This is a genomic window from Salmonella sp. SAL04214 (assembly GCF_046550615.1).
GTDB lineage: Bacteria > Pseudomonadota > Gammaproteobacteria > Enterobacterales > Enterobacteriaceae > Salmonella > Salmonella enterica.
On sequence record NZ_JBGDXT010000003.1, the window covers coordinates 201,105 to 258,775 of the forward strand.

Here is a 57,671-nt window from a genome sequence, read left to right on the forward strand (position 1 = left end):
TTAAGCGCCAGGTGCCCGAAAAGAAAGGTTAGCCATGTTATAAATAAGGGTAATTATGGCTGAACGTATTGTTTTATCTATGTATTCATATGTAATCCAGATTCTGGAAAAAGCATAGTCGCCAGCTAAAAATAACAAGAAATGGGGCGCTTGAATAAGATTAAACTTAGAGCATGACGGAAGGGAGAAGAAGAAAAGAAACGGCCTTTGCCTTCTCAGCAAAGGCCGTTAAGCGAGCTAAGCGTGGTTACGCTGCCGGTCGGGCAATAATGCTGCGGGTTTCCATGCGAACTTCCGCAATAGTGACATCAATGACATCCGTCACTTTATAAACCGTCTCACCTTTAATCTGTACCGTACCGTTTTCCTGGCTGCATACCAGTTCATCGCGAACGGCGTGCAGGAACGGAGCTGGGATAAAGGCGATAGCACCGTTATCGACCAGTCGCACACGCATACCTCCGCGGCTGACGTCAATAATTTCTGCCGCGAAACGGGTATTAGTCCCCGCCTTATCGTTAAGGAAGCGTGCATATAACCAGTCGCCGACATCGCGCTCCGCCATGCGGTTCAGGCGACGGCGTTCCGCCATTTGCTGGGTGATATCTTCCTGCGGACGCGCAATAGCCTCCCCCTTGATGACCGCTTTCAGCAGGCGATGGTTAATCATATCGCCATACTTACGGATGGGAGAGGTCCAGGTGGCATAAGCCTCAAGACCAAGACCGAAATGCGGCCCCGGCTCGGTGCTGATTTCCGCAAAAGACTGGAAGCGACGAATGCGGCTGTCAAGGAAACCGGAGGGCTGCGCATCCAGTTCGCGACGCAGTTTACAGAAGCCTTCCAGCGTCAGCACCTCTTCGGCATCAACATGCAGACCATGCGTTTTCAGCAGCGCGGCCAGCGCGTCGGCATTCGCGGGATCGAAGCCCGTATGTACGTTGTAAATACCGAAACCGAGCTTATCGCGCAGTACGCGCGCGGCGCAAAGGTTAGCGGCGATCATCGACTCTTCTACGATACGGTTAGCGATACGGCGCGGTTCCGCCACAATATCCAGTACTTCGCCTTTTTCGCCAAGCACAAAGCGGTAATCCGGGCGGTCTTTAAAGACTAACGCATGATGATGACGCCACTCACTTCGGCTTAGACAAATACGGTGCAACAGACGAATCTGCTGGGCAATGCCTTCGTTATCCGGCTGCCAGGTGCCGTTATTTTCCAGCCAGTCGGAGACATTGTCGTACGCCAGCTTGGCCTTCGATTCGATGGTGGCCGCAAAAAAGGCGATATCATCGTCAATGGTGCCGTCCGCGGCGATGATCATGCGACAGGCGAGCGCCGGACGCACTTCGTTGGCGCGCAGTGAGCACAAATCGTCAGACAGCTCACGCGGCAGCATAGGAATATTAAAGCCCGGCAGGTAGTTGGTGAAGGCGCGAATTTTCGCGGCGTTATCCAGCTTACTGCCTTCGGCAATCCAGGCGGTAGGATCGGCGATAGCCACCGTAAGCTGGAGTCTGCCGTCCGCTAATTCCTCAGCATAAAGCGCGTCATCCATATCTTCAGTGCTGGCGCTATCGATAGTGACGAAATTCAGCGCGGTCAGAACCTGGCGCTCCAGCCCTTCGTCCAGCATCTCCGTCGCTACGCCGTTCGGCGCTTCTTTTTCCAGGTTGTGGCGGGCAAGCGTAACCCACCAGGGAACAAAGTGATCGTCGGCAAAGGTGATGTACTGCGTTAAATCGGCGTAAAACGAACGGTCGCCTTTAAGCGGATGGCGGCGCATTTCGGCAACCGCCCAGTCACCTTCTTTGAACTCATGCTGAACGCCGCGCGCGGCGCGGCAGGGAATCGCGTCTTTCAGCAACGGATGATCCGGCACGATGGACAGGCGGTCATTTTTACCCTGAACTTTTCCCACAAAACGCGTCAGGAACGGTTCGATCAGTTCTTCCGGCTCGGCAGACTCACGTTCTTTTTCCGTGTGGATGACCGCGACGATACGATCGCCATGCATCACTTTTTTCATCTGCGGCGGAGGAATGAAATAGCTTTTTTGCGCGTCAACTTCAAGGAAGCCAAAGCCTTTTTCCGTGGCTTTTACGACCCCTTCAGCGCGCGGCGTCTGGGAATGCAGTTGCTGTTTAAGCTGCGCTAGCAGCGGGTTGTCCTGAAACATATTCGTCTATTTTCGTAGCCAAAAGAGCGGCTGACAGTTTTACGCGATTCTGCCTGGCGCAGCAAGCGCTCTTTCAGTAATGGATGAGTTAATAGGTTTCGCCCAACGCGATTTTTAAACGATTTAACCATCCGCACACGCCGCACCAGCCTAACATATTAATGGCCTGCTCCGATGAAACTCCCCTGGTGAGTAGCGGGAAAAAATGCGCGGCGCTAAAGCGATCGGGCGCTCTGGTGAGCCATTGTATCGCCTGTGTCAGCGCAGGCTCAAGCTCCCAACGAGCGATATCGTCGTCTTCCTGGCGTAACGTGATAACAGCGCGGCGCCACGCGCCAGGTTGGGTTGCCTGTTCGTTAAAGCAGGCGGCGCTGCCGTTGATACGTGATGTGAGGAGCGTGATAAGTGGAAGTAAAGAAGGGGGCGACGCGGTGTGTAATGTGCTGGTCAGTATGCGTTCGAGTAACGCGAATGAAGACGGATCGCGGATGAGTACCGGCGCCATCATTTGGCATTGTGAAGACGAATATTGCCGCCGAATTTTGGTATGGGCGGGAGGATATTCTACCAGGCTGGCGGCGGGCCGCCATATCGTCTGGGGGTTTTGAAACCGCGCGGCCCTGGCAAAGCGCTGCATCTCCTGGCCGGGCAGTTCGCGCACGGGCAGACGGCAAAACGCCTGAAATATCGCCGCTACCCGCGCCTGAAAACCGATAAACCCAATGATCTGATTGATGAGTACGGTATCCCGGGCGGTTAATCCCACCTCTGCAAGCTGTTCGCGGGCCCGCGTATTGATAACGGAGGGGGAGCCGGCAAGCTGACGAGCGTATTGCGTAATTTGCGCCAGCCGTTGATTGCTCTCTCTTGAGGCGTCAGGGCCAGGTAGCGGCGCCAGACGCGCGGCATAATGGCGGCACAAACGCTGAACCCCATATACCTGAGCGGCGGTCAGCGCGGTGCACATACGTTCATAGGTGCTAAACGTATGAAGCCGGTCGTTGAGAACCGTGCGGGGAAATAAGACATCCGCCAACTGGCGAGCGGGCTTTAACCATGACTCAAAAGGCGTCAACGCGGTTTCTGATACCGTTAAATCCAGTAAAAAACGATCGTTAACATACGCGGCTTCCGGCATCAGCGAAAGCGGGGTTTGTGACGACATAGTGGATTGTGTTTCATGATACCAGTGGCTTTTACCCGCTTTTCGGCATTGTTCCATAGGGTTTCCCGAGGATGAAATGGCGATCGATAATGATTCGGCGTCGGATCGTTTATGCTGGATTATCCTGGCGTATGCGGGAAAGGGATGAAAGATTGTTAGGTGATAACAAATATCAGAACGCTATATAACGAGATGATCGGTGAGTGAGGGGAATGGGGCAGCACAGCCGTGCCGCCCGCTAATAAACTTAATGCGCTTACTTCAGTTCCAGTTCATTCATTGCCGCAATGCTGAACCCGCCGTCAACATGAACGACTTCGCCAGAAATGCCTGCCGAGAGATCGGAACACAGAAACGCCGCTGAGTTACCCACATCTTCAATGGTCACGGTGCGACGAATTGGCGTAACGGCTTCACAATGCGCCAGCATTTTACGGAAGTCTTTAATACCGGACGCCGCCAGCGTGCGGATTGGACCCGCAGAGATGGCGTTGACGCGAACCCCTTCCGGTCCCATAGCGTTTGCCATATAACGCACGTTGGCTTCCAGAGAGGCTTTCGCCAGACCCATGACATTGTAGTTCGGGATGGCGCGCTCCGCTCCCAGATAAGACAAGGTCAACAGCGCAGAACCCGGATTCAGCATGGTGCGGCAGGCTTTCGCCATGGCAACAAAGCTGTAAGAGCTAATATCGTGAGCGATTTTAAAGCCTTCGCGGGTAACCGCATTAACATAATCGCCGTCCAGCTGATCGCCAGGCGCGAAACCAATCGAGTGTACGAAACCGTCAAATTTCGGCCAAACGTTACCCAGCTCCGCAAACATAGCGTCAATGCTGGCATCTTCAGCGACATCACACGGTAAAACGATGCTGGAACCCAGCTGGGCAGCAAATTCTTCTACGCGGCCTTTCAGTTTGTCGTTCTGGTAGGTGAACGCCAGTTCAGCTCCTTCGCGGTGCATCGCCTGTGCGATACCGTAGGCGATGGACAGTTTACTGGCCACGCCAGTGACCAGAATGCGCTTACCGGAAAGAAAACCCATAGCTTTAATCCTTATAGTCATTGCTTATTTTTTGCTTTTACGAACAATGGTTAACAGTAACTTTTCAACATTATTCGAAATTAGTCTGAAATTATATCCCACTCCTGACCCCGTGTGTCACGCTATTTTTCCGCCGCTATCTCCGGCAGGTGACGTTCTAAAACCACACGGTAACAAAGTCCCTGAGGATTTTGAGCACTCCCCAGGGCCAAACTGGCAAATCAAAGAGTCTAATGGGACAGGCCCTACGGTGCAGTATACCAGCTGGTGTAAGGTTCGCCTCATCCAACCAGAGACACCGGGACGGATAGCAAGTACGATAGCGATGCGCCTTCCACCAGACAAATAAAGGTTCTGTAGGAAGCCTGAATATTCATCCGAATGGTTTACCTCACCTATTAGCAATGTTATGGACATGTAATTTTAACCAGCAAATGCTTAACAAAAATAATTTCTTTTTTAGGTGCTGAAGGTTTTCTCTATTTATTGATGCAGAGTAATACTGAATATGAAAAATTTTGGAAATCAGGTGATTACAGTAGTTACAAATCAGGTTTTTATATGTTTGCATGTATATTATAATAAATTTTCAGAGGATGAGACATATGCCGTTTACATTTCAGATCGGAAATCATAGTTGCCAGATATCAGAAAGGTATTTAAGAGATATCATCGATAATAAAAGAGAGCATGTTTTTTCAACGTGTGAGAAATTTATAGATTTTTTCAGGAATATATTCACCAAGCGAAGTTTAATTTCTGACTATAGAGAAATATATAATCTACTGTGCCAAAAAAACGAGCATCCCGATATTAAAGGGCCTTTCTCTCCAGGACCATTTTCGAAGCGAGATGAAGACTGTACACGATGGCGCCCCCTTCTTGGATATATTAAACTTATTGATGCCTCCAGGCCTGAAACAAGAGATAAATACACTGTAGAAGTATTAGCGTATCAAGAAAATATGTTACTACTACAGATGTTTTACGATGGAGTATTAGTGACCGAGACGGAGTGTTCTGAGCGTTGCGTCGATTTTTTAAAAGAAACGATGTTTAATTATAATTCCGGGGAAATTACGCTTACCGCTTTGGATAATGATAACCAGCCGCCGAGCGAAGCAGGTAGTAATGGAATCTATGAGGCTTTTGAGCAACGTTTGATAGACTTCCTGACCACGCCCGCTACGGCGTCTGGTGATGAGAGCGGCGCTATTGATCAGACGGATACATCACAACCAGCGGCAATAGAGGCGTTTATTAACTCGTCGGAGTTTAAGAAAAATATTCGCATGCGTGATATTGAAAAAAATAAAATAGGTAGCGGAAGTTATGGGACAGTCTATCTGTTAAATGATGAGTTTGTTGTTAAGATTCCAATTAATGAGCGGGGGATAAAAGTGGATGTTAACTCTCCGGAACATCGTAATTGTCATCCTGATCGTGTCAGTAAGTATTTGAATATGGCCAATGGCGACAAGAATTTTTCTCGTTCGGCCATCATGAATATTAATGGTAAAGACGTTACGGTTTTAGTTTCAAAATATATTCAAGGTCGGGAGTTAGATGTTGAAGATGAAGATAACTATCGAATGGCGGAGGCGCTTCTTAAATCCCGGGGGGTTTATATGCATGATATAAATATCTTAGGTAATATTCTGATTAAAGAAGGGGTTCTTTTCTTTGTGGATGGCGATCAAATGGTACTGTCACAAGAATCCCGGCAACAGCGAAGCGTTTCTCTTGCAACAAGGCAACTGGAAGAGCAAATTAAGGCCCATCACCTGATAAAATTAAAGCGGGCCGAGACCGAAGAAAATACTGAAGATATTGAATATTATAAGTCACTTATTGCGGATCTTGATGCGTTAATCGGAGAGGAAGAACAGACACCTGCGCCAGGAAGACGTTTTAAACTAGCCGCGCCTGAGGAAGGGACTCTTGTGGCTAAGGTATTAAAGAATGAATTAAAAAAATAGCATTTAGTTCAGTTCTTTTCTGCGAATCGCCGGGGGCTCATTCGCTACAGATTTGCCGATCAATTATTGAGAGTTGCTATTCGCTTAAAGGTCGTTCGGGGGATCTGGACAGCCTGTAGCGGAGATGCAACTCGCCATTAGGGTTGGCGATGCCGCGCTGCCATAGTGGGTGAAATGCCACGCGATGGTGCAACACCATTAACTCGCCTTGATTTTTCCCCTCTGCCTGACAAGAAAAACATGGCTTTACGGATGGTCTCATGCCGTCATATTAGCGTTGTTCGGCGTAGTATGTAAATTTCCTTATAGCAATAGAAGAACATTCTCAAAACATAAAATTAGCAAGTTATCATGAAGTTAACATATATTGTTTTTTTCGATCATTTTTTATATATTGATCGTTTTTATTGATTGATTTGCGTTAAAAGCGCATTATCAGGGAGTTAAGATCAAGTGGAGTGGTCACATGCGCTATTTTTTTATGGCAGAGCCGATAAGGGCAATGGAGGGGGATTTACTGGGTGTCGAAATTATTACCCATTTTGCATCGTCGCCAGCTCGTCCGCTACACCCTGAGTTTGTTATCTCGTCATGGGACAATTCGCAGAAGCGCCGTTTTCTGCTTGATCTGTTGCGGACAATCGCGGCCAAACATGGCTGGTTTCTACGCCACGGCCTGTTCTGTATCATAAATATCGATCGGGGTATGGCGCAGATTGTCCTTCAGGATAAAGATATTCGCGCATTACTACACGCCATGCTATTTGTGGAGCTGCAGGTCGCTGAACATTTTTCATGTCAAGATAACGCCTTAGTCGATCCTTTAATACACGCGCTTCATAAGCAACCTAATCTATTATGGCTGGGCGACCTGGGCGTAGGGAACGCAACCGCTGCGCCATTAGTTTGCGGGTGTTTTAGCGGCGTAAAACTTGACCGCAGCTTTTTTGTCTCACAAATTGAAAAAATGACGTTTCCGCTGCTTGTCAAACATATCCGGCGTTATTGTGACAAGATCGTGGTGGGTGGCCAGGAAAACACACGCTATTTGCCGGCGTTAAAAACGGCAGGCATTTGGGCAACCCAGGGCACGTTATTTCCTTCCGTTGCGTTAGAAGAGGTTGAAACATTGCTGTTGGGCAGTCGCATGAACACCCTCAGAGAATCGAACTGAGGGTATTTGTGTCGCTTAGCGATCCTTTCGCCATGCGTCAGCGGTCAGCGCCTCGCCAAAATGGCCTGCGATTAAACGGCGGGTAAGCTCATGTAGCGGAGAGGCGAGCACATCGGCGGTGCTGCCGCGTTCAACCACTTCCCCCTGATGCATCACTAATACCTGATCGCTAATATGCTTCATCATGCCGATATGCTGCGTGACATAGATATAGGAGATGCCTTGTTTTTCCTGCAATTCAAGCATCAGATTGATGAGCTGCGAGCGCATGGACATATCAAGCGAAGCCAGCGCTTCGTCCGCGATAATGACTTTAGGGCGTAAAATCAGCGCGCGGGCCAGGCCCAGACGCTGTTTCTGCCCCGGCGCCAGCATATGCGGGTAGTAGCTCACGTGATCGGGCAATAGCCCCACCATACGCATCGTCTCGACAATCTGTTTGCGCCGCTGTTCCGGCTCCAGATCGGTATTAAGGCGCAGGGGGAAGTCAAGGATCTGTGAAATACGTTGACGTGGATTCAGTGACGTTGAGGGGTCCTGAAAAATCATTCGAATACGTTGGCTTCGAAACGAATAGTCGCCGTAATGCAGGGGATGATCGTCAATAAGAAGCTCGCCGCTGGTGGGTTCAATCATGCCGGCCAGCATCTTTGCCAGCGTGGATTTGCCGGAACCGTTTTCGCCGATAATGGCCAGAGTCTGACGCTCACGAAGCGTAAAGCTTAATGGTTTCACGGCGTCGACGGTCTGGCGGCGAAACCATCCTGTCCGGTAGCGAAAGGTTTTACTCAGGTTGCGCACTTCAAGCAGAGTTTCCACCATATCACTCTCTCTCCATATTCAGCGGAAAATGACAGGCATAGAGATGATTTTTCGCGCCGGTTAAGCGTGGCGTGATAATGCATTCTCGTTGCGCGTAAGGGCAGCGCGGCCCCAGACGACAGCCTATCGGTAACTGCTCCAGTAGCGGGATCGCGCCCGGCAGCGTATTCAGACGGCTTTTATGCGGCATCGCGCTGCCAAAATCCGGAATCGCACGGATAAGCGCCTGCGTATAAGGATGATGTGGCGTCGTCACCAGATCTTTACTTGGCGCGGTTTCTACCGTCTGGCCGCAGTATAAAACGTTGATTTTGTCAGCCCACTGACTCAGCATTTGCAGGTCGTGGCTAATCAACAGAATGGTGGTATTACTGTTTTGATTCAGTCGCGTCAACAGGCGAAAAATTTGCGCCTGCGTCGTCGGTTCCATTGAGTTGGTGGGTTCATCAGCGATCAGGAGTCGCGGTTGATTCGCCAGCGCGATAGCGATCATAACTTTCTGACACTCGCCATCGGTCAGTTCATAGGGAAAACTGCGCATCGCGTCTTTATGATCTTTAATTCCCACCCGGTGCAGTAATTCAATTGCACGCCGTTTACGCCAGCCTAAACGCTGCCACCAGCGGCCTTTATAGGTCCAGGCGGGAATATTTTGCATTAACTGGCGGCCGACGCGTTCGGAAGGATCAAGGCACGACTGCGGCTCCTGGAAGATCATCGACACATTATGCCCGACCAGCTTACGCCGTTCACGAGAGGAGAGGCGCAGCAGATCGATATCATCAAAACGCATACGGTCGGCAGTGACTCGCCAGTTGTCTTTCGCGACGCCGCAAATAGCTTTAGCAATCAAGCTCTTTCCGGAACCCGATTCACCTACCAGGCCGCGAATTTCGCCTTCGCTTAATGTCATACTGACGCGATCGACCGCTTTTACCCAACCTTCGCTGGTTTTAAATTCAATGGTGAGATTGCGGATATCCAGTAACGGCATTATTCCACCCCCGCAATAATCGCACGACGAATCCCATCTCCGAGCAGGTTTACCAGTAAAACACTGAGCGTTATCGCCGCGCCGGGTAGCATAACGGTCCACGGCGCGACATAGATTAGCTCCAGCGCATCCCCCAACATGGCCCCCCATTCAGGAGAGGGAAGCTGCGCGCCGAGATCTAAAAATCCCAGCGCGGCGATGTCCAGAATCGCCATCGACAGCGCCCGGGTAATTTCGGTGACCAGACCGGCGGTAATATTCGGTAAAATGGCGAACCACAGAATATTCAGCGTTGTCGCGCCATCCAGACGGGCGGCAATGACGTACTCTTTTTCCAGTTCATCATGCACCATGCTATAGACGGAACGTACCATTCGCGGCAACAGGGCCAGCCAGACGGCAAACATCGCGTGTGACAGATGTGGGCCGGCAAATGCCACGACGATAATCGCCAGCAAGAGCGAAGGGATGGAAAGCAGCGTGTCCAGAATATGGTTCAGTACGGCAGAGCGTAAACCGTGCGTCGCGCCTGCCACTACGCCGAGGACTAATCCACATAGCGTAGCCGCCAGCGTTACGATAAACGCGCCGCCGACTGTGGGCGCCGCGCCGCTTAACAGGCGGCTCAGCACATCGCGCCCCAGATCGTCAGTCCCCAGAAAAAAGGAGACTTCGCCATAGCGTGACCATGAGGGCGGCAGTAGCTGATAGCCCAAAAATTGCTGATCGATACCATAGGGCGCGATCCAGCCGCCAAAAATACACAGCAACGCCAGACCGGCGCATCCATACAGGCCCACCATCGCAGGCGCGTCGCTATAAAATTTACGCCAGGCAGTGCGCAGGGTGCCTGGCGGGCGCTTTTCGCTGTAGACGCTATCGTAAGGCATACCATTCCTTATGTTTCAGAGGGTTAGCCATAGCACCCAAAATATCGGAAATCACATTGACCACAATAACCAGCGACCCAATGACCATCACGCCAGCGGAAATAGCGGCATAGTCCTGCTGACGAATGGCGTGAATTAACCATCGTCCCAGCCCAGGCCAGCTGAAAACCATTTCGGTAATCATCGCCAGCGTTAACATGGTTGAAAACTGCAGGCCAAGACGGGGAATGACCGGCGGCAGCGCATTATGCAACACGTGACGGCGTAAAATCGTAAAGCGCGACAAGCCGCGCGTGGCCGCCGCTTTAACGTAGTTCTGATCGTAGACCTCAATAGTGCTGATTCGCATCAGGCGGATCACTTCTGTGGTCGGCGCGACGGAAAGCGTGAGCACCGGTAAAACCATATGCCGTATGGCGCTCATTACCATTTCATCACGCCACGGCGAATCTGAAATCCAGGCGTCAATGATGGCGAAACCGGTAACCGGTTTAACTTCATAAAGCAGGTCAAATCGCCCGGATACCGGCAGCCACCCCAGCGTGAGCGAAAAGAACAGTGTGAGTAGAAGGGCCAGCCAGAAAACCGGAATTGAGAAACCTAATAGCGCCAGCGCGCTGATAAAACGATCCGGCCATTTGCTACGCGTCACGCCAGCCAGCATCCCGACCGGGATGCCGACCATCAGCGCGAAACCAAAGGCGAGAATGCACAGCTCCATCGTGGCGGGAAACACCTCTTTAAGCTGTTCGGAAATCAGTTGGCCGTTAATGCTGGACACGCCAAAGTCCCAGTGCAGCAGACCGTTGAACCAGAAAACCCAGGCATTCCATAATGATGCGCCTTGTAGCGGCGCGTGCGGCGTAAAATAGCTCAGGCTAAAGCCGATAAAGGTCAGAAAGAAGAGCGTCACCAGCAACAGCAATAACCGACGCAGGGTGAAGATAATCATGGTTTTTTCACCTCTTCGTGTTTTTCGCGGGAGACGCCGGCAAAAGACGCATTGCCGAACGGGCTTAACACCAGCCCTTTAATATCGTAGCGGTAAGCCTGCAGGCGTAGTGATGATGCCAGCGGCAGTATCGGCAGCTCTTTCTCCAGGATATTCTGCGCTTCCTCATACGCTTCTATGCGCGAAGCCAACTGCTGCGACGACAGTGCCTTACGCAGCACGCTGTCAAATTCAGGGTTACACCAGTGGGCGAAATTGGTTTGCGAATTGATGGCCGCACAGCTTAACAGCGGTCTGAAAAAGCTATCCGGATCGTTGCTGTCCGTGGCCCAGCCGGATAAGGTCAGATCGTGATTCATATCCATCAGGCGCGCCTCCTGAAAACGACCTTCAACCGGCACAATGACCACTTTTACGCCAACCTGCGCCATATCCGCCTGAATAAGCTCCGCCGTTTTTAGCGGACTTGGGTTCCAGGCCTGAGAACTGGTCGGCACCCAGAGATGCAGCGTAAGATTCTCAATGCCCAGCGCTTTTAGCTGTTCGCGCGATTTTTGCGGATTGTACTCCGTAATTTTGGCATCGTTATCGTAAGCCCATGAGGCTCTCGGTAAAATAGAGGCTGCGGTTTCCGCCGTGCCGTAATAAATCGACTGCATCAGGCGCTGGTTGTTGATCGATAAGGCCAGCGCATGGCGCACTGCGGGATTATTCAACGGCGGCTTATCGGTGTTAAAGGCCAGATAGGCGATATTCATCCCCGGACGCAACGTCAGACGCAAACGCGGATCGTCGCGTAAAATAGTTAGCTGGCTGGCGGCGGGCCAGGCCAGAACATCGCATTCACCGGTCAGTAATTTCGATAAACGCCCGGTACCGCCGGAGCCTAAATCCACCACCACTTGCGGCATCAGCGGTTTGCCGCGCCAAAACCCATCGTGGCGCTGGAGACGAATAAACTGCCCGGCACGGTACTCCGAAAGCTGGAAAGGCCCGGTGCCGACCGGTTGGCGGTCTAGCAGTTCCTGACGATCTTTTCGGCTAAGCTGCGCGGCGTACTCAGCGGACATGACGGAAGCGTAGTGTGTAGCCAGATGCCATAAAAAGGAGGCGTCTGGCTGCGTCAGGCGAAACTCAACGGTGTTATTGTCCAGCTTACGCACGCTTTTTACATTGTCGGCGAACTGTAGGCTATCAAAGTAGGGGAAGCTACTGCCGTTGATGTTATGCCACGGATGTCGACGATCGAAAATCCGCTGAAAGGTAAAGACGACATCATCAGCATTGAGTTTTCGGGTCGGCGTAAACCAGGCGGTTTTTTGAAAGGAAACATCGCGGCGCAGGTGAAAACGGTACGTTGCCCCGTTATCCAGCACTTCCCAGCTTTCTGCCAGCTCTGGGACTAAACGATAAGTATAGGGATCGACATCCAACAGGCGATCATATAACTGGGCGGCCAGGGTATCGACGATGAGGCCGCTGCTCGCTTTTTGCGGATTAAAGGTGTTGACCTGCCCGCTGACACAATACACAAAGCCGCTATCGCGAATATCTGCACTCGCAGTTTGTTCGGGCGCAGTCGCAGCCGTAGCCTGACTACTCAGTAGACCCGCTATCACGATCAGAGACGATAAAACCAGGCGCATAATAGTTAAGTTTTTGAAGTTCAATTTGCAAAGTGTATCGCACTTCGGCCCGCCACGTAAAAATGTCGGTGGATAACTGGCGTAAATGTCGTCAATTAGCCGGAGAAATAGCTAAAGCTGATGCTTTTTAAGCAAGGCGCGAAACTGGTGGTAGGTGAGCGCCAGCAAATCGGCGGCTCGTTTCTGGTTAAATTTCGCCTGCTGTAAGCTACGTTGCAGCAGCGCTTTTTCCTGTTGCAGTTGAAACTCCCGCAAGTTGAGCGGCAGGTCAGGCGTGGCGGATGCCGATGGCAGGGCGGGCGTGGGCGGTTCGGCGGGATGGCGTTGAAAAGGATCGATAACAATTTCATCCAAAGGATGTTCACTGCTGCCGTGGCGATACACTGAACGTTCGACTACGTTTTTCAGCTCGCGGACATTACCCGGCCAGGCGTAATGCAGCAACGTTTCTTTTGCCCGATCGGTAAAACCGGGAAATAAGGGCAGACGTAGCTCACGACACATCTGAATAGCAAAATGCTCGGCCATTAGCATAATATCGCTCTGGCGTTCGCGCAGCGGCGGCAGTTGTACAACGTCAAAAGCCAGCCTGTCGAGCAGATCGGCACGAAATGTCCCTTCCTTCACCATGGCGGGTAAATCGGCATTAGTGGCGCATACTAATCGCACATTAACCTGTAACGGCTGGCTGCCGCCGACGCGCTCTAGCTCGCCATATTCAATCACCCGCAGCAGCTTTTCCTGTACCAGCATCGGCGCTGTCGCCAGTTCATCCAAAAACAGCGTGCCGCCATCGGCGCGTTCAAAGCGACCGGGATGACGTTTTTGCGCCCCGGTAAAAGCGCCCGCTTCATGACCAAACAGTTCGGAGTCCAGCAGGTTTTCGTTAAGCGCCGCGCAGTTAAGCGAGATAAGCGGCCCCTGCCAGCGTGAAGAGAGATAGTGCAGGCGATTGGCGATAAGCTCTTTACCCGTACCGCGTTCGCCAATAATCAGCACTGGCTTATCCAGCGGCGCGAGCCGGGAGACTTGTTCCAGTACTTCAAGAAAACGGTTTGCCTCGCCGAGCAGGTTATCTTTAAATTCAGCCATGATGAAAATCGCCACTTGTTAGTGTTTTTCACCACTTTATCCTTTTTTGCTGGCGAGGTAAAACGAAATAATTCCTTTACTATCAGTAGCATGAAAAGTTGGCACGTAAATTGTATTAATCATGTGGCAGGGCATCGCCCGTTATCAGAACATTATGTGAGGATTGAATTATGGGTATTTTTTCTCGTTTTGCCGACATCGTGAACGCCAATATCAATGCGTTGTTGGAAAAAGCGGAAGATCCGCAGAAGCTGGTGCGCCTGATGATTCAGGAGATGGAAGATACGCTGGTGGAGGTTCGCTCGAACTCCGCGCGTGCTTTAGCGGAAAAGAAACAGTTATCCCGTCGTATTGAACAGGCTACGGTTCAGCAGGCCGAGTGGCAGGAAAAAGCGGAACTGGCTCTGCGCAAAGATAAAGACGATCTGGCGCGCGCCGCATTGATTGAAAAACAAAAGCTGACTGATTTAATTGCTACGCTTGAACAGGAAGTCACGCTGGTGGATGACACGCTGGCGCGCATGAAGAAAGAGATTGGCGAGCTGGAAAACAAACTCAGCGAAACGCGCGCTCGCCAGCAGGCGCTGATGCTGCGTCATCAGGCGGCGAGTTCTTCCCGCGATGTCCGTCGTCAGCTTGACAGCGGCAAACTGGATGAAGCCATGGCGCGGTTTGAATCCTTTGAACGTCGTATCGATCAAATGGAAGCGGAAGCGGAAAGCCATCGTTTTGGTAAGCAGCAATCGCTGGACCAACAGTTTGCCAACCTGAAAGCCGATGATGAAATCAGCGAGCAGTTGGCGCAGTTGAAAGCCAAAATGAAGCAAGATAATCAATAATGACAATGGCGGCGCCGGTACGCGCCGTCGCTCATCAGCTTTAGGTGTAAGGAGAACGCATGAGCGCGCTATTTCTGGCCATCCCGTTAACCATTTTTGTGTTGTTTGTGTTACCGATTTGGCTGTGGCTGCATTACAGCAACCGTGCCGGTCGGGGAGAACTGTCGCAAAGCGAGCAGCAACGCTTACTGCAACTCACAGACGATGCGCAACGTATGCGCGAGCGCATTCAGGCGCTGGAAGACATTCTTGATGCAGAGCATCCGAACTGGAGAGAGCGCTAATGGGTGGAATCAATCTGAATAAAAAACTATGGCGTATGCCGCAAAAGGGCATGGTGCGTGGCGTTTGCGCCGGGATCGCCGACTACCTTGATGTACCGGTAAAACTGGTGCGTATTCTGGTCGTGCTGTCGATTTTCTTTGGGCTGGCGTTTTTTACCGTAGTGGCCTATATCGTTCTGTCTTTTGTACTGGACCCTATGCCGGATAATCTGGCCGCAGGCAAACCGCAGCCGACCAGCGGCGAACTGCTGGATACCGTAGACAGAGAGCTTGCCGCAGGCGAAAAGCGTTTGCGAGAAATGGAACGCTACGTCACGTCAGATACGTTCACACTGCGTAGTCGTTTCCGTCAACTGTAAGTGATATATCGGGAAGGTGAAGATGAATACTCGCTGGCAACGCGCCGGGCAGAAGGTGAAGCCCGGCTTCAAAATAGCAGGTAAGCTGGTTCTGTTGACCGCGTTACGCTACGGGCCTGCCGGCGTGGCGGGATGGGCGGTAAAATCCGTCGCCCGTCGTCCGCTAAAAATGTTGCTGGCGTTTGCGCTGGAGCCAGTACTTCGTAAGGCGGCGAATAAAATTTCGCAGCGTTACAAATAGCGAGTCTGGTCATAATATTTCGTTAAGCTCTGGCGTATAGTGTGTGCGAAATACATTACGTGTCAGGACGGAAGTATGTTGAAAAAAGGAATATTTGCGTTAGCGTTATTCATAGCCATGCCGCTTTATGCCGCAGAATACTGGATAGATGTCCGCATTCCGGAACAATATCAGCGTGAGCATATTCAGGGCGCGATTAATATCCCATTGAAGGAGATTAAATCTCATATCGAAACGGTAGTTCCAGACAGGAACGATACGGTAAAGTTATATTGCAACTCCGGGCGACAGTCGGGCATGGCAAAACAAATGTTGCTTGATATGGGGTATACGCACGCGATGAATATGGGCGGCATCAGTCGTCTTGATATGCCGAAAGTAAAAAAATAGATAATCTATTGCTCAATACTCATACTAACCGCGGCGCTTAATGCGCCGTTGTTGATCTCTCCGGGTAGTTGATAATAACGTTTTTGCACATATCTATAACGCAGGCTCGTTATTATTTTTTCTTCTCTTCAGGCTCAACAGGATGTCAATGAAGCGACTTAAAACTGAACTCAACGCGCTGGTCAATCGTGGGGTAGACAGGCATTTGCGTCTTGCCGTAACCGGGTTGAGCCGCAGCGGTAAAACAGCGTTTATCACGGCGATGGTTAACCAGTTGCTTAATGTCCACGCGGGCGCGCGCTTACCGTTGCTCAGCGCGGTACGTGAAGAACGCCTGCTTGGTGTAAAGCGTGTGCCTCAACGTGATTTTGGTATTCCCCGTTTTACCTACGACGAGGGGATACTTCAGCTTTATGGCAATCCTCCCGCCTGGCCCACACCGACGCGCGGCGTCAGTGAGATTCGGCTGGCGTTGCGCTATCGCTCAAACGACTCGCTGCTGCGCCATTTTAAAGATACCTCGACATTGTATCTGGAGATTGTGGACTATCCAGGGGAATGGTTACTCGATCTGCCCATGCTGGCTCAGGATTATTTAAGTTGGTCCCGTCAGATGAACGGCTTGTTGCAAGGGCAACGCGCTGAGTGGGCCGCAAAATGGCGGCAACTTTGCGACGGGCTCGATCCGCTGGCGCCCGCCGATGAAAACCGGCTGGCGGAGATTGCCGCCGCCTGGACGGATTATTTGCATCAGTGTAAATCGCAGGGATTGCATTTTATTCAGCCTGGACGGTTTGTTTTGCCGGGCGATATGGCGGGTGCGCCAGCGTTGCAGTTTTTCCCGTGGCCGGATGTGGACGCCTTCGGCGAGTCAAAACTGGCGCAGGCGGATAAACAGACCAACGCTGGAATGCTGCGCGAACGCTTTAACTACTATTGCGAAAAAGTGGTCAAGGGGTTCTACAAAAATCATTTTCTACGCTTTGATCGCCAGATTGTTCTGGTCGACTGTCTGCAACCGCTTAATAGCGGGCCGCAGGCGTTTAATGATATGCGTCTCGCCTTAACGCAGCTGATGCAAAGTTTTCACTATGGCCAGCGGACTCTGTTTCGTCGTTTGTTTTCGCCGGTGATTGATAAATTGCTGTTCGCCGCGACGAAAGCCGACCATGTCACCCTCGACCAACATGCCAATATGGTGGCCTTGCTCCAGCAGCTTATTCAGGATGCCTGGCAAAATGCCGCGTTTGAAGGCATTAGTATGGATTGCCTGGGGCTGGCGTCGGTACAGGCGACCACCAGCGGCGTGATTGAGGTCAACGGCGAAAAAATCCCGGCTTTACGTGGAAACCGTTTGAGTGACGGCGCGCCGTTAACCGTGTACCCCGGCGAAGTGCCTTCGCGTTTGCCGGGACAAGCGTTTTGGGATAGTCAGGGTTTTCAGTTCGAAGCCTTTCGTCCGCAGGTGATGGATGTTGATAAACCGTTACCGCATATTCGTCTGGACGCTGCGCTGGAGTTTTTAATAGGAGATAAGCTGCGATGAGCGAACCGTTAAAACCGCGTATTGATTTTGCAGAACCGCTAAAGGAGGAGCCTACGTCGGCCTTCAAAGCGCAGCAAACTTTCAGCGAAGCGGAGTCGCGTACATTTGCGCCTGCAGCTATCGATGAGCGCCCGGAAGACGAAGGCGTGGCAGAAGCGGCGGTCGATGCCGCGCTGCGCCCCAAACGCAGCCTGTGGCGTAAAATGGTGATGGGAGGACTGGCGCTGTTTGGCGCGAGCGTGGTCGGGCAAGGCGTACAGTGGACAATGAATGCCTGGCAAACTCAGGACTGGGTCGCTTTAGGCGGCTGTGCCGCAGGCGCGCTGATCGTTGGCGCTGGCGTGGGATCGGTGGTCACGGAGTGGCGGCGATTATGGCGCTTGCGCCAGCGGGCGCATGAACGCGATGAAGCGCGTGAACTGTTACATAGCCATAGCGTCGGGAAAGGTCGCGCATTTTGCGAAAAACTGGCGCAGCAGGCGGGGATTGATCAATCACATCCGGCATTACAACGTTGGTATGCCGCTATTCACGAAACGCAAAACGACAGGGAAATCGTCGGTTTGTATGCGCATCTGGTACAGCCGGTACTTGACGCGCAGGCGCGACGTGAGATTAGCCGTTTCGCCGCGGAATCGACTCTGATGATCGCCGTCAGCCCGTTAGCGTTGGTGGATATGGCGTTTATTGCCTGGCGTAATTTACGCCTGATTAACCGTATCGCAACGCTATATGGCATTGAACTTGGTTATTACAGCCGCCTTCGTCTGTTCCGTCTGGTGTTGCTGAATATCGCATTCGCGGGAGCCAGTGAGCTGGTGCGTGAAGTCGGTATGGACTGGATGTCTCAGGATCTGGCCGCACGCCTGTCCACGCGCGCGGCGCAGGGGATTGGCGCAGGTCTCCTTACCGCTCGACTGGGAATAAAAGCGATGGAGCTATGTCGACCATTGCCGTGGATCGACAACGATAAACCACGTCTCGGTGATTTTCGTCGTCAGCTTATCGGTCAGCTAAAAGAGACGCTGCAAAAGAGTAAGTCGTCGCCTGAGAAATGACCTTCCACAGGGCGCTGACTGCCTGGCTTTACGCCGCAGCGCCCGTTTTTCCGTCATGCTGTCAATATTTGTTGACAGAATCCTTCCTGCCAGCCGAATAGTGGCTTATCATCTATTTAATGGTTCATTATTCAGGTGAAGGTTCCCATGCGTCTGGAAGTCTTTTGTGAAGACCGACTTGGTCTGACCCGCGAATTACTTGATTTACTGGTGTTACGTAGCATTGATTTACGCGGAATCGAGATTGATCCCATTGGGCGAATTTATCTTAATTTTGCTGAGCTGGAATTCACCGACTTTAGCAGCCTGATGGCCGAAATCCGCCGTATTTCCGGCGTAACGGATGTCCGTACCGTTCCCTGGATGCCGTCTGAACGTGAACATCTGGCCCTGAGCGCGCTGCTTGAGGCGTTGCCGGAGCCGGTGCTCTCATTGGATATGAAGAGTAAAGTGGAGATGGCGAACCCGGCGAGTTGTCAGCTTTTTGCCCAGAACCAGGAGCGAATGCGGCACCATACCGCCGCACAATTAATCAACGGTTTCAATTTTCAGCGCTGGCTGGACGGTAACCCGCAAAGCTCCCATAACGAACATGTCGTAATCAACGGGCAAAACTTCCTGATGGAGATTACGCCGGTACATTTACAAAACGAAAATGACGAATACGTGTTGACCGGGGCGGTCGTGATGTTGCGTTCCACGATTCGTATGGGGCAGCAGCTACAGAATTTGTCCACGCAGGATCTGAGCGCGTTTAGTCAGATTATTGCCGTGAGCGCAAAGATGAAGCACGTCGTTGAGCAGGCGCGCAAACTGGCGATGCTCAGTGCGCCGCTGCTGATTACCGGCGATACGGGAACCGGCAAAGATCTTTTCGCCTATGCCTGTCACCAGGCAAGCCCTCGTTCAGCGAAGCCGTATCTGGCGCTCAACTGCGCTTCAATCCCGGAAGATGCGGTAGAAAGCGAACTATTTGGCCATGCGCCGGAAGGTAAAAAAGGTTTCTTTGAACAGGCGAATGGCGGTTCGGTGCTGCTGGATGAAATTGGCGAAATGTCGCCGCGTATGCAGGCGAAGCTGCTACGTTTTCTCAATGATGGTACGTTCCGTCGCGTCGGCGAAGATCACGAAATTCATGTTGATGTCCGCGTTATCTGCGCCACGCAGAAAAATCTGGTGGAGCTGGTGCAAAAAGGACTGTTCCGCGAAGATCTCTATTATCGACTTAACGTTCTGACGCTTAATTTGCCGCCGTTGCGCGATTGCCCGCAGGATATTATGCCGTTGACCGAACTGTTCGTGGCGCGTTTTGCCGACGAACAGGGCGTTCCGCGACCGAAACTGTCTGCCGATCTGAGTACGGTTCTCACTCGTTACGGCTGGCCGGGTAACGTTCGCCAGCTTAAAAATGCGATTTACCGGGCGCTGACGCAACTGGAAGGGTATGAGCTGCGTCCGCAGGATATCCTGCTGCCTGACTACGATGCCGCGACGGTGGCAGTCGGCGAGGATGCGATGGAAGGCTCGCTGGATGACATTACCAGTCGTTTTGAACGTTCTGTCCTGACCCAGCTTTATCGTAGCTATCCGAGTACGCGTAAACTGGCGAAACGGTTGGGGGTATCGCACACCGCGATTGCTAATAAGCTGCGTGAATATGGTCTGAGCCAGAAGAAGGGTGAAGAGTAGAAAAAAGAAGGCCTCCGGATAGAGGCCTTCTTGTGACAAAAGAGCACCGCCTGTAGCACTGACAAACGTAGCGCCAGCAGGCGCCGGCTTATGCCTTCAGGACATTAAGCGCGGCGTCGTAATCCGGCTCGTGGGTGATTTCATCCACCAACTGGCTGAAAATAACGTTGTCGTTTTCGTCAAGCACGATGACTGCGCGCGCCGCCAAACCTTTCAGCGGGCCGTCAACGATTTCGACGCCGTAGTTTTTCAGAAACTCGTTATTACGCAGAGTGGAAAGCGTAATAACGTTGCTCAGGCCTTCCGCGCCGCAAAAACGCGACTGTGCAAAAGGCAGGTCAGCAGAAACGCACAATACGACGGTATTCTCCACTTCTGTGGCCAGTTGATTAAACTTACGAACTGATGCGGCGCATACGCCAGTATCAATGCTTGGGAAAATATTCAGCACTTTGCGTTTGCCTGCATATTGGCTGAGGGAAACGCCAGACAAATCTTTTGCGACAAGAGTAAAAGCCTGTGCTTTGCTACCAGCCTGCGGAATAACGTTGGCAACGGTGACCGGGTTACCCTGGAAATGTACAGTCTGTGACATAATTATGTTCCTATTTACTTATAGTTAACGTCGAAATCCAGTTTAAGTCATTATTCATTAACACGGCAAATACTATTTGTAGCAAGCCGCGTCCGGCGCTATCAGAGGGGAAGAGATGAGATCTGTTAAGGTATATGAGGAAACCTGGCCGTTACATACGCCTTTTGTTATCGCGCGTGGTAGCCGAAGCGAAGCGCATGTTGTCGTTGTCGAACTGGAAGAAGAGGGCGTAAAAGGCATCGGGGAATGTACGCCATATCCACGTTATGGTGAAAGTGATGCCTCGGTCATGGCGCAAATCATGAGTATTGTGCCTCAGTTGGAAAACGGGCTGACTCGCGAAGCATTGCAGAAACTGTTGCCGGCAGGCGCGGCGCGCAACGCGGTGGATAGCGCCTTATGGGATTTGCAGGCCCGCCAGCAGCAGCAAAGCCTTGCCGGGCTGCTCGGCGTGACGCTGTCCCCGGTTTTTACTACCGCGCAAACGGTAGTGATAGGCACGCCGGAACAGATGGCTGCCAGTGCGGCGGCACTATGGGAAAAAGGGGCGACGTTACTGAAAATCAAACTTGATGCTCGTCTGATTAGCGAACGTATGGTGGCGATCCGCTCGGCGGTGCCGGAGGCGACGCTCATTGTGGACGCCAATGAATCGTGGCGTCCGGAGGGGCTGGCGGCGCGTTGCCAGTTACTGGCGGATCTGAATGTCGCGATGCTGGAGCAACCGCTGCCCGCGCAGGATGACGCCGCCCTGGAAAATTTTATTCATCCGTTGCCCATCTGTGCAGATGAGAGCTGCCATACTCGCAGTAGTCTGAAAGCCCTGACGGGGCGCTACGATATGATCAACATTAAGCTGGATAAAACCGGCGGTCTGACCGAGGCGCTGGCGCTGGCAACGGAGGCGCGGGAGCAAGGATTCGGCCTGATGCTGGGCTGTATGCTCTGTACATCAAGAGCGATTAGCGCCGCGCTGCCGCTTATGCCGCAGGTGAGCTTCGCCGATCTTGATGGCCCAACATGGCTGGCGGTTGATGTTGAGCCCGCGCTACGCTTTACGACGGGTCAACTCCATCTTTAGGATGCCAGCGGAGCAGATTCGACATCGCCAGCAAGTATTTTTCGCTGGCTTCATCGGCGGAAACAGGGGGAAACTCGGCGGTAATGCAGTGCAGGTTGAGGTCGGCGCACCAGCTGCCAAACGAACCGGGCGTTTCGTAACCTACGCTGGTCACCAGCGGCAACGCAAACGCATCGGCCAGCCACTCGCCTAGCTCGCTGCGACGTGGATCTTCAATGCAGGCCAGCGGATCGTGAAAAGAGACGACCCAGGCGGGTTGGAGTCGATGAATTAACTGGCAAAGCGCCTGGGTTTCCGGTTCTGAGCCGGGATGGTCGCCGGTTAGCAGCACGACATCACGCTCTTGCGCGCGGCTATTCCAGCGATAAACTGTCTCACCCGCTTTCCAGTTGGCGGCGGGAAAGTTACGGTTTAGATCAATGCCATTCGCATTTGCCCTTAACCCCAGTTGACAGCCATCAGGATTAACGGCAAGTACGACATGATGACGGCGAAGGGACGGATTTAAGGTGCGTAACGCACAGGAGAGCGTCACCACGGATGAGGTTTCATCCCCGTGGGTGCCAGCCAGTATCAGACCGCTTTCGCGATTGGCGGCAGGCGCCGGAAACCAGATTAGCGGCGCGCCTAGTAGCGAACGTCCATAATGTTCAGTGCCTGGCGGAAATGCGCCGCGCTCGGCACGGGGGCGGGTGACAGTCATACGCGTTTCCCGAAGCTGAGACCAGTAGGGTAATCATCGTAGTGTTGTGTAAAACCCGCCGATTATCAAATGGTTTCTATTTACCCTCTTGTATGGCGCGATATCAACTTTCTGGCGGAAGATAATTGCATTTCTTTCTGCTGAAACAAATAATTACGTTGTCATTTAACTCATCTTTGAGGAACTTCTATGAGGCATTCTGTTTCAGTAACCTGTTGTGCGCTGTTGGTTAGCAGCTTTTCCCTGGCATATGCTGCGGATGTCCCCGGCGGAACGGTACTGGCAGAGAAACAAGAACTGGTGCGTCATATCAAAGATGAGCCCGCTTCGTTAGATCCAGCGAAAGCCGTTGGGCTGCCTGAAATTCAGGTGATCCGCGATCTGTTTGAAGGGCTGGTTAACCAGAACGAAAAGGGTGAAATTATCCCTGGCGTCGCCAGCCAGTGGAAAAGCAATGATAATCGTATCTGGACGTTTACGTTGCGGGATAATGCGCAATGGGCCGATGGAACGCCGGTGACCGCCCAGGATTTTGTCTATAGCTGGCAACGCCTCGTTGATCCCAAAACGCTTTCCCCCTTCGCCTGGTTTGCCGCTCTGGCTGGCATCACTAATGCGCAAGCCATTATCGACGGTAAAGTCACGCCGGATCAGCTTGGCGTCAGTGCCGTGGACGCGCACACTTTGCGTGTTCAGCTTGACAAGCCGTTGCCCTGGTTTGCCAGTCTGACCGCCAGTTTTGCCTTTTATCCGGTCCAAAAAGCGAATGTCGAAAGCGGCAAAGACTGGATGAAGCCGGGAAAACTGATCGGCAATGGCGCGTATGTGCTTAAAGAGCGCGTGGTAAATGAAAAACTGGTGGTCGTGCCTAATACGCATTACTGGGATAACGCGAAAACGGTACTGCAAAAAGTGACATTTTTACCCATTAACCAGGAATCGGCTGCGACGAAACGTTATCTTGCCGGTGATATTGATATCACCGAATCTTTCCCTAAAAATATGTACCAGAAATTATTGAAGGATATTCCAGGGCAAGTTTATACGCCGCCGCAATTAGGGACTTATTATTATGCGTTTAATACGCAGAAAGGGCCGACGGCGGATTCCCGCGTTCGTCTGGCGCTAAGTATGACCATTGATCGCCGTTTGATGGCGGAAAAAGTCTTAGGTACCGGTGAAAAACCGGCCTGGCATTTTACACCGGATGTCACGGCAGGATTTAAGCCCGATCCTTCACCGTTTGAACAAATGAGTCAGGAAGAACTTAACGCCCAGGCGAAAACATTGCTGCGTGCAGCAGGCTACGGATCGCAGAAGCCGCTTAAATTAACTCTGCTTTACAATACCTCAGAAAACCATCAGAAAATCGCAATTGCGGTGGCGTCAATGTGGAAGAAAAATCTGGGGGTGGATGTGAAATTGCAAAACCAGGAGTGGAAAACGTATATCGACAGCCGGAATACCGGTAATTTTGATGTTATTCGCGCCTCCTGGGTGGGTGATTACAACGAACCGTCGACTTTCTTATCCTTATTAACGTCCACGCATACGGGGAATATTTCACGCTTTACTAATCCGACTTATGACAAAATCCTGACGCAAGCGACGATGGAAAATACCGCCGAAGCGCGTAACGCGGATTACAATGCAGCGGAGAAAATTTTAACGGAACAAGCGCCTATAGCGCCTATTTATCAGTATACCAATGGCCGGTTAATTAAACCGTGGGTAAAGGGATACCCCATTACTAACCCGGAAGATGTGGCCTATAGCCGTACAATGTATATCGTGAAGCACTGATGCGTACTGGTTTCTTGTTAACTCAAGGTAACCACGCCCGCCGCCTGATGCTGGCAGAAGGCATGGGGATTAAGCGAGCGCCTGATGCCGCCGTTCTCATTGCTGTGTTTTCAGCCAGGCGGCAATATCCTGTGTCGGCAGATGATGTTGTGCATTCCAGGTGTCACTCATCGGCCACCACATACCGTCACCACGCGCGAAGGCAACGCGATAGCGCAGCATTGGGTCATGCGGATGTAAACGGAGCTGCTCCTGTAAGTCAGGTAGCGTCAATACGCCTCGGGTAAAGGTTTGCTGCGTCATGCGTTCGACCGTTTCCGCCAGTTTTGCATAAGAGGTCGTTTCCCCCGCGACAAAGACGACTTCGTTAGTGATACGCGGCTGATGCAGATAAATTTCAGTGGTCAGGCGACCAATATCCGCAGGCGACGTGACGGTGACCTGCATTTCCCATCCGCCGAGGGCATTGATGGTTTTTTGGGCTAAGTTGACCACATCAAAGGCCGGTTCGAAGAGAAAAGAGGTAAATATACCGGTTGAAACAATCACCCACTCCGTGACGTTTTGCTCGCGCAAAAGCGTCCTGACATCATATTGTTCGTCCCACACCGGCTGGCCGCTGCCTTTGCCGACCACATCGTAATTCACGCCAAACTGCCAGGGGAAATAGCGTTTAACGCCCGCCTCCAGTACCGCGCGGGTGATTTTTATCTGGGTACCCGCACCGGCGACAAACCCCATACAATTGATGATCGTATCAAAACCGTGGAATTGATCTTTTAACGCTGCAACCGAACTGTCTGCGATGTCGACCGGGATAAACCGCGCACCGGCATCCGCCAGTTGTTGATGAATGCTGGAACGTCGTTTGCTCTGTTTATCCCTGGATCGCCCTGACACAATAACGCAAACGGAACCATTACGCTGTGTGACCGCCGGAACCAACGACGCCAGCACTGACGTCCCCAGTTGTCCCGCGCCCAGCACCAATACTTTTTTACCTACCTGATTATTGGATTGTTTCATTTGCACCTCTCTGTGTTGATTCACCTGTAGATAGAGATTACGTCAGGGATCTGCGTTCGATAAGACGCCGAAGACGGGTTAGACTGTTCTGATAAATGGGATAATTGGGGGGGGGGGAAAATGGACAAGCTGGAAGCGATGCAGGTCTATGTTTGCGTAGTGGATACCCATAGTTTTATCAGAGCCGCCGAAGTGCTGGGCGTGCCGCGCTCAACGGTATCGCGGGTGGTTAAAGAACTGGAATCCTGGCTTAAGATTCAGCTTTTGCAACGTACAACTCGCAAACTTAGTGTGACCGCAGAGGGGCGGCGTTACTACGAAGAGTGCAAAAGAGTACTGGCAGATATCGCGGCCATGGAGTCGTCATTTCCCGGCCGGGCGGCACAACCCAAAGGGCGTTTTAAAGTGGGGATGCCGCAATCTCTCGCCCGACATTGCATTATTCCCACGCTCCCGGCCTTTTTACGCCAGTATCCGGAGCTGGAGCTGATACTTTGTTCCAGCGATAGCGTGGAGGATATTATCCTTCAAGGGTATGACTGCGTGATTCGGGCCGGCAGGATCGATGATTCCACCACGCTGGTTGCCCGTCCGCTCGCCAGTTTTAACTGGGTGATAGTAGCATCGCCCACTTACATTGAGCGTTACGGTAGCCCTGAAAATTTAGATGATCTGCAAAAACACCATGCGGTCGGCTACCTGAACCACCGCACCGGGCGTACCACCGACTGGTTTTTTACGCGTGAGGGGAAGGATTACGCGATGCGGGTGCAGGATATGCTGGTTGTCGATGATACGGACGCTTATATTCAGGCCGGAATACAGGGGCTGGGGTTAATTCGCGTCGCCAGCTATCTGGTTGCGCCGTATCTGCACAGCGGGGCGCTGGTGACCTGCATGGACAACCATTCTTACGATTTGCCGCTTGCGCTGGTCTATCCGCAAAACAGGTTTCTGCCGCCTGCGGTACGCGCTTTTTATGACTGGTGCAAAACGGCGCTGAGCCAGCCGGCGCCTCTTCGCTAAAAATATTATTCCGGATATCGCATTGCCTGTTCAGAAAACTTTTTCACAGACGGTCAAAATGACGGTACTGGTTTTTGACGCATAAGTAAAAGGCATTATCAAACAGGGGGCTACACGGCGAGGATATAGCAAGCACTGAACGTTTGGATGCAATAAAAAATCTGTACAACTGTTATTAATGAACTTTTTGTATAAATATAATCGGATTTAACAATACTCATTGTACCTGTATTTTGCTCTTATCATGGCGTCTTTACGACGAAAGGGTGCTTTAGCGTGGAATATTCAATATTAAGTAACAACCTTAAAATGCCTATGGTGGGTTTTGGTGTTTTTAAGGTAACCGACAAAGAAGAATGTCAGCAGTCAGTGTTAAGCGCTATTCGCAGCGGTTATCGTCTTATCGATACCGCTGCGGTATACGGCAATGAAGATGCCGTTGGTGACGCTGTTCGTGAAGCCATCGCGACAGGTCTGTGTACCCGTGAGGAGTTATTTATTACTTCTAAACTGTGGGTGCAAGATATGGCTAACTACGATCTGGCCAAAGCAGGTATTGAAGCGTCGCTGAAAAAATCCGGGTTAGATTATTTTGATCTCTATTTATTGCATCAGGCAATGGGCGATTATTTTAGCGCGTGGCGCGCGCTGGAAGACGCTTATGAAGCCGGTAAACTAAAAGCCATTGGCGTGTCCAACTTCTATGCGCATGTGTTAGCCAACTTCTGTGAAACCGTCAGAATTACGCCAATGGTAAACCAGGTCGAATTGCATCCATACTTTGCACAACCCGCCGCGCTGGAAACCATGAAGCATTATAACGTTCAGCCTGAAGCGTGGGCGCCGTTAGGCGGCGGGAGACATAAACCGTATGAAAATGTCATGCTTCAAAGGATTGCCGATGCCCATCAAAAAACCATCGCGCAAGTTGTCCTGCGTTGGAACGTGCAGCGTGGCGTCACGGTTATTCCTAAATCCACTCGACAGGAACGTATTGAAGAGAACTTTGCCATCTGGGATTTCTCACTAACGGATAACGAAATGGCTCAAATCAACGCCCTTGATTTAGGCTACGTTGGCGAAGCGGTGAAGCATTTTAATCCTGAATTTGTTCGCGGTTGTCTTGGCGTTAAAATCCACGATTGATCCCGGCGCTTGCGGATGTTTTCTCGCATGAACAGCTTCTAACACGGTTGCCGGAGCGTAGACGGCAACCGTGTGATATTCGCCTGGCCGTCAGGCGCCGAAGGCACCATCGATGGTGTGCATCGCGCCGGTGACGAAAGAGGCTTCCGGGCCGGCAAGCCATGCCACCATTCCAGCCACTTCTTCAGGTCTTCCGTGTCGTTTGATTGCCATGAAACTGTGCATCAGCTCTTTCATGGGGCCATCTTCCGGATTGATGTCGGTATCAATGGGGCCTGGCTGCACCACATTTATCGTAATCCCGCGGGGGCCAAAATCACGGGCCAGGCCGCGCGCCAGCCCTTGCAGGGCTGATTTACTGGCGGCGTACGCGGCCATTCCCGGTACGGGCATCCGATCGCCATTCACGGAACCGATAATAATAATGCGTCCACCTTCCGGCATGTTGCGGGCTGCTTCGACTGACGCATGGTAAGGCGCATGGATATTAATGCGGAACAAACGATCTATCGCATCGCTATCTTGTTCCAGCGCATCGCCGAAGAGAGCCACGCCCGCATTGACGACCAGAATATCCAGCGGTCCGTACTCACGCACGAGGCTGATGACGGCATCACGATCGGCGCTATCCGTCTGGATGGCGGTGCTTCCGGTTTCCACTGCCAGTTTTTCGGCGGCTTCACGCGATCCGGCGTAGCTGAAAACGACCGATGCGCCGTCAGCGCTAAAGCGTCGTACAATAGCCGCGCCGATACCACGACTTCCCCCTAAAACCAGTACAGATTTGTTGCGAAATAGCGTCATCAGGATGTCCTTTATGATATTGTAGTAGCCACTACAATATGCGTAATGAAATCATGCCGTCAAGGAGTTATGTAGTGATGACTACAAAACATAGCCGAACACCGGGTCGTCCTCGCCAGTTCGATCCGGAGCAAGCCATTGAAACCGCTCAACACTTATTTCATTCGCGCGGCTACGACGCGGTGAGCGTAGCGGATCTGACAAAAGCGTTCGGGATCAATCCTCCCAGTTTCTATGCGGCGTTTGGCAGCAAGCTGGGGCTGTATACTCGCGTATTAAAGCGTTACAGGATGACCGACGCGATTCCGCTCGGGGCGCTTCTGCGTCACGATCGCCCGACCGCGAAGTGCCTTATCGATGTGCTGATGGAAGCGGCAAGACGTTACGCTGCCGATCCTGATGCCACTGGGTGTCTGGTTCTGGAGGGCGCACATTGTAACGATAAACCGGCACGAGAGGCCGCCTGCGAGTTTTACATCGCTGCTGAAAACCTGATTCGCACTTATGTCGCCATGCGGTATCCGCAAGAGGCTGACCGGACGACGGACTTTATGGGGACGCTAATGGCGGGGCTTTCCGCCAAGGCGCGAGCGGGGTATGGCCTGGAGCGTCTTCAGGAGAGCGTGCTTCTGGCTGGGGATGTGCTGGAGCGATTACTGCCGGATTAACGCAGCGCATCAAAAAACCTGAGCCAGTCAGATACGGACAAACAGGGAGCAATAGCCCTAATCATCCATCTTGCCGTTGCGGTATTCGGTAAAGTACATCAAAAATAGAGGTGCCAGGGAAACGAGAAATGCAAAAATGTAGTCTTATTACGGTACTTAGCTTATCAGTGTTGATGCTAGCCGGATGTACAACGACCTATACCATGACGACCCGGACGGGAGAGATTATTGAAACGCAGGGTAAGCCGGAGGTTGACACCGCAACCGGAATGACGAAATACGCTGATGCTTATGGTTATCATCGCGTCATTAAAACCAGTGAAATAGTGCAGACGACAGAAGGCGCATCGAAGCTGGACTGGTAATGCGCTAAAGCAGTTGGGAGGCCGTGTCCAGTATGGGTACCGGACGGTTTCTGGGCCAGAATTGAATAGAGCGCCTGTATAGCCGAATTCCGGGTATCGGCTTGATTTGTGTTGTCAGTTATTTGGTTGTTCCCTGTATAGTGAAGATAAACAGTACTCATGGCTAACGGTCTGTTTTGGATTGCTAACTATCCCGGATTCTGCGCGTTTTGTTTAGTCACAACCGTGGTTAAGAATATTTTGGGTCAGACTTACACGCCGGGTATTAAGATAATCCGTCGCATAGAGAGCTTGATCGGCATCATTCGGTTCAAGAAGAAACGGCGTGACTTTAGGTATGAGATCAGCAAACAGGTTATATTGATCCACAGAGGCAAAATGCCGGGTAGCGCTGGCCCAGGGCATTCGCATCAGCTCTGCGTAAGAAGGGGATAGTTGAACTGGTAAATCAAATTCTTTCAGATTAGCAAGCATCTCCTTATTCATATAAAATGTGACCCTGTTTCGCGAAAAGGTGTTAAGCACTGCCTTCAGTCGTTTAACTTTTGCTTCTTTACTCATGCTATTATCAAAAAAACGTGGTGAAAGCATAATAGCAATCGATGCATTTGATGAAATAACATTATGTAGTGGTTTCAGGGCTACAACAATCTGATCGTTTGTGAAGATACGCTGCGTACCAAAGGAGGTAGTATAGTTTCCACCCAGCCAGATCACATAATCTGTTGTTTTGAGGGGAAGGGCTTTTTCCGGTATATTACCCCTGTCAGGTGCCACTGTTTCAATTGCTAGTGAGTCTTGTCCCCAGACATTATTTATTTTAGAACTCAAAAAATTATATTCTGAAATGTTCCTTAGTTTTAGTAGAGTTATCTGTGAGCGGGTAAAAAAGAGATTGAATCTCACTTTATTCTGCAATTGCCGAAGTAATCTGAGCGTGTTCTGATCGATCAGATGACTATACAGACCAACCGTTTTTCCGGAAAGTATTGCTGAGGCATTGTTCGCAAGAAGCATTTCTTTTATAGCTCCTTGCCCAATAATCAGTACGCAACGGTATTTTTCTGGTCTGATTTTATCTATGGGGATATCGGTAAGATTGACCAGGTCAGGAGTGCCATGCCGCCAATTATCATGAATGACTGTGGCTCCGGAGGCGTCTCCTCCGGCTCCCCTGGTGATAATAAGAGGAGGGTGGGTACTGGCATGTGCGATATACGAAAAACAAGCTACCATTGCTAGCGCTGTGTTTCTGATGGTTGTATACATATCGTCTGCCCTGATTTCGAAAATATGAATAATGTCTCCTCTTATAATGTACATCAAAAAGAGAGCATTTTAATTAAACGTTATCTCAACGAGATAAAAGGTTAGCACAGTAAAGTATAGAGAGAATGTAATCATACCAACATTATAGATGTGGGAGCATGAAGGCCCTGCAAGCCGCCCGGCCAGCATACTCCCATTAATAGTTAAAGTATGGACTTTGCTTTTACCGTAAACTGTAGCCAATATTACCTGATCACTACACCGTACAGTACTGTCAGAAATCTGTCCCCGGCGTCGCGTGCACGCAAGTTATTTTCTCAATCCTTTCAAAACGTTAATTTATTTAATAGTCACTTATTTTATCAGAATCAATACTGAGAGTTTTATTACCGCTCTGAAAAGAGAAGGCTTTTCAGATGAAATACGTGGATGGTACGAAGTCATTACAGTACAGGGATGTAATAATAAAGATCGACAATGGATTCATTATTCTGTTGCTTTTGGACGGATGCCAAATGGAAGTATTCAATATCTTCTCCTTCTCTCCTGATAAGATTCAGTTTTGGCAATATACACATATATATTGTATTGGAAAATTGTTGATATTGTTCCTTATGACCAACGAAATGGAATTTTGCATATTTACCACATTTTATTACCCTCGACATGGGGATTTTGCCTCCATCGACGGAATTATGTTCCATACCAAAAAAACTGCTTACGGCGATGACCTGGTCTTTGGTATTATCCGGCTTAAAAGACGAGAGACAATAAACATTTTCGCCCCACGTTCTGAGCGTCTCATGAATGATTTTCCATTTTATAGGTGACGCTTTTTTAGGAAGGTCATTTGTTGCGATCTGATGAGATGTTTGAAATCCGAAAATTTCTTTTGACGTAAGCTGACAAATTTCGAACTGATAATGCTCATCACAGTCAAGCCAGTAGGGAGGCCGTAGGTTTCTGAGATCCCAGAAATCAGCCTTGCGATAGTTATTGGGATTGACGCCAAATGTTTTTTTGAACTCTCGACTATAGGACTGCACTGAATCAAACCCCATTCTGAACGCGATATCTGTGACCGACTGAGAGGTCAGCTTTAGCAGAGTGGCGCTTCTGCTCAACTTGCGTTGTCTGATATATTTTCCGATAGAGACGCCACACTTTTCTTTAAAAAAATCCTGCAAACTCCTTCGCGAATAACCTGTTATAACAACCAGCTTTTCAATATCAATCCTCTCTTCAAGATTTTTTTCTATTTGCTCTAATACTGAGATTATTATGGCTTTTTTCATCATCATTCCTCTTTATTGAAGCCGAAAATATAAACATTTAAGGTGTTTGACATACTGTGTAATTAAACTGGTGGGTGGTTGTTAGCTTTTCTGGCAAAACAAGAAAGATTTAAATTGCTTGACGTTTCTGAATAAACTTTACACTTGAAGATCGGCTTTTGCCAGTAAAGCTAAGTAATTAGCATGGCGAAGGGCATAATTTCACAGGCGGTTAAAATGATTGAATAACCCTGAATTTTTAGCCCGTGAGATTATAAATCTCGTAATTATTTCTAATGAATAAAAGGGAATTGTTTTGTACTTCAAAAGATCTTTATTAGCGTTAGCGATTTGTGCATCCGTGGTCTCAGTAGAGGCGGTGGCGAATATCAGAGCCAATGATATGGCTTCTTCTGCTACGCCTGCTTCTGTTGGTCACCGTCCTGTGGCAACGACTAATGCAAAAAAGATAGAAGTGTCTGGGGAACTGACGACCGGTTCAACCCTCCAGATAGCGGATGTTTTTATTGAGGATGAGGATGGGGATCTCTTATCGCTGGATAAAATGAATAATGCCGACGATATTAAATGGTATCTGGTGGATAATGAGGCCGCCGATCCTTCTGGAATCCCGGCGGCAACCGGGACGGCTTTTACCATTCCTGCTGATGCAGGCGGTAAAAAAATTAAAATCGTTTACCGGATTAAGACGGCAACGGGGACGCCGGATAGTGCATTCTTGCCTGCCACTGTCTTATTAACTTCTGCATCTTCTGGGGTGAGCGGCGACTCCGCCGCAGATGGTACAATTTCTAATAAGCTACGTTCTGTCACTATCAATGTGGTGAATGAAAGTGGTAAACCGACTGATAAACTCAACGGTACCAATGACGCCAACACTCCAGTGGTAGGCGGCACCCTTGAAGCGGTACTGGAATGTGTCGCCACAGCGGCGGCTGAGTGTGAGGTCAGTAATTATAACTTTACCTGGCAGATGGCGGATGCCGGGACACCAGATAAGTTCACCGATCTGAATAATACCAACGCTGAAAAACATAAATATATTATTAAGGGAACTGAGCAGAATAAACTGTTCCGTGTCCACGTTACGCCTAAAACGACGAAAGCCACGCCGGAGAATAAACGCGCTATCCGTCGCTGATGGTTATCGCCAAATAAACATCTTATTTAAATACTCCCTCTGCCAGGCAGGGGGATATAGCAGGAGACAATAAAGTGGTTTTTTCTAAAAAACCCATTACTAAATATATAACCTGGGCCATTGTTACCAGTCAGATTCCACTGCCGGTCATTGCTGATAGCGATAATGAAATTCAGTCGTGGATTGCGGGGACGGCATCGTCTATTTCTCCGCATCTGCAGGAGGGGACGCTGGAAGATTATGCCAAAGGAAAAATAAAGGCGTTACCAGGGCAGGCCGCTAATCATCTGGTGAACGAGGGGATAAAGAGCGCTTTTCCGGAGATTATTTTCCGTGGTGGCGTCAATCTTGAAGATGGCGCGAAATATCGCTCATCAGAGTTCGATATGTTTTTTCCCGTCCAGGAAACAACATCGTCTTTACTCTTTGGCCAGCTTGGCTTTCGCGACCACGACAGCAGCAGTTTCGATGGCCGCACCTATGTTAACGTTGGTATGGGTTACCGCCAGGAGGTCAATGGATGGCTGCTCGGCGTCAATACATTTCTGGATGCCGACATCCGTTATTCCCACTTACGTGGCGGCATTGGCGGGGAAGTTTATAAAGACAGTCTGGCCTTTTCCGGCAACTATTATTTCCCTCTCACCGGCTGGAAAACGTCAGCAGTTCATGAATTACATGATGAGCGTCCGGCATATGGCTTTGATCTGCGAACAAAAGGCACGCTTCCCGATTTTCCCTGGTTCAGTGGCGAGCTCACATATGAACAGTATTACGGGGATAAAGTTGATCTATTGGGTAACGGTACATTAAGCCGGAATCCCCGCGCCGCAGGTGCGGCTCTGGTCTGGAATCCTGTCCCCTTGCTTGAGGTCAGAGCAGGATATCGGGACGCCGGTAACGGCGGCTCGCAGGCAGAGGGCGGTCTGAGAGTCAACTATTCCTTCGGTACGCCGTTACATGAACAGCTTGATTACCGCAACGTTGGTGCGCCGTCAATTACGACTAATCGGCGTGCCTTTGTCGATCGTAATTACGATATCGTCATGGCGTATCGGGAGCAGGCCAGTAAAATCCGCATTACGGCAATGCCGGTGTCAGGCCTGTCCGGGACGCTGGTGACATTAATGGCGACGGTAGATAGCCGTTACCCGATTGAGAAAGTTGAGTGGTCGGGTGATGCGGAGCTTCTCGCCGGACTCCAGCTTCAGGGGAGTCTGGGCAGCGGCCTTATCCTTCCACAACTTCCGCTGACGGCGACCGACGGTCAGGAGTATAGCCTTTATTTAACGGTGACTGACAGCCGGGGTACTCGCGTGACCTCCGAGCGTATCCCGGTAAGGGTGACACAGGATGAGACCAATTTCCGTTCATGGATAAATGTTATCAATGACGATGTTCAGGTTGAGGACGGCAACTTTGTTATCAGTACGCCGCTTCCTGCCGGAGAAGAGGGGAAGGTTATTGAGTGGCACTACGTGCGCGAGCGTTCTGAAGAGGAGTGGGCGTCGCTCAAACCACGTCATATTAAGTATCAATCAGATATGCCGGGTCTGGCATTTAAAGCGCTCGGTGGTACAGAGCGTGACGGCCATTGGGTTGAACGGGTTCTGGTGACCCATATCGGCGATGATGCCCGCTCGCTCAAATTACATATTGAAGCAAGCGGACCAGACGATAAACATCCGGTGAAGGGTACCGTACTACTACAAGCGCAGTCAGACAGTATTGCGCAGAAGGTCACTTCTGTGGAGGTGCTTTTTACGCCGGGTACTGAAGAAGCCAACGGAAGCGTTACTGCGCCAGTCGTCGGAACAGAAATGCGAGCCAGAACGCTTTGTGTAAATAACACGGACTGTACTGATGCGTTTAATTATCAGTGGGAAATCTCGGATGAAATGAAATCCTGGCAATCCGTACCGGGGGCGACAAAGGCCACCTGGCTTCTTCCTTATAGTCTTAATGGGGAATCGCTTCAGAATAAATATATCCGCGTCAGAATTATTTCTGATAAAGAAAATGCCAAGAGTTCTACCGCAGCATCTGATGCGAATTAATGTTTTAAAAAGGATCAACAGTGTGTATGTCGAAACATAATCTTATTATCTATAGCCTGCTTCTGGCGGCTGCGCCGATAAGCGTCTTGGCGGATTCGCCAACAACGTCCGCGGCAACCGTCGGGATGTTTTCTCCTCCTACGGCGCCGAGCGTTGGGCACAGGCCTGGAACACCTCGTGATACCTACGAATTGCAGTTTAATGGACTTGGCTTTTCTATTGAAAAGTATACACCTTTTCCGGGAATGACTATTGCGAGGAATGCCAGAAATGTAGGCATCAGAGACCCGGATAATAACTATCAGTCTGCGGAAACTTTTACTACAGTATGTACGTATTATCAGATCAATAAAGATAACTCTCAGCATATACTTAAACGTGAAAAGCCATGTGAGCATAAATTTAATATCCAAAAGGAACATCGGGGTTCAAAGATTAAACTAGAAATTTATAATGAAACGGATATGGCTTCAGCGTCAGGGTACACGCCTGTGCCATCGGTATCTGAGTTCCAGTATATTGAAACAGAAACTATATCTAATACGCCAAGCCCAGATTTAACAGTTATGAGTATAGATAAGTCTGTATTATCGCCGGGTGAAAGTGCCACCATCACAACTATTGTTAAGGATATCGACGGGAATCCTGTAAATGAAGTTCACATTAATAAGACTGTAGCGCGTGAAAATTTAAAAGGCTTATGGGATTATGGCCCTCTTAAGAAAGAAAATGTTCCAGGTAAATATACACAAGTTATAACCTATCGTGGGCATAGTAATGAACGTATTGACATATCTTTTAAATATGCAATGAGTTTCACGAAAGAAATTTCCATCAGAGGAAGACTATAAAACTATATTAATTATTATGTCTAATATAATTCTTTTTATCACCATCATCTTATTATGGATGTTCACCTGGTTTTTTAGCGGATTGCTAAATAATTATTATGGCTAAAATAATACAAACGTTAAAAGGAGAAGTTTTTATGACGCCAACAACAACACAGGATTATATCTCATTGGGTCAGGAACACGCTGTCACCTTTGGCAAAACGCAGCTGACCCTCAAACCCGGTATACTGGCTGAAGGCGAACCATTACCCTGCACAAAGGGGCTGGTGAGCCATAATTTATTACCGGGTTACTGTATCCCAGGGATAAAAAAGCGGATTATTGTCGTTCCGTCACTGGATACGCCAGTTTGTGAATGGCAGGTAAAAGAATATAGTGACCGCCTAAAATCAGCGGGTAGCCACTCAAACCGGGCGGTATATGTGCTGAGTATGGATACGCCATTTGCTCAGGCCCGTTTTATTCGGGAACATGATATTCATCCCGGCATAACCTTTGTTTCTGACTACGCTTGCCGCCAGTTTTTGGATAATTCCGGGCTGAAAATTAATGAGCTCAGTATTTTTGCCAGAGCGTTGATAGAGTGCGATGAAAACAATGTGGTTACGCGTGTTAGTGTACCACGAGATATCACTCATCTTCCTGTTTACTAATCACTTATATCAGCACCGCCCCTGCACAGAGAACCGAATAACCGGCAATGCAGGGGCGCAGGCATTCTCTTGTGTGCCTCCACATTTAATATATATGCTATTGCATCACGCATAAGGAACTGAAAATGATGCCAGCGGATGGGGCAGGTTAACGTTATGGCACCCCTGAATTTCTGCAATAATCGTCTGGTAACCGGAAAGCCACTTATGACTTTGTGATTTGGCCTGCTGGTGCTGTAAATTATTTATCAATAGCTCCATTGATTCGCGGGTCTGCCAGTAATAATTATTAACCATTCTGCCGCTGGCGGCATCGGTATAGCTTTCCATCCCAATATAGCCATCAATAGACTGCGTATAGCGCTCAATCCAGCCATCCAGTTGATAAAACTCTTCGTCGTACTCTTTTTTTTCGAAAATAAAACTTGTCAGAAACAGCGACATGGTATTTCTCCTGTTACGCAATATCAATCAAACACCTATCAACGTGGATTCAAAACGTAAACCTGGCATCATTTTTTCAAGGCCGTCAGTCAGCATGTTTCCTGCCGCGTACAATTCATCAACCGGCATTTCCGGCAAGCTTTCAAGGATAAACCACATCGCTTTATCTGAAGCGCTTAGTCGGGTACGTACTCCCTGACGCCAGTTCCAGCGCCGACAGGTGACGCCTCTGTCATCGCGCCAGATAACTTCGCCCGGTTCTGGCGACTCGGTGGCGGGTTGTCCTTCTTTCAGGGTATCAAATGTTTCACTACCGTCTGCGAAAACCAGCCGCGGCGATCCACAATAAGCCGCGCTATTTTCGCCGCCTACCGGTACGGCATAGCGCAGGCTCACGGCGTTATAAAGATCAACGACCGGGTCCAGCGCCGCCATTGTTCCATCCTTCAACACGCGTTTTCGTAGCGCTTCAGCCGAGCAGGGGGTGCGCTTTGGTTTTGCGCCGAATGCTTTAAACACCGCATTCCAGGCGTCTATATGCGCCTGTGCCCACGTCGGTTGGCCGTTAATTACGGCCTGACAGGCCTCTTTTAACGCGATTTCTCCGACCTGCGCATCACGAATCGGAGCGGCAATAACATTAATACTTAATGCACGAAAGCCGGGAGCGATACGGGCCAGTTCCGGGCTGATTGACGGTAACATAGAAGACATCGCATAATCCTGTAATGACTATTTTCTTCTATGATATCGACCAATGACCAAAAAAGTCAACTTATCGACCACGGCGGGCGCCGACGTCAGCACGATAAATGAAGCTGTTTCCCAACGTATCAAACAATTTCGTAGCCAAAAAAAGATGTCGCTGGATGAGCTTGCGCGGCGTTCCGGCGTCAGTAAAGGAATGCTGGTGGAAATTGAAGGCTGTAAAGCCAATCCAAGCATTGCGCTGTTATGTAAGATCGCGGCGGCAATGGGAGTGTCCGTGGCGGATGTTGTTAACGTCGCCAGCGAGCCGATGGTCCATCTTATCGACCGGGATGCTATTCCGGTGTTGTGGCGCGGCGAGAAAGGCGGCAGCGCAAAACTAATGGCGGGAACCAGCGGGCCGGATATGCTGGAACTCTGGCAATGGATAATGCATCCTGGTGAACAGTTTGAATCGCCAGGGCATCCGGCAGACACCTGTGAATTACTGTTTGTTAATCAGGGAACACTGACATTAACAGTTAATGGTAGACGCTTTATTATTCGGGAGGGCTGCTCCGCTGTAGCCAGAACCGACATGCCTCATGCCTACGTTAACGACACTAATGAGGTGCTTGAATTTACCATGACGGTGAATGAAAAGAGCCGTTGATCACCGTAAGGCGCTAACAACCCGTCATCCGGACAGGGAAGCCTCGGTGCCCGATAAGCGTTATCGGGCACCGGCTATCTTTTATTTTGTCGCAGGCGCGGCCTCCGGGTCATCGATATAGAGCGTCTGGCTTGGGAAGGCGAAGTCAGCGCCGTTTTCCTGGACAATCGCAATAATTTTCAGGTAAACATCCTGCTGTACGGCAAGCCATTCCTGCCATACTGTTGTTTTGGTAAAGCAATACACCATAATATTCAGCGAAGAGTCGGCGAATTCATTAAAATAGACCAACAGCGTCTGTTTCTGATCGATATCTCTGTGCGCCTGCAACATGTTTCTGATAGCGTCAACAATGAGGCCAATTTTGTCGGCATCTTCGTAACGTAATCCAATAACCGTTTTTATTCGACGGTTGGTCATCCGTCCCGGATTCTCAACGCTAATGGATGAAAAGACGGAATTAGGCACGTACAACGGGCGGTGGTCGAATGTGTTAATTCGCGTAATTCGCCAGCCGATTTCGGCGACCGTACCTTCGATATTTCTGTCAGGAGAACGAATCCAGTCTCCGATACTGAAGGGGCGATCGAAATAGAGCATAATACCGGAGAAAAAATTGCTCAGGACATCTTTGCCCGCCATACCAACAGCGATACCGCCGATACCGCCAAAGGTCAGCAGACCGGACAGACTCATGCCAAAATGTTCGCCATACAGTAAGACAATCGCGACAATAATGGTTATTTTTATGACCCGTGCCAGAATACGGGTACTGGTGACATCTCTACCTTTATTGACCTGTGCTTTTTCAAATTGGTTAATAATCAGGAAAAGTTTTATCGTCAGAATAAGCGCAATGAGCGAGGTGCAGATAAAATCAATGACCCCGGAAGAGATAAAACGCAAATTATAATCTTCAATAGCATTATTCAGGATGCTCCCGATGGTCCCAATAATAATCGCGTAAATAAAAAACTGTGCCGCATGGAACGTGAATCCTTTCTTCCACTGTACGTTACGACTGAGCCAAAATCTCACGACCAGCAACGCCATGCCGCAACTGAAAAGTATCGCCAGATTAAATGCGTTTTTGAGAAAAAATTCAGTGAACATTATTGTTTTCCGCTCCTTCCTACGATAACAGCTCAGAATGACCTGATTAACAGGTATTTTACCCAGGATAAACGCGTAGATCATCGATAAGTAAAAAGAAGAAATAGTGCTATCAGCTTTAATCTCAGTGGTTTACTTTTTATGTAAATACAATGTCACGTTTTATGGAGCAGACATCGCGCGATTGTCATGGTATTGTTGCTATCAGGTAAAAAAGTCATCTGTAAAGGACAATACTATGATCATGATGAAGCTGAAATCGGCGAAGGGGAAAAAATTTCTGTTATGCCTGCTGGCGGTGTTTATCGTTGCGGCATCGGTGGTAACGCGCGCGACTATCGGCGGTGTGATTGAGCAATATCATATTCCACTGTCCGAGTGGACAAGCTCTATGTATGCCATTCAGTCGGCAATGATTTTCGTTTACAGTCTGGTGTTCACTATTCTGCTGGCGATTCCTTTGGGGATCTATTTCCTCGGTGGAGATGAGTAACAGGAATAGGGTATTGGCCGGATGGCAGCGCCATCCGGCAGGACGCAAGAGGGATTAATCGTCCTCGTCGTCCAGTTCCACCGGTGTTTGATACTCATCAGGCTTAATGACTAACAGGTCGCAGCGCAGATGGTCAATGACCTGTTCGGCCGTGTTCCCCAAAAACGCGGCCGAGAGTCCGGTACGTCCAACGGTGCCAAGCACAACGATCCCCGCCTGGAGATGTTCGGCAAGATCCGGGATAACTTCTTCCGGCAAACCTTTTTCTACATGCGTAACTTTTTCATCGATGCTGAATTTCTGGCGCAGCGCTTTCATCGCCAGTAAATGCTGGCCTCTGATGGCGTCGTTATACACGCTGGGATCAAATTCCGGCAGCTCAATGGCGATATTGATTGGCGTAACGGGGTAGGCGCCGACCAGGTGTACTTCGGTATGATTAACCTGCTCCGCCAATTGTAAGGTCTCTTTTACCAGCTTTTCGTTGAGAGCATTGTGATAGGGCTCTTCGCTTGCCAGGTTCACGGCGACCAGTGCTTTGCCGCCTTCTGGCCACGGCTGATCTTTGACCATCCACACGGGGCTTGGGCATTTACGCAGCAAATGCCAGTCGGTAGGGGTAAAAATGACCGCTTCCAGTCGATCGTGCTGATGCGCCATTTTCAACACCAGATCGTGACTGCCGGCGATAACCTCCTGGATGATGGCCTCAAAGGGACGATTGTGCCAGACCACTTTAATTTCAATGGGGACACCAGCTTCAAGATAATATTTCGCCTGCTCACGTATCCAGGCTGTGCGTTGACTTATTACGCCCTGACGCATTGCGGTGCGTTCGTCAGGAGAAAGCAGGGTGGTCATCTCATACGAGAAATCGTAAATAGGCAGGAAAGCTTTAATTTTGCCGCCAATCCGTTGATGCAAATAAACTGCTCGCCGTAATGCGGGTTGGTCGTCCTGATTGGGATCGATGACCACCAGCATATTTTGATACATAGCCATACAGGGTCTCCTTACAACTGTCATCGCAGTTTGTAACTAAAGAGTAACTCAAATATGGTGAATGAAACAGAGGAAGCGCTTCTGCCAGATCAATAAATGAGAAAAATTTAACGATATGGCAGAAGATAACATCAATGGTTTAGCTGACGTTTAAGCGACGTTGCGGGTATGACCGGCGAGGGCCGCCAGCGCATCGCTGTTTTCAATAGTAATATACTTACCTTTCACCGCCAGCATACCGCTTTTCTGGAAACGCCCCAGCAGACGGCTAATGGTTTCGACCGTTAAGCCAAGATAGTTGCCGATATCGCCACGGGTCATCGTCAGGCGGAATTCACGCGGTGAAAAACCACGCTGCGCAAAGCGGCGGGACAGGTTGTAAATAAACGCAGCCAGACGTTCTTCGGCGTTTTTCTTCGACAATAACAGGATCATATCCTGATCGCCTTTAATTTCACCGCTCATCAGGCGCATCATTTGCTGACGCAGGTTAGGCATTTTGCCGGACAGGTCATCCAGCGTCTCAAAGGGTATTTCACATACCATTGAGGTTTCCAGCGCCTGTGCAAAGCTCGGATGATGACCGCTGCCAATGGCGTCAAAACCCACCAGGTCGCCTGCTAAATGGAATCCAGTAATCTGCTCATCGCCTTGCTCGGTAATGGTGTAGCTCTTAATCGTTCCGGAGCGGATAGCATAGAGCGATTTCAATTCATCACCTGCTTTAAACAGAGTTTGCCCTTTCTGAATGGGCTTTTTGCGCTCGATGATATTATCAAGCTGATCAAGCTCATGCTCGTTAAGTGTGAACGGGATGCAAAGCTGGCTGATACTGCAATCCTGGCAATGGATAGCACAACCGCCAGACTGAATGCGCCGTATAATTCGCTTTTCCGGGATCATAGGTCTGCTCAAGCCGTAATTGATATTTGTCAATTTTAACATCTTTTTGGTGAGCGCGTAAGTCTGAGCTATCCCGGAGAAGGAATAATTCAAGTATAAGTTTGATGAATACTTTTATCTATTTGAAAACACGTAATTTATTTGTTGTTGCTTTACATAAAAGTGTGACCGATAAGGCACTTTTTGCCTGTATTTTCATAATAAAAGATAGCCTTCATGGCGTAATAGCCACTCTTTTCGCTGCACGCCGCCTGCGTATCCGGTCAGAGTGCCGTTACGCCCAATGACGCGATGGCAGGGAACAACAATACTGATGGGGTTAGCGCCATTCGCAGCACCGACTGCGCGTGCGGCGCCCGGTCGTCCCAGTTGCGCCGCCAGCTGACCATAGTGCGTCACCTGCCCGCAGGGGATAGCGCGCAACGCCTGCCATACTTCCCGTTGAAAAGGTGTGCCCCCTGTGGCGGTTTCCAGGGTATCAATTACGGCGAGATTGCCTGCAAAATAATCTGCAAGCTTATCGCTGAGTCCACCGGGGTTAGTCGCAGAAACGCGTTCATAGCCTTCGTGACGGTAGTGGATATTTAGCAGTTGCTCCATACGATCGCGGTACTGTTCCCACTCAATGGCCCGCAGTCGAAACTGCTCATCGCAAATCACCCATAACGGACCTAATGGCGTGGCTATCTTCTCTTCAAGTAATCTCAGCATCCGTTCTCTCACATCGTCTTAATCTAACGTAAGAGACAAGATATCATGCCAGGAATACCCGCAACCATACTCCTTAAAAGATAGTCAGGGATAACACATTTAGCGCCAGTAATATCGTTGGCGGAGAAAAAGGGAGCCGGGCGAGGCGGTTAATTGCCTGACATTGTCGCTGTTATTGGAAATAACTGTAAACCGTTGTCGGTATAACAGGGCACGGTTATGATAACGGCAGTCGCAAAAACGCTGGAGGATGAACCATGAACCTTGACGATAAAGCGCTGTTTCTTGACGCCATGGAGGATGTCCAGCCGCTGAAACGCCATACTGATGTACACTGGCAGCCAACGCGTAATCTTAAAACGCCCCAGCGTATCGACACGCTTCAGCTTGATAATTTCCTGACGACGGGCTTTCTGGATATTCTGCCGCTGAATGAACCGCTGGAATTTCGTCGGGAAGGATTGCAGCAGGGTGTCATCGACAAGTTACGCAGTGGGAAATACCCTCAGCAGGCCAGCCTCAATTTGTTACGCCAGCCGGTCGAAACGTGCCGAAAAATGCTGTTTCGTTTTATCCTGGAGGCGCAGAAAGAGGGGTTGCGTAATGTCCTGATCATTCATGGTAAAGGGCGAGAGGCGAAGTCGCATGCCAATATCGTCCGAAGCTATGTGGCCCGTTGGTTGACAGAGTTTGAGGATGTACAGGCTTATTGTTCGGCGCTGCCGCACCATGGCGGCGGCGGGGCATGTTATGTCGCGTTACGTAAAACGGTGCAGGCTAAACAGGATAACTGGGAGCGCCATGCGAAGCGTAGTCGGTAAATCGTTGCCGCTGGCGGACAGGACCGCCAGCGCAAGCTCGCGCGAACCCGATTTTATGCCTGATATAACGCCTTATCCAAACGCTCAGGATTCTGCAAGAGAACGGGCGATAACGCTGTCCACAGTAATAACACGGAGAAACAGTCATTCGCTTATTTAAGCGTCTATTAAAATATACTGGCTTTCGACTTAACTATTAAGCAGAAAATGGTGATAAGTACATCACTTGTCAATATGGATGGATGAATATCCTGGCATAGCGAATATAGATGATTTTATCTGTTGCACTAAGGGAAATGGCGATGGTCTGGTATTGAATATGGAGAATGTCAAAGAAACGAATGGCAATAGATATCTGAAATGCTATAAAAATAAAACCTGTCTCCTATCCTGGTTGTAGGCCGTCAAAAATGTTGAGAAATATCAGCGTCAGGACATGCATTATTCTATTCATGGTATGTACGTTTCTTTTAGTGGATACTTTACAAATAGCTTTTCTGCACGATTTCCCTATTTTAATTACGTGTAATATCATTTATCTGATCTCGGCATTACTGCTTTGGTGGTATATGACCTGCTATCTGGTAGTGCCGATTAATACGGTGAAGAAAAGTATTGAAGAGGTCGCAGCAGGAAATTTGTCTATTCATATCTCCGAATTTGGCAATAATTGCGCCGGACGACTCATCCCCGGGATTAATAGCCTGTCGGAGAATATTTCCGCGCTGGTACGTGAAATCAGATCCTCTTCGCAAACGGCAATGACCCTTTCCGAACAACTGGCGGCGCGCAGTCTGTCGCTATCCGTAAAGACGGAACAGCAGTCGGCCTCGCTAATTCAAACTGCCGCCAGTATGGATGAAATGGCGGCGAGTACCAAAAACAATGCGGATAATACCCGAATGGCGAGCATACAGGCGGATTGTGCAACCCAATGCGCCCGTAAAGGCGGTGAATTAATGGTGCGGGTTACAGAAAATATGCGTTCTATTACCGACTGTGCCTCGCAGATGACGGAGATTATTTCATTGATTGACGGTATCGCATTCCAGACTAATATTCTGGCGCTTAACGCGGCGGTAGAGGCTGCGCGGGCGGGCGATCATGGAAAAGGTTTCTCCGTGGTGGCCGGGGAAGTGCGTAATCTGGCGCATCGTAGCGCCGAGGCGGCAAAAAGTATCAAGGCGCTGATCGACGTTACGCATGACAATGTGCGGCAGGGGGCCGCCATAGTGCAGGAGGCTGAAAAAAATATGCGGGAGATTGTTGGCGGCTCCGGGCAATTAAACGTGCTGATGAGTGAAATTTCCACCACCACGCGGGAGCAGGAAAAAGGCATTAACCAGATAACCCTGGCGTTGAGCGATCTGGAAAGCGCAACCCATAGCAATGTTTTAATGGTTGAAGCGTTATCTGCTTCTTCGGATGTTTTAAAGGCGCAGGTGATCGAGTTACAGACTAAAACTGACAAATTTCGTTTAAGCCTGCCGGGTTACAGTGAACATGCTCTGTCGCGCTCTCATGTATCACCTCTTTCGACCATCACCAGGCGCGGCCAGGCCTGATAATACATGTTTGGTAAGCGCCTGTTGCTAAGGCGCTTTTTTCGCACGTTCCCGTCATTCTTTTTGCGCAATGAGAAAATGAGAGATTGCTTAACCTTTCCCGAAAGCTAGACTAACGGCATGAGAGTTGTAACGTGGAGGCGCTGTGGAAGCCATTAAGGGATCGGATGTGAACGTGCCAGATGCCGTTTTCGCATGGCTACTGGATGGTCGTGGTGGAGTAAAACCGCTCGAAGATAATGATGTGATCGATAGTCAGCATCCCTGTTGGCTACATCTTAATTATACCCACCCGGACAGCGCCCGCTGGTTAGCTTCAACGCCTTTACTCCCCAATAACGTGCGTGATGCGCTGGCTGGTGAAAGCTCGCGCCCGCGCGTAAGTCGTATGGGGGAAGGGACGCTCATTACGCTGCGCTGTATTAATGGCAGTACTGACGAACGCCCGGATCAATTAGTGGCAATGCGTTTATATATGGACGAGCGATTCATTGTGTCTACCCGTCAGCGAAAGGTTCTGGCGCTGGACGATGTGGTCAGTGATTTGCAGGAGGGCACCGGGCCCGTAGATTGCGGCGGCTGGTTAGTGGATGTGTGCGATGCGTTAACCGATCACGCCAGTGAATTTATTGAAGAGCTACACGATAAAATTATCGATCTGGAAGATAATCTTCTCGACCAGCAAATCCCACCGCGCGGTTTCCTCGCATTGCTACGTAAACAGCTAATTGTTATGCGCCGCTATATGGCGCCGCAGCGCGACGTCTATGCCCGGCTTGCGAGCGAACGGTTGCCGTGGATAAGCGACGATCACCGGCGCAGAATGCAGGATATCGCCGACAGGCTGGGAAGGGGGTTGGATGAAATTGACGCTTGTATCGCGCGTACTGGCATCATGGCGGATGAAATTGCCCAGGTGATGCAGGAGTCTCTGGCGCGCAGAACTTATACCATGTCGCTTATGGCGATGGTTTTTCTGCCCAGCACTTTTTTAACAGGGTTATTTGGCGTTAACCTGGGCGGTATTCCCGGCGGCGGATGGCGGTTCGGCTTTTCTCTGTTTTGTATTCTGTTAGTTGTCCTGATCGGTGGTGTTACTTTATGGTTGCATCGCAGTAAATGGTTGTAACAAAAGCGCTTTTCAGACCATTTCGGGTGAAAAAACGCTGAGAAATTTGAGCGAAGTCAATAAACCATCTACCTATTCGGGGCAATATCTCTCTCGCAGGTGAATGCAACGTCAAGCGATGGGCGTTGCGCTCCATATTGTCTTACTTCCTTTTTTGAATTACTGCATAGCACAATTGATTCGTACGACGCCGGCTTAGATTAGTCGGCTTTTTTTTGCCTGTAGACTATCTGCGTCTACCCTTTAAGAGTCTGAATGACATTCTGGAGGGTAATATGAGCTGTCTTTTGACCTTATTATATCTACACTCGTCCTTGTCGGACCCGATTCCCACTGACCCTGTTCCCGTTCCTGAGCCGCTTCCCCGTCCTCAGCCGATGCCCGACCCGCCGCCGGACGAAGAACCGATTAAAATGTCGCATCAAACGCCCGGATCTGCGAGGATACGCGCCTGCTGACTATGAGTCGTTACCGCGAGAGTAAATTGTGACCGCTTTTTCAACCCTGAATGTTTTGCCCGCCGCCCAGCTCAATAACCTTACTGAGCTGGGCTATCTTGAGATGACACCTGTTCAGGCCGCAGCATTACCCGTCATTCTGGCGGGTAATGATGTGCGTGTGCAGGCCAGGACCGGTAGCGGCAAAACGGCGGCGTTTGGTCTTGGGCTCTTGCATCGAATTGATGTCACTCTGTTCCAGACACAGGCGTTAGTGCTTTGTCCGACGCGGGAGCTGGCGGATCAGGTTGCCGGAGAGTTACGTCGCCTGGCCCGTTTTCTGCCAAATACCAAAATTCTGACCTTGTGTGGCGGGCAGCCCTTTGGCGCACAGCGCGACTCGCTTCAGCACGCTCCGCATATCATTGTCGCGACGCCGGGGCGCCTGCTGGATCATTTACAAAAAGAAACCGTATCGCTGGATGCGCTGCACATTCTGGTAATGGATGAAGCAGACCGAATGCTGGACATGGGATTCAGTGACGCCATTGATGAGGTGATCCGCTTTGCGCCTGAGACGCGCCAGACGTTATTGTTTTCAGCAACCTGGCCTGACGCCATTGCGGCGATTAGCGGTCGTGTACAGCAGCAGCCAATACGTATTGAAATCGATACGGTAGATGCGCTACCGGCTATCGAACAACAGTTCTTCGAAACGTCTGCGCATGAAAAAATTTCGCTGCTACAAACGTTGCTTAGCCAGCATCAGCCAGCGTCCTGCGTGGTGTTTTGCAATACCAAAAAAGATTGTCAGGCCGTTTGTGATGCGCTTAATGCGGTAGGACAAAGCGCGTTGGCGCTCCACGGCGATCTGGAACAACGCGACCGCGACCAGACGTTGGTGCGTTTTGCAAATGGCAGCGCGCGCGTTCTGGTTGCCACCGACGTTGCCGCGCGAGGGTTAGACATTAAATCGCTCGAACTGGTGGTTAACTATGAACTGGCCTGGGACCCGGAGGTGCATGTCCATCGTATTGGCCGTACGGCGCGCGCGGGAAGCAGCGGCCTGGCGATCAGTTTCTGCGCGCCGGAAGAGGCGCAGCGGGCGAATATTCTTTCAGAAATGCTGCAACTCAAGCTGAACTGGCTGAATGCGCCCGCCCGGCAGTCGTTACTCCCTCTGGCCGCAGAGATGGCTACCCTATGTATTGACGGCGGCAAAAAAGCGAAAATGCGTCCGGGAGATATTTTAGGCGCGCTGACCGGCGATATTGGATTAGACGGGGCGGATATCGGCAAAATTAATGTGCATCCCATGCACGTTTACGTCGCCGTACGTCAAGCAGTAGCGCAAAAAGCCTGGAAGCAGTTGCAAAACGGGAAGATCAAAGGCAAGTCATGCCGGGTACGGCTATTAAAATGATTGATAGTATGGCGTCTCAGCGGAGTGCTGAGACGCCTGCAGATTATTTCACTTCGATAACATCAAGCCGCAACGCCTCTAAGGCGGTGTCATCTTCTTCCGGCTGCCAGCCAGCGGGCTGCAAGGGAATCTCTTCACGATCGAACGCTAAATCGCCGCCGTCGACGACCTCGGAACCATGAGTGATTCCTTTGAAATCGAACAGGTTAGTGTCACAAAGGTGAGACGGCACGACATTCTGCATGGCGCTAAACATCGTCTCGATCCGTCCAGGATAGCGCTTATCCCAGTCGCGTAGCATGTCGGCAATCACCTGGCGTTGCAGGTTAGGTTGCGAACCGCACAGATTACAAGGAATGATAGGGAAGGCTTTGGCCTCAGCAAAACGGATAATATCTTTCTCGCGGCAGTAAGCCAGCGGGCGGATCACGATATGTTTGCCGTCATCGCTCATCAGCTTCGGCGGCATCCCTTTCATTTTTCCGCCATAGAACATATTCAGAAACAGGGTTTGCAGAATATCGTCGCGATGGTGGCCCAGGGCGATTTTAGTCGCGCCCAGTTCAGTCGCCGTACGATACAGGATACCCCGACGCAAACGCGAGCACAGCGAGCAGGTGGTTTTTCCTTCCGGAATCTTCTCCTTCACAATGCCGTAGGTGTTTTCTTCGACGATTTTATATTCTACGCCCAGCTGCTCAAGGTAGGCTGGCAGGATATGTTCCGGGAAACCTGGCTGCTTTTGATCGAGGTTGACGGCGACCAGTGAAAAATTGATCGGGGCGCTTTGCTGCAAATTACGTAAAATTTCCAGCATCGTATAGCTATCTTTGCCGCCAGAAAGGCAAACCATAATGCGATCGCCTTCTTCAATCATATTAAAATCGGCAATCGCTTCGCCAACGTTACGGCGCAGGCGCTTTTGCAACTTGTTGAGGTTGTATTGCTCTTTTTTTGTATTCTTTTGAATTTCTTGCATTATTTCAGTTCTCTGGTACTAAATGGGGCGAACTTTGCAACTACGATAACCGCGCATTCAACATCGCTACTTGTTCGTCGTTCATGTCATCAATCTACATACCGTAAATTTCATACACCATCTGCGCAGTTTCATGCCCCATTTGGCTGGCGATAAATGCCGGGTTCGCTCCTGCCGTCAACAGCCAGCAGGCAAAAGTATGTCGCGTATGGTACGGATTACGGCGACGAATGCCAGCACGTTTTAATAGAGATAGTACCTTCGGATATTGTCAACTGTATACATCATGCAGCCAGGTCCGTTAAGAAGTGACGGGCTCAACTGAAATTCAGGCGCTGCTGCGTCCTGATGATGGTACGTTTCAAGTGGTTTCGTGGAGTGAACCGGGACTGGTGTAAAATGATATTCGGCACACCCTTTTTGCTCTTTTATTGGTGATATAAAATAACGTATCAGTATTTTATTATCTAATAAGATAGTGCAGAGTGTTTAATTATCGTTGGGTAAGATCATTTTACCGTATACTATTTAAAATTTTCTTGTTTATTCTGGTGGTCGTATTGAATTAAAAATAGCCTGTATCATATGTACAGTTCAGACAAATTATTTGCGATGAGAATTGCTACCTGATATCTACACCTTATGAAGCATACCATAATTCTGGCTGGAGAACGTAATGCGTATAACAGTAAGTGATATATCAACCAGAGAATCACAGCAGACGGTACAGATACAAGCTATCAGAAGTTGGGATACCATACCGTACCTTTCAATGTTGGATGGACTTTATCAGGACGATATCTTTCATGAGCAAGTGTCTAATTTACCAGGAGAATATATTAAGCTGGATGAGATGGCCAAAGATGAAGAAAAGAACAGATTAAATATTTACGACTTCTTCTTTGAGCCAACACATGAAATTATATATGAAGATATTAAGTCAACATTGGATTTTTATTATTCAAATAGCGCAACCTTCCGTAGGCTGGTTAATTATAAAGTAGAGCGCAGTATCAATGACGATGTAGATACCAATAAATGCGAGGTAAAGATATCTCTAAATTACAGTTACGAAAATATTGATGGGGGGCGAGGATATTTATCGCTTCCATTTGATAAGAACGGCTATCCAATTCCCCCTGACTTTCACAACTGTGTGAATGGAATCACATCAGAAAAATTGTTGTTAGATCTATTTCTAAAACATATTTTGCACGATCATTTAAATGCAAACGGTGAAGTTACAAACGTTTACGCCAATGTTATTTATAAAGAGATTGATCCTGCTGCAATTGCACATACATCGTCGTGTTTTTCTCAGGTAACGATGAGTGGTGAACATGAGCTATTTAATGTAGATAGCGTAACTGTTCCACCTAAAAGTACTGAGCAAATTATATCTGAGGGAAAGGAAATTCAAAGGCAAATTTTCTTATCTTCCCATAGCAGCAATCATCTTCAGCCAGTAACCATTCATAAAATGGACAGGAGTATTAAAAACATTGCAGTAACTGGTTTGTTATTATCATCAAGATTAGCAGTAACATCTGGTGATTATAGGATAAAAAATGGTAATTCAGAAGGTGAGAATAATTTTTTACCCGTTAAAGAATTACAGAGATATGAAAGGGCTCTCCCGGAGGATCATCCTGCCCCAACTACGGAGCCTAACCTGGCAGGTAAGGTGTTAGATGGCCTATTTGAACACTTTACATCTATGGCGGGAGGACGCCTTATCTCAATACTCAAACTACTGGTAAAAGAACAAGAGGCAAATAGTTATAAAAGAGGCTATCATGAATTACTTGCGTTTTCTCAAACTGGGCAGTGGACGCATGATGGAAGAGCTATTGCCGCTGAATATATGTTCAAAGGTCTTTTAGTTCATTTAAGTGATCGTCTCATTGTTCTCGGTGAGGGAAGTTTCATTTCTGTTCTATCTTTTGTAAGAGAAAATATTCAACATCAATATAAAATATATGAGCTAATGGCGCGTGATATGCTGGTTCATCCTATGCATTTCAGTACTGAGCCTGAACCACTCATGATAGACAGGCCTTTATGGACAAGGGAAAGCCACTATGCGAAAGTCCTGTATGAAAAGTTTCCTGCTATTTCTGGTTCAAGCTTTGACGTTTTCTATGGTAAGGATGCTATTATTACAGCATTAGAAATAGTATCTTTCAATAGACAAGAAAGAGGAAAGAGCGCTTTTAATAAAAAAAGGATGAATCATCTTTTTAAGCTGATTCAATTAGTGATACACCATTTATCCAGCAATGGTGGTGATAGAGTATTGCTTAGCCCTGAAGGCATAAAAAATAATTTTATTATTATGCGTAATATTATTTTTTGGTGTGCAAATATAACGGGGCCAATTAATGATGAAAAAATAGACACAATAGCAAGAAAAATTGTGGTTAATAATAAATTTACCAAAGGTGTTAAATCAACACTTCCCAAAAGTAACGATCCTTTAATATTGTTAATGAAAGCTGCGATCAATAAACAGCTAGACTGGGCGGAGAAATATTATCGAGCAGAGACTCATATGAAGGAACATATGCAGGAGTGTGATATCTTAGGACTAATGGATATCAACAAAATGGTGCAAGAGGTCGTTGTTGGGCTTATTCACGAGATCAGTGATATTGCGCAAAGCAGTTGGCTGACATTAGAAGAACAACATGAGAGACAGGCTCAGGCTCTCGAATCGTTCAAGGAGAAGCTTTCCTCCATGAATGGCGGGCAAGAATTCGTTTATGCATTTAATAAGATTATTCAGGAGGGGTTGGGAGGATTAATTGAGCTGAGCTTTGATCTTGATGATACTATACATCATCGCACAACCTCCTCATTAAGTCCGGCTGCAAGGGCAGGACTTCACCTCTTAGGAACGGTCTGGAATATTGTAATGGGTCTTGTCCCTGGTTTTAACGCTCTGGCTGGTACCAGCAGTATTCTTAACCGGGCTGTTGTGGAAAACTCTGCGGATGTGTGCGGTTACGTACAGGATATTATACGTATCGGTATGGAGGCTGTTCCTGTTGCTGGAGCGAAGTTCACAGAAAGAGCGGCAAATGCAAAGTATACGGGCCTCCGATTTGTTGAAAATAAAATACAAAGAGGTGTAGTACGAGCGCCGATTCAAAAGGGGAGTAATTATAAAACTATAGAGTCAATAGAAAATACAGATTTTATTTATCAAAAAAGTAATCAGAAAGTTCTTGAGTTAGGTCCAGCGGGAAACGATGGGCTCTATCGCGCTACCGGTTTTGATAAACAAACGTATGGTTATTACAAACCGTCAGGAGAAGGCTTTTACAGAAAGCAAGCCTCATATCCACCGCTGTCATCGGAAGCGCCTAATACGATAAAATATGGCGACAGAGAGCTCGTTTTAACTAAAGAACCCGGTTCAGAAACGTATCGGGCAACCTATTCGGATAGCGGAAAAGATTCAGCTATGACATTTTACCGATCTTCTGATGGAAGATTTTATCAGGCGTCAGGGCTGAAAGGTGGGGGGCTTATTCGCCATATTGATAAGCCTTATTCAGAGTTAAGAGAAGGAGACGCGGGTTATGATGAAGAGCTTCTGGATATTACGGATGATTCCCCCTTACTGGAAGATATACTGGCCTCTCTGTCAGAAGATTTATACCCTACATCAGAAGAAAATGTACAAAGTATTTATAAGAAATACCGGAGTGGGGATGCAGCAGCAGGGGAGACTGAAGTTGTATTATGCCGAGGTACAATAGGTCCGCAGGCTGAAAATATTGTTAGTTTTAAAACAGCAGGCGGTATTGAGGGGGGCGATGTAGAGGTATTGCCTGTCTCTGCTGAAATAGCCAAAGAGCAGGTTAGAAGTGGAAGAATCGTACCTGAATATACCACGGAACTTAGTGTTGCAGACAGGTTCAGCAGGGAGCATTTTCTTATTATCGTTAAGGTAAAAGTCAGATATCTTACACGAGGTAGTGTCAGCGAAAGCGGCTGGGTTATGCCAAAAAACACACCAGTGGACCCTGTTGGTATAATTGACAGGACATATGGTAAAGCAGAAAATACGGGGCAGGCAAACGCTTCTAAGTAATCATAAATCCTGAACAAGTTTATTGTTTTTATCTCTTGTGTATGAAAGATTGCTTTTATACTTTAAATAATTCGACTTGCAGGAAGGCGGCAAGCGAGCGGATCCCCAGGAGCTTACTCAAGTAAGTGACTGGGGTAAGGGAACGCAGCCGCAGCACATGCAACTTGAAGTATGTTATGGCGAGATACGCAACGGGTCAAAAGCGTCTTTATTCTGTCATCCGTATTAATTAAGATGTCATCACGACCCGAAAAATATCGGAACGAAGGGATGTATGACTAAAGAAGCTGTAATCTTTCTATTTATCGCCATCGTGGTAGAAGTTATCGCCACGATCTCATTAAAATTATCGGATAGTTTTACGCGTCTGGTACCGAGCATCGTTACCATCATCGGATATTGTATCGCGTTCTGGTGCCTTACCATCCCAATGCGAACCATCCCTGCGGGTATCATTTATGCCATTTGGTCTGGGGTAGGGATTGTTCTTATTGGATTGATAGGATGGTTGTTTCTTGGCCAAAAACTGGATGTGCCGGCTATTATTGGCATGTTGCTTATCATCTGCGGTGTAATCGTAATCAATCTGTTTTCAAAAAGCGTCAGTCACTAGGCGATGATGATGGTTGATTTGAGCCCGCACTCTCTTATGCGGGCTCGAGTATTTAGCGCACCACCAGTACGGAGCATTCCGCATGACGCACAACGGCTGCGGCGTTGGAACCCAACAGATAGGTAGTAATATCCGGACGATGCGAGGCGATAATCACCATATCGGCCGGTAATTTTTTTGCCATTTCCAGAATCTTATCTTTAGGAGAGCCTTCTGCCACGTGCGCCTGCACGCGGTCCGCGGGAAGGTTGAATTTCTTGATAATCGCTTCCAGTTGAGATTTGGCTTCGGCTTTCAAATCGTCCATTGCGGGGAGCTCTGCTGAATAAGCCAGTCCCAGTGAAGCGTAATAGGGCAAAGACGGGATTACAGTCAAAAAGTGCACTTTAGCGTCGTCAATCTTTGCTTCGGCTTCAACATGAGAAATCACGCGTTGAGTTAATTCTGAATCTGAAATATCGATGGGTACAAGAATCGTTCTGTTCATAAAACCTCCTGTTTAAGTATCCACTGAAATTCTACTCCCTAAAGGCACTTTATGTACAATGACATACGTCACATTTTAGGTGCTGCTCCACGATACTCTGCGGGGACTACCAACAGGGGAGGACGGCGTAATATTAAGCGCATTCCCCGTAAATAATCAGCGAGTTGACGTTAAAACGTTATTTCTGCCTTGTCAGGAAAGACCTAAAAAGAGATGTTACCGTTTAATTCAATAATTAATGAAATAATTCGCAGTGAAATAGATATAATTTATACGAATGCTTTTGGGAGTATTATACGAAATAAAAATTATACAATATCATTCGGTTACGATATTCTACGCCTGTTATATGCCTTTATTGTCACATATTCATTTTGTCGCTGGGCCATTGCGTTAACCTTTGCTTTCCAGCGTATAAATTGACAAGCCCGAACGGATGTTCGGGCTTTTTTTGTTTCCAGGCTAATCCTTAGAATATTTTTTAATCTGCGCCGGATTTTTCCGCTTTTCCTGCCAGCAAGGCAAGAAAGTCATAGCGTTTTTGCAAATCCAATGCGGCATCTCGCCATAATTGTTCAGCTACTTCAGGCTGTTGCGCATTCAGGCGACGGAAACGCTGTTCATTAAGCAACGTTTCCGCCAGGGCATCAGACGGTGGCCGAGAGTCCAGCGCCAGCGGCGGCTTGCCTTCATCCGCACGGCGGGGATCAAAGCGGTATAACGGCCAGAAACCGGTCGCCGTTAACTGGCGCATCTGGTCATGGCTTAGCGCCAGATCGTAGCCATGTTCCTCACAGGGGCTATAGGCAATGATCAGCGACGGCCCTGGCCAGGCTTCGGCCTCCTGGATGGCTTTCACCGTCTGGTTTAACTGCGCGCCCAGCGAAATTTGCGCGACATAAACATGACCATACATCATCATGCTGACGCCAAGATCTTTACGGGCTTTACGCTTGCCATGTTCGCCAAACTTAGTGACGGCGCCAAGCGGCGTCGCCTTCGACGCCTGGCCGCCAGTATTGGAATAACACTGCGTATCCAGAACCAGAATATTGACATTCTCCGTCAGGCTTAACACATGGTCTAAACCGCCAAAGCCGATGTCGTATGCCCAACCATCGCCGCCAATCAGCCAGATTGATTTTTCTACCAGCGCATCAGCATCCTTTAACAGTTCCTCTGCGCCCGCAACCGATTTCAGATGTTGGCGTAATGCGGCGACCTGCTCACGCCGAACGTCAGGCGTTGCTTCGGCATGCAGCGCATCGTTTAATTCCGCCGGGATGCGATCGGCGAATTGCGCCAGTAAACGCATGACGCGCGCCCGGTGCTGATCCACGCTCAGACGGAAACCGAGGCCAAATTCCGCGTTATCTTCAAATAACGAATTCGCCCATGCCGGGCCGCGTCCGTGGGCATCGGTGGTATAAGGCGTTGAGGGTAAGTTACCGCCGTAAATAGAGGAACACCCCGTGGCGTTAGCGATTAACATTCTGTCGCCATATAACTGAGTCAGCAGTTTAATATACGGCGTTTCACCGCAGCCGGAACAGGCGCCGGAATATTCAAACAGCGGCGTAATGAGCTGCGATGTGCGGATATCAATTCGTTCCAGTTTGCTGCGATCGATTTCCGGTAAGTCGAGGAAGAAGTCATAATTCACTTTCTCTTCTTCCACATGCTCAAGGCGCGACATCATGTTAATCGCCTTGATCTGTGGATTTTGCCGATCTTTAGCCGGGCAGACCTCTACGCATAAATTACAGCCAGTACAGTCTTCCGGCGCGACCTGCAGCACATATTTCTGGCCGCGCATATCGCGGGACTTCACGTCCAGCGAATGCAGACTGGCTGGCGCGTTCTCCATCGCCTGCGGGGAAACGACTTTCGCACGAATTGCCGAGTGAGGGCAGGCGGCGACGCAGTGATTACATTGTGTACACAGTTCCTCTTTCCAGACAGGAATCTCTTCGGCGATATTGCGCTTTTCCCAGCGGGTGGTGCCCATTGGCCATGTTCCGTCCGGCGGCAGGGCGGAAACAGGCAGTGCGTCGCCGAGGCCCGCCAACATGGCGGCGGTAACGGTTTTCACGAAATCCGGCGCGGCGTCGGAGACGACCGGCGGGCGATGCGCGCTGTGCGGATTAACCGCCTGCAACGGCACTTCCGCCAGCGATTCCTGCGCCAGAGCCAATGCCTGCCAGTTACGCTCAACCAGATCCTGACCTTTGCTGCTATAGCTTTTGGCAATCGCGCCCTGCAGCTCAACCAGGGCGCTATCGCCCGGAAGAATATGCGTCAGGTGGAAGAAAGCCATTTGCATGACGGTATTGATGCGGGCGCCAAGTCCACATTCGCGGGCGATTTTCGCCGCGTTAACCACGTAAAAACGCGCCTTTTTCTGATTCAATACCGCCTGAACTTCTTGCGGCAGACGCGACCAGACCTCGTCGGCGCTGTACGGCGTATTAAGCAGAAAGATACCGCCGGGCTTCAGACGCTCCGCCATCTGATATTTATCGATAAACTGTAATTGATGGCAGCCGACAAAATCCGCCTGAGCAATTAAGTAAGCGGAACGAATGGGTTTTTCGCTGACGCGCAGGTGCGATACCGTGAGCCCGCCAGCTTTTTTAGAGTCATAAACGAAATAACCTTGCGCATACCACGGCGTAGAATTACCGATAATTTTAATATTATTTTTCGTGGCGGATACGCTGCCGTCGCTTCCCAGACCGTAAAATAACGCTTCCAGTTTAGCGCTGCCGGGCAGGGTATTTTCCGGTAATGGCAGCGAGAGATTAGTGACGTCATCATAAATGCCCACCGTAAACCGTGGCTTGGGTTTCGCACGGCTGAGTTCATTAAAGACCGCCAGTACACACGCCGGGCCGAACTCTTTGGATGATAGTCCATAACGGCCGCCAATGGTGCGCGGCAACGTTTCGCGCTCGCCATTATTAAAGGCTTCCGCCAGTGCGGTCATCACGTCCAGATAAAGCGGCTCGGCCTGCGCGCCAGGCTCTTTGGTGCGATCCAGCACGGCGATAGCGCGAACGGTTTCCGGTAATGCCTGTAACAAATGTTTGGCGGAGAAGGGGCGGAACAGACGGACTTTCAGAACGCCGACCTTTTCTCCGCGTATCAGTAGCTCGTCCACAACCTCTTCGCAGGTGCCGAGGGCGGAGCCCATCATAATGATGACGCGTTCAGCCTGGGGATGGCCATAATATTCAAATGGCTGGTACTGACGGCCCGT

At 49.5% G+C, this 57,671-nt stretch carries 53 protein-coding genes and 2 pseudogenes (1 of these 55 only partly in view); 28 read left to right on the plus strand and 27 right to left on the minus strand.

What is annotated here, in order from left to right; all coding sequences use genetic code 11:
* Positions 1-247: 247 nt before the first annotated feature.
* The 5 genes and pseudogenes from ACLJQD_RS06760 to ACLJQD_RS06780 form a co-directional block, all read right to left on the minus strand.
* Positions 248-2,182, minus strand: coding sequence for an exoribonuclease II (locus ACLJQD_RS06760; RefSeq protein ID WP_017441291.1), 1,935 nt, complete (start codon positions 2,180-2,182; stop codon positions 248-250).
* 244 nt (positions 2,183-2,426) lie between these two features.
* Positions 2,427-3,404: pseudogene (locus ACLJQD_RS06765) on the minus strand (CMD domain-containing protein); the annotation flags it as partial.
* Between the two features lie 199 nt (positions 3,405-3,603).
* Positions 3,604-4,392, minus strand: coding sequence for an enoyl-ACP reductase FabI (gene fabI, locus ACLJQD_RS06770; protein WP_000506501.1), 789 nt, complete (start codon positions 4,390-4,392; stop codon positions 3,604-3,606).
* 117 nt (positions 4,393-4,509) lie between these two features.
* Positions 4,510-4,809 (minus strand): hypothetical protein, encoded by a 300-nt coding sequence (locus tag ACLJQD_RS06775; RefSeq protein ID WP_031615683.1) that lies wholly within the window; start codon positions 4,807-4,809, stop codon positions 4,510-4,512.
* The gene (locus tag ACLJQD_RS06780; protein ID WP_010989024.1) at positions 4,784-4,963 is read right to left on the minus strand and encodes a hypothetical protein; all 180 of its coding nucleotides are present in this window, start codon (positions 4,961-4,963) and stop codon (positions 4,784-4,786) included. Before ACLJQD_RS06780 ends, ACLJQD_RS06775 begins: the two co-directional genes overlap by 26 nt.
* Before the next feature lie 34 nt (positions 4,964-4,997).
* Between ACLJQD_RS06780 and steC the strand changes: the two genes are divergently transcribed.
* Together steC and ACLJQD_RS06790 are read left to right on the plus strand one after the other, a co-directional pair.
* Complete coding sequence (gene steC, locus ACLJQD_RS06785) at positions 4,998-6,371, plus strand: SPI-2 type III secretion system effector kinase SteC (protein ID WP_017441293.1); 1,374 nt, start codon at positions 4,998-5,000, stop codon at positions 6,369-6,371.
* Positions 6,372-6,837: 466 nt separating this feature from the next.
* Entirely contained in the window at positions 6,838-7,545 is a 708-nt protein-coding gene (locus tag ACLJQD_RS06790) for an EAL domain-containing protein (protein WP_023242858.1), read from the plus strand.
* A 15-nt stretch (positions 7,546-7,560) separates the two neighbouring features.
* On the opposite strand, the gene sapF is transcribed toward ACLJQD_RS06790, so the two are convergent.
* From sapF to pspF, 6 genes are all read right to left on the minus strand, one after another.
* The gene (gene sapF, locus ACLJQD_RS06795) at positions 7,561-8,367 is read right to left on the minus strand and encodes a peptide ABC transporter ATP-binding protein SapF (protein ID WP_000230462.1); all 807 of its coding nucleotides are present in this window, start codon (positions 8,365-8,367) and stop codon (positions 7,561-7,563) included.
* A 1-nt stretch (position 8,368) separates the two neighbouring features.
* The gene (gene sapD, locus ACLJQD_RS06800) at positions 8,369-9,361 is read right to left on the minus strand and encodes a peptide ABC transporter ATP-binding protein SapD (RefSeq protein ID WP_001128869.1); all 993 of its coding nucleotides are present in this window, start codon (positions 9,359-9,361) and stop codon (positions 8,369-8,371) included.
* The gene (gene sapC / locus ACLJQD_RS06805) at positions 9,361-10,251 is read right to left on the minus strand and encodes a peptide ABC transporter permease SapC (protein ID WP_001146150.1); all 891 of its coding nucleotides are present in this window, start codon (positions 10,249-10,251) and stop codon (positions 9,361-9,363) included. The genes sapD and sapC overlap by 1 nt, the downstream gene beginning before the upstream one ends.
* A complete protein-coding gene (gene sapB, locus ACLJQD_RS06810; protein ID WP_000583298.1) occupies positions 10,238-11,203 on the minus strand; it encodes a peptide ABC transporter permease SapB in 966 nt (321 codons plus the stop codon). Before sapB ends, sapC begins: the two co-directional genes overlap by 14 nt.
* On the minus strand, positions 11,200-12,849 hold the full coding sequence (sapA, locus tag ACLJQD_RS06815; protein ID WP_001241629.1) for a peptide ABC transporter substrate-binding protein SapA: 1,650 nt from the start codon (positions 12,847-12,849) through the stop codon (positions 11,200-11,202). Before sapA ends, sapB begins: the two co-directional genes overlap by 4 nt.
* Positions 12,850-12,960: 111 nt before the next feature.
* On the minus strand, positions 12,961-13,941 hold the full coding sequence (gene pspF, locus ACLJQD_RS06820) for a phage shock protein operon transcriptional activator (RefSeq protein WP_001747565.1): 981 nt from the start codon (positions 13,939-13,941) through the stop codon (positions 12,961-12,963).
* A gap of 170 nt (positions 13,942-14,111) precedes the next feature.
* Between pspF and pspA the strand changes: the two genes are divergently transcribed.
* The 8 genes from pspA (at position 14,112) to tyrR (ending at position 20,347) form a co-directional block, all read left to right on the plus strand.
* Positions 14,112-14,780 (plus strand): phage shock protein PspA, encoded by a 669-nt coding sequence (gene pspA / locus ACLJQD_RS06825; protein ID WP_000511009.1) that lies wholly within the window; start codon positions 14,112-14,114, stop codon positions 14,778-14,780.
* 59 nt (positions 14,781-14,839) lie between these two features.
* Entirely contained in the window at positions 14,840-15,064 is a 225-nt protein-coding gene (gene pspB / locus ACLJQD_RS06830) for an envelope stress response membrane protein PspB (RefSeq protein ID WP_001274953.1), read from the plus strand.
* Positions 15,064-15,423, plus strand: a complete 360-nt coding sequence (gene pspC / locus ACLJQD_RS06835; RefSeq protein ID WP_000508938.1) for an envelope stress response membrane protein PspC — start codon at positions 15,064-15,066, stop codon at positions 15,421-15,423. Before pspB ends, pspC begins: the two co-directional genes overlap by 1 nt.
* Positions 15,424-15,445: 22 nt before the next feature.
* Positions 15,446-15,664: a phage shock protein PspD gene (gene pspD / locus ACLJQD_RS06840; RefSeq protein WP_001097607.1), complete on the plus strand. Its 219-nt coding sequence runs from the start codon at positions 15,446-15,448 to the stop codon at positions 15,662-15,664.
* A gap of 75 nt (positions 15,665-15,739) precedes the next feature.
* Positions 15,740-16,054, plus strand: coding sequence for a thiosulfate sulfurtransferase PspE (gene pspE, locus ACLJQD_RS06845; RefSeq protein WP_000913428.1), 315 nt, complete (start codon positions 15,740-15,742; stop codon positions 16,052-16,054).
* Between the two features lie 148 nt (positions 16,055-16,202).
* On the plus strand, positions 16,203-17,600 hold the full coding sequence (locus ACLJQD_RS06850; RefSeq protein ID WP_000825860.1) for a YcjX family protein: 1,398 nt from the start codon (positions 16,203-16,205) through the stop codon (positions 17,598-17,600).
* Positions 17,597-18,658: a TIGR01620 family protein gene (locus tag ACLJQD_RS06855; protein WP_001294472.1), complete on the plus strand. Its 1,062-nt coding sequence runs from the start codon at positions 17,597-17,599 to the stop codon at positions 18,656-18,658. The genes ACLJQD_RS06850 and ACLJQD_RS06855 overlap by 4 nt, the downstream gene beginning before the upstream one ends.
* Positions 18,659-18,805: 147 nt before the next feature.
* Positions 18,806-20,347 (plus strand): transcriptional regulator TyrR, encoded by a 1,542-nt coding sequence (gene tyrR / locus ACLJQD_RS06860; RefSeq protein ID WP_001235484.1) that lies wholly within the window; start codon positions 18,806-18,808, stop codon positions 20,345-20,347.
* An 88-nt stretch (positions 20,348-20,435) separates the two neighbouring features.
* Here tyrR and tpx read toward each other — a convergent pair whose 3' ends face one another.
* On the minus strand, positions 20,436-20,942 hold the full coding sequence (gene tpx / locus ACLJQD_RS06865; protein WP_017441294.1) for a thiol peroxidase: 507 nt from the start codon (positions 20,940-20,942) through the stop codon (positions 20,436-20,438).
* A gap of 115 nt (positions 20,943-21,057) precedes the next feature.
* Between tpx and ycjG the strand changes: the two genes are divergently transcribed.
* A complete protein-coding gene (ycjG, locus tag ACLJQD_RS06870; protein ID WP_001258068.1) occupies positions 21,058-22,023 on the plus strand; it encodes an L-Ala-D/L-Glu epimerase in 966 nt (321 codons plus the stop codon).
* Here ycjG and mpaA read toward each other — a convergent pair.
* Complete coding sequence (mpaA, locus tag ACLJQD_RS06875) at positions 21,998-22,726, minus strand: murein tripeptide amidase MpaA (protein ID WP_000219107.1); 729 nt, start codon at positions 22,724-22,726, stop codon at positions 21,998-22,000. The two genes, ycjG and mpaA, sit on opposite strands and share 26 nt — an antisense overlap.
* A gap of 189 nt (positions 22,727-22,915) precedes the next feature.
* On the opposite strand from mpaA, the gene ACLJQD_RS06880 reads away from it, so the two are divergent.
* Entirely contained in the window at positions 22,916-24,529 is a 1,614-nt protein-coding gene (locus ACLJQD_RS06880; RefSeq protein ID WP_001216563.1) for an ABC transporter substrate-binding protein, read from the plus strand.
* A 96-nt stretch (positions 24,530-24,625) separates the two neighbouring features.
* Here ACLJQD_RS06880 and ACLJQD_RS06885 read toward each other — a convergent pair whose 3' ends face one another.
* On the minus strand, positions 24,626-25,555 hold the full coding sequence (locus tag ACLJQD_RS06885) for an aromatic alcohol reductase (protein ID WP_017441295.1): 930 nt from the start codon (positions 25,553-25,555) through the stop codon (positions 24,626-24,628).
* A 120-nt stretch (positions 25,556-25,675) separates the two neighbouring features.
* Here ACLJQD_RS06885 and ACLJQD_RS06890 point away from each other — a divergent pair, with 120 nt between their 5' ends.
* Positions 25,676-26,581 (plus strand): LysR family transcriptional regulator, encoded by a 906-nt coding sequence (locus ACLJQD_RS06890; RefSeq protein ID WP_017441296.1) that lies wholly within the window; start codon positions 25,676-25,678, stop codon positions 26,579-26,581.
* A 276-nt stretch (positions 26,582-26,857) separates the two neighbouring features.
* Positions 26,858-27,727: an aldo/keto reductase gene (locus ACLJQD_RS06895; protein ID WP_000456775.1), complete on the plus strand. Its 870-nt coding sequence runs from the start codon at positions 26,858-26,860 to the stop codon at positions 27,725-27,727.
* 90 nt (positions 27,728-27,817) lie between these two features.
* Here the strand turns inward: ACLJQD_RS06895 and bdcA are convergent, their stop codons facing one another.
* Positions 27,818-28,531, minus strand: a complete 714-nt coding sequence (bdcA, locus tag ACLJQD_RS06900; protein ID WP_017441297.1) for an SDR family oxidoreductase — start codon at positions 28,529-28,531, stop codon at positions 27,818-27,820.
* Positions 28,532-28,608: 77 nt separating this feature from the next.
* Here bdcA and ACLJQD_RS06905 point away from each other — a divergent pair, with 77 nt between their 5' ends.
* Positions 28,609-29,199: a TetR/AcrR family transcriptional regulator gene (locus tag ACLJQD_RS06905; RefSeq protein ID WP_000208473.1), complete on the plus strand. Its 591-nt coding sequence runs from the start codon at positions 28,609-28,611 to the stop codon at positions 29,197-29,199.
* A gap of 128 nt (positions 29,200-29,327) precedes the next feature.
* Positions 29,328-29,564 carry a YgdI/YgdR family lipoprotein gene (locus ACLJQD_RS06910; protein ID WP_001168016.1) on the plus strand — a complete coding sequence of 79 codons (237 nt, stop codon included), beginning with the start codon at positions 29,328-29,330 and terminating at the stop codon, positions 29,562-29,564.
* Positions 29,565-29,777: 213 nt separating this feature from the next.
* Here ACLJQD_RS06910 and ACLJQD_RS06915 read toward each other — a convergent pair whose 3' ends face one another.
* Positions 29,778-30,887, minus strand: coding sequence for a hypothetical protein (locus tag ACLJQD_RS06915; RefSeq protein WP_017441298.1), 1,110 nt, complete (start codon positions 30,885-30,887; stop codon positions 29,778-29,780).
* A 389-nt stretch (positions 30,888-31,276) separates the two neighbouring features.
* Positions 31,277-32,134 carry a GyrI-like domain-containing protein gene (locus ACLJQD_RS06920; RefSeq protein WP_010989022.1) on the minus strand — a complete coding sequence of 286 codons (858 nt, stop codon included), beginning with the start codon at positions 32,132-32,134 and terminating at the stop codon, positions 31,277-31,279.
* Positions 32,135-32,423: 289 nt separating this feature from the next.
* Here ACLJQD_RS06920 and zirU point away from each other — a divergent pair, with 289 nt between their 5' ends.
* The 4 genes from zirU to ACLJQD_RS06940 all read left to right on the plus strand — a co-directional run bounded on the left by zirU (position 32,424) and on the right by ACLJQD_RS06940 (position 36,833).
* A complete protein-coding gene (gene zirU / locus ACLJQD_RS06925) occupies positions 32,424-33,269 on the plus strand; it encodes a two-partner-like secretion system exoprotein ZirU (protein WP_017441299.1) in 846 nt (281 codons plus the stop codon).
* Between the two features lie 74 nt (positions 33,270-33,343).
* Complete coding sequence (zirT, locus tag ACLJQD_RS06930) at positions 33,344-35,326, plus strand: two-partner secretion translocator ZirT (protein ID WP_017441300.1); 1,983 nt, start codon at positions 33,344-33,346, stop codon at positions 35,324-35,326.
* A 20-nt stretch (positions 35,327-35,346) separates the two neighbouring features.
* Positions 35,347-36,177: a two-partner-like secretion system exoprotein ZirS gene (gene zirS, locus ACLJQD_RS06935; RefSeq protein ID WP_072103453.1), complete on the plus strand. Its 831-nt coding sequence runs from the start codon at positions 35,347-35,349 to the stop codon at positions 36,175-36,177.
* Positions 36,178-36,275: 98 nt separating this feature from the next.
* Positions 36,276-36,833: a redoxin family protein gene (locus ACLJQD_RS06940; protein WP_017441302.1), complete on the plus strand. Its 558-nt coding sequence runs from the start codon at positions 36,276-36,278 to the stop codon at positions 36,831-36,833.
* Positions 36,834-36,938: 105 nt separating this feature from the next.
* On the opposite strand, the gene ACLJQD_RS06945 is transcribed toward ACLJQD_RS06940, so the two are convergent.
* Both ACLJQD_RS06945 and ACLJQD_RS06950 read right to left on the minus strand, forming a co-directional pair.
* Positions 36,939-37,277 carry an antibiotic biosynthesis monooxygenase family protein gene (locus ACLJQD_RS06945; RefSeq protein ID WP_000051812.1) on the minus strand — a complete coding sequence of 113 codons (339 nt, stop codon included), beginning with the start codon at positions 37,275-37,277 and terminating at the stop codon, positions 36,939-36,941.
* 27 nt (positions 37,278-37,304) lie between these two features.
* Positions 37,305-37,991, minus strand: coding sequence for a B3/4 domain-containing protein (locus tag ACLJQD_RS06950; protein ID WP_017441303.1), 687 nt, complete (start codon positions 37,989-37,991; stop codon positions 37,305-37,307).
* A 43-nt stretch (positions 37,992-38,034) separates the two neighbouring features.
* On the opposite strand from ACLJQD_RS06950, the gene ACLJQD_RS06955 reads away from it, so the two are divergent.
* Positions 38,035-38,637: a helix-turn-helix domain-containing protein gene (locus ACLJQD_RS06955; RefSeq protein WP_000163373.1), complete on the plus strand. Its 603-nt coding sequence runs from the start codon at positions 38,035-38,037 to the stop codon at positions 38,635-38,637.
* A gap of 81 nt (positions 38,638-38,718) precedes the next feature.
* Here ACLJQD_RS06955 and ACLJQD_RS06960 read toward each other — a convergent pair whose 3' ends face one another.
* The gene (locus ACLJQD_RS06960) at positions 38,719-39,750 is read right to left on the minus strand and encodes a mechanosensitive ion channel family protein (RefSeq protein ID WP_000493665.1); all 1,032 of its coding nucleotides are present in this window, start codon (positions 39,748-39,750) and stop codon (positions 38,719-38,721) included.
* Positions 39,751-39,988: 238 nt separating this feature from the next.
* On the opposite strand from ACLJQD_RS06960, the gene ACLJQD_RS06965 reads away from it, so the two are divergent.
* On the plus strand, positions 39,989-40,243 hold the full coding sequence (locus tag ACLJQD_RS06965; protein ID WP_000605645.1) for a DUF2534 family protein: 255 nt from the start codon (positions 39,989-39,991) through the stop codon (positions 40,241-40,243).
* A gap of 54 nt (positions 40,244-40,297) precedes the next feature.
* Here the strand turns inward: ACLJQD_RS06965 and uspE are convergent, their stop codons facing one another.
* From uspE to ogt, 3 genes are all read right to left on the minus strand, one after another.
* Positions 40,298-41,245, minus strand: coding sequence for a universal stress protein UspE (gene uspE / locus ACLJQD_RS06970; protein WP_001262138.1), 948 nt, complete (start codon positions 41,243-41,245; stop codon positions 40,298-40,300).
* Positions 41,246-41,395: 150 nt separating this feature from the next.
* The gene (gene fnr, locus ACLJQD_RS06975) at positions 41,396-42,148 is read right to left on the minus strand and encodes a fumarate/nitrate reduction transcriptional regulator Fnr (protein WP_000611914.1); all 753 of its coding nucleotides are present in this window, start codon (positions 42,146-42,148) and stop codon (positions 41,396-41,398) included.
* 195 nt (positions 42,149-42,343) lie between these two features.
* Entirely contained in the window at positions 42,344-42,859 is a 516-nt protein-coding gene (gene ogt, locus ACLJQD_RS06980; RefSeq protein ID WP_017441304.1) for a methylated-DNA--[protein]-cysteine S-methyltransferase, read from the minus strand.
* Between the two features lie 257 nt (positions 42,860-43,116).
* On the opposite strand from ogt, the gene smrA reads away from it, so the two are divergent.
* The 4 genes from smrA (at position 43,117) to dbpA (ending at position 48,234) form a co-directional block, all read left to right on the plus strand.
* On the plus strand, positions 43,117-43,680 hold the full coding sequence (gene smrA / locus ACLJQD_RS06985; protein WP_001046799.1) for a DNA endonuclease SmrA: 564 nt from the start codon (positions 43,117-43,119) through the stop codon (positions 43,678-43,680).
* Between the two features lie 410 nt (positions 43,681-44,090).
* Positions 44,091-45,245 carry a methyl-accepting chemotaxis protein gene (locus ACLJQD_RS06990; protein ID WP_017441305.1) on the plus strand — a complete coding sequence of 385 codons (1,155 nt, stop codon included), beginning with the start codon at positions 44,091-44,093 and terminating at the stop codon, positions 45,243-45,245.
* Positions 45,246-45,390: 145 nt separating this feature from the next.
* A complete protein-coding gene (zntB, locus tag ACLJQD_RS06995) occupies positions 45,391-46,374 on the plus strand; it encodes a zinc transporter ZntB (RefSeq protein ID WP_017441306.1) in 984 nt (327 codons plus the stop codon).
* A 486-nt stretch (positions 46,375-46,860) separates the two neighbouring features.
* Positions 46,861-48,234: an ATP-dependent RNA helicase DbpA gene (gene dbpA, locus ACLJQD_RS07000; RefSeq protein WP_001649336.1), complete on the plus strand. Its 1,374-nt coding sequence runs from the start codon at positions 46,861-46,863 to the stop codon at positions 48,232-48,234.
* A 43-nt stretch (positions 48,235-48,277) separates the two neighbouring features.
* Here dbpA and ttcA read toward each other — a convergent pair whose 3' ends face one another.
* The gene (ttcA, locus tag ACLJQD_RS07005; protein ID WP_001156208.1) at positions 48,278-49,213 is read right to left on the minus strand and encodes a tRNA 2-thiocytidine(32) synthetase TtcA; all 936 of its coding nucleotides are present in this window, start codon (positions 49,211-49,213) and stop codon (positions 48,278-48,280) included.
* 94 nt (positions 49,214-49,307) lie between these two features.
* Positions 49,308-49,460, minus strand: a pseudogene (locus ACLJQD_RS07010) (tyrosine-type recombinase/integrase); the annotation flags it as partial.
* 429 nt (positions 49,461-49,889) lie between these two features.
* Between ACLJQD_RS07010 and ACLJQD_RS07015 the strand changes: the two are divergent.
* Both ACLJQD_RS07015 and ACLJQD_RS07020 read left to right on the plus strand, forming a co-directional pair.
* Positions 49,890-53,312 carry a DUF4765 family protein gene (locus ACLJQD_RS07015; RefSeq protein WP_017441307.1) on the plus strand — a complete coding sequence of 1,141 codons (3,423 nt, stop codon included), beginning with the start codon at positions 49,890-49,892 and terminating at the stop codon, positions 53,310-53,312.
* Positions 53,313-53,586: 274 nt separating this feature from the next.
* Entirely contained in the window at positions 53,587-53,925 is a 339-nt protein-coding gene (locus tag ACLJQD_RS07020) for an SMR family transporter (protein WP_000159237.1), read from the plus strand.
* A gap of 52 nt (positions 53,926-53,977) precedes the next feature.
* Here ACLJQD_RS07020 and uspF read toward each other — a convergent pair whose 3' ends face one another.
* Together uspF and nifJ are read right to left on the minus strand one after the other, a co-directional pair.
* A complete protein-coding gene (uspF, locus tag ACLJQD_RS07025) occupies positions 53,978-54,412 on the minus strand; it encodes a universal stress protein UspF (RefSeq protein ID WP_001082296.1) in 435 nt (144 codons plus the stop codon).
* Positions 54,413-54,893: 481 nt separating this feature from the next.
* Positions 54,894-57,671, minus strand: the 3' portion of a protein-coding gene (gene nifJ, locus ACLJQD_RS07030; protein ID WP_017441308.1) for a pyruvate:ferredoxin (flavodoxin) oxidoreductase. Its footprint extends 747 nt past the window's final position; 2,778 of the gene's 3,525 nt are visible here — the last part of the coding sequence; its start codon lies off the right edge, out of view — the gene reads right to left on this strand; it ends in the stop codon at positions 54,894-54,896.

Coding starts and splice junctions, on each gene's coding strand:
- ACLJQD_RS06760 (WP_017441291.1), bottom strand. CDS start 2,182: ATGTTTCAGGACAACCCGCTGCTAGCGCAGCTTAAACAGCAACTGCAT.
- ACLJQD_RS06790 (WP_023242858.1), top strand. CDS start 6,838: ATGCGCTATTTTTTTATGGCAGAGCCGATAAGGGCAATGGAGGGGGAT.
- ACLJQD_RS06850 (WP_000825860.1), top strand. CDS start 16,203: ATGAAGCGACTTAAAACTGAACTCAACGCGCTGGTCAATCGTGGGGTA.
- sapD (WP_001128869.1), bottom strand. CDS start 9,361: ATGCCGTTACTGGATATCCGCAATCTCACCATTGAATTTAAAACCAGC.
- pspA (WP_000511009.1), top strand. CDS start 14,112: ATGGGTATTTTTTCTCGTTTTGCCGACATCGTGAACGCCAATATCAAT.
- ACLJQD_RS06955 (WP_000163373.1), top strand. CDS start 38,035: ATGACCAAAAAAGTCAACTTATCGACCACGGCGGGCGCCGACGTCAGC.
- pspB (WP_001274953.1), top strand. CDS start 14,840: ATGAGCGCGCTATTTCTGGCCATCCCGTTAACCATTTTTGTGTTGTTT.
- ACLJQD_RS07015 (WP_017441307.1), top strand. CDS start 49,890: ATGCGTATAACAGTAAGTGATATATCAACCAGAGAATCACAGCAGACG.
- ACLJQD_RS06915 (WP_017441298.1), bottom strand. CDS start 30,887: ATGTACATTATAAGAGGAGACATTATTCATATTTTCGAAATCAGGGCA.
- ACLJQD_RS06910 (WP_001168016.1), top strand. CDS start 29,328: ATGCAAAAATGTAGTCTTATTACGGTACTTAGCTTATCAGTGTTGATG.
- pspC (WP_000508938.1), top strand. CDS start 15,064: ATGGGTGGAATCAATCTGAATAAAAAACTATGGCGTATGCCGCAAAAG.
- fabI (WP_000506501.1), bottom strand. CDS start 4,392: ATGGGTTTTCTTTCCGGTAAGCGCATTCTGGTCACTGGCGTGGCCAGT.
- ACLJQD_RS06920 (WP_010989022.1), bottom strand. CDS start 32,134: ATGATGATGAAAAAAGCCATAATAATCTCAGTATTAGAGCAAATAGAA.
- smrA (WP_001046799.1), top strand. CDS start 43,117: ATGAACCTTGACGATAAAGCGCTGTTTCTTGACGCCATGGAGGATGTC.
- ACLJQD_RS06965 (WP_000605645.1), top strand. CDS start 39,989: ATGATCATGATGAAGCTGAAATCGGCGAAGGGGAAAAAATTTCTGTTA.
- ACLJQD_RS06960 (WP_000493665.1), bottom strand. CDS start 39,750: ATGTTCACTGAATTTTTTCTCAAAAACGCATTTAATCTGGCGATACTT.
- ACLJQD_RS06880 (WP_001216563.1), top strand. CDS start 22,916: ATGAGGCATTCTGTTTCAGTAACCTGTTGTGCGCTGTTGGTTAGCAGC.
- ACLJQD_RS06890 (WP_017441296.1), top strand. CDS start 25,676: ATGGACAAGCTGGAAGCGATGCAGGTCTATGTTTGCGTAGTGGATACC.
- ACLJQD_RS06945 (WP_000051812.1), bottom strand. CDS start 37,277: ATGTCGCTGTTTCTGACAAGTTTTATTTTCGAAAAAAAAGAGTACGAC.
- ACLJQD_RS06855 (WP_001294472.1), top strand. CDS start 17,597: ATGAGCGAACCGTTAAAACCGCGTATTGATTTTGCAGAACCGCTAAAG.
- ycjG (WP_001258068.1), top strand. CDS start 21,058: ATGAGATCTGTTAAGGTATATGAGGAAACCTGGCCGTTACATACGCCT.
- ACLJQD_RS06780 (WP_010989024.1), bottom strand. CDS start 4,963: ATGCAAACATATAAAAACCTGATTTGTAACTACTGTAATCACCTGATT.
- ACLJQD_RS07020 (WP_000159237.1), top strand. CDS start 53,587: ATGACTAAAGAAGCTGTAATCTTTCTATTTATCGCCATCGTGGTAGAA.
- sapB (WP_000583298.1), bottom strand. CDS start 11,203: ATGATTATCTTCACCCTGCGTCGGTTATTGCTGTTGCTGGTGACGCTC.
- pspE (WP_000913428.1), top strand. CDS start 15,740: ATGTTGAAAAAAGGAATATTTGCGTTAGCGTTATTCATAGCCATGCCG.
- uspF (WP_001082296.1), bottom strand. CDS start 54,412: ATGAACAGAACGATTCTTGTACCCATCGATATTTCAGATTCAGAATTA.
- ACLJQD_RS06950 (WP_017441303.1), bottom strand. CDS start 37,991: ATGTCTTCTATGTTACCGTCAATCAGCCCGGAACTGGCCCGTATCGCT.
- ACLJQD_RS06775 (WP_031615683.1), bottom strand. CDS start 4,809: ATGTCCATAACATTGCTAATAGGTGAGGTAAACCATTCGGATGAATAT.
- ttcA (WP_001156208.1), bottom strand. CDS start 49,213: ATGCAAGAAATTCAAAAGAATACAAAAAAAGAGCAATACAACCTCAAC.
- mpaA (WP_000219107.1), bottom strand. CDS start 22,726: ATGACTGTCACCCGCCCCCGTGCCGAGCGCGGCGCATTTCCGCCAGGC.
- fnr (WP_000611914.1), bottom strand. CDS start 42,148: ATGATCCCGGAAAAGCGAATTATACGGCGCATTCAGTCTGGCGGTTGT.
- tpx (WP_017441294.1), bottom strand. CDS start 20,942: ATGTCACAGACTGTACATTTCCAGGGTAACCCGGTCACCGTTGCCAAC.
- ACLJQD_RS06905 (WP_000208473.1), top strand. CDS start 28,609: ATGACTACAAAACATAGCCGAACACCGGGTCGTCCTCGCCAGTTCGAT.
- sapF (WP_000230462.1), bottom strand. CDS start 8,367: ATGGTGGAAACTCTGCTTGAAGTGCGCAACCTGAGTAAAACCTTTCGC.
- ogt (WP_017441304.1), bottom strand. CDS start 42,859: ATGCTGAGATTACTTGAAGAGAAGATAGCCACGCCATTAGGTCCGTTA.
- bdcA (WP_017441297.1), bottom strand. CDS start 28,531: ATGACGCTATTTCGCAACAAATCTGTACTGGTTTTAGGGGGAAGTCGT.
- ACLJQD_RS06885 (WP_017441295.1), bottom strand. CDS start 25,555: ATGAAACAATCCAATAATCAGGTAGGTAAAAAAGTATTGGTGCTGGGC.
- ACLJQD_RS06940 (WP_017441302.1), top strand. CDS start 36,276: ATGGCTAAAATAATACAAACGTTAAAAGGAGAAGTTTTTATGACGCCA.
- ACLJQD_RS06990 (WP_017441305.1), top strand. CDS start 44,091: ATGTTGAGAAATATCAGCGTCAGGACATGCATTATTCTATTCATGGTA.
- pspF (WP_001747565.1), bottom strand. CDS start 13,941: ATGGCTGAATTTAAAGATAACCTGCTCGGCGAGGCAAACCGTTTTCTT.
- pspD (WP_001097607.1), top strand. CDS start 15,446: ATGAATACTCGCTGGCAACGCGCCGGGCAGAAGGTGAAGCCCGGCTTC.
- tyrR (WP_001235484.1), top strand. CDS start 18,806: ATGCGTCTGGAAGTCTTTTGTGAAGACCGACTTGGTCTGACCCGCGAA.
- uspE (WP_001262138.1), bottom strand. CDS start 41,245: ATGGCTATGTATCAAAATATGCTGGTGGTCATCGATCCCAATCAGGAC.
- sapC (WP_001146150.1), bottom strand. CDS start 10,251: ATGCCTTACGATAGCGTCTACAGCGAAAAGCGCCCGCCAGGCACCCTG.
- sapA (WP_001241629.1), bottom strand. CDS start 12,849: ATGCGCCTGGTTTTATCGTCTCTGATCGTGATAGCGGGTCTACTGAGT.
- steC (WP_017441293.1), top strand. CDS start 4,998: ATGCCGTTTACATTTCAGATCGGAAATCATAGTTGCCAGATATCAGAA.